The 55500-nt window shown below is 73.2% G+C and carries 53 protein-coding genes (1 of these 53 only partly in view); 28 read left to right on the top strand and 25 right to left on the bottom strand.

What is annotated here, in order from left to right:
• The 5 genes from ACZ6I1_RS21685 to ACZ6I1_RS21665 form a co-directional block, all read left to right on the top strand.
• Positions 1 to 658, top strand: the end of a protein-coding gene (locus ACZ6I1_RS21685) for an urease subunit alpha (RefSeq protein WP_469289521.1). 1064 nt of this gene lie to the left of the window's left edge; only the last 658 of its 1722 coding nucleotides appear in the window; its start codon lies off the left edge, out of view; its stop codon occupies positions 656 to 658.
• Positions 659 to 674: 16 nt separating this feature from the next.
• Positions 675 to 1349, top strand: a complete 675-nt coding sequence (locus tag ACZ6I1_RS21680; RefSeq protein ID WP_469289519.1) for an urease accessory protein UreF — start codon at positions 675 to 677, stop codon at positions 1347 to 1349.
• Positions 1350 to 1371: 22 nt separating this feature from the next.
• Positions 1372 to 2067 (top strand): urease accessory protein UreG, encoded by a 696-nt coding sequence (gene ureG, locus ACZ6I1_RS21675; RefSeq protein ID WP_469289517.1) that lies wholly within the window; start codon positions 1372 to 1374, stop codon positions 2065 to 2067.
• Positions 2064 to 2861, top strand: a complete 798-nt coding sequence (locus tag ACZ6I1_RS21670) for an urease accessory protein UreD (protein WP_469289515.1) — start codon at positions 2064 to 2066, stop codon at positions 2859 to 2861. The genes ureG and ACZ6I1_RS21670 overlap by 4 nt, the downstream gene beginning before the upstream one ends.
• Before the next feature lie 246 nt (positions 2862 to 3107).
• The gene (locus tag ACZ6I1_RS21665; protein ID WP_469289666.1) at positions 3108 to 4712 is read left to right on the top strand and encodes an alpha/beta hydrolase; all 1605 of its coding nucleotides are present in this window, start codon (positions 3108 to 3110) and stop codon (positions 4710 to 4712) included.
• Between the two features lie 29 nt (positions 4713 to 4741).
• Here the strand turns inward: ACZ6I1_RS21665 and ACZ6I1_RS21660 are convergent, their stop codons facing one another.
• The 6 genes from ACZ6I1_RS21660 to ACZ6I1_RS21635 all read right to left on the bottom strand — a co-directional run bounded on the left by ACZ6I1_RS21660 (position 4742) and on the right by ACZ6I1_RS21635 (position 10093).
• On the bottom strand, positions 4742 to 5452 hold the full coding sequence (locus ACZ6I1_RS21660) for a lysophospholipid acyltransferase family protein (RefSeq protein ID WP_469289513.1): 711 nt from the start codon (positions 5450 to 5452) through the stop codon (positions 4742 to 4744).
• Positions 5453 to 5619: 167 nt separating this feature from the next.
• Positions 5620 to 5778 carry a hypothetical protein gene (locus ACZ6I1_RS21655; protein WP_469289511.1) on the bottom strand — a complete coding sequence of 53 codons (159 nt, stop codon included), beginning with the start codon at positions 5776 to 5778 and terminating at the stop codon, positions 5620 to 5622.
• 32 nt (positions 5779 to 5810) lie between these two features.
• Complete coding sequence (locus ACZ6I1_RS21650) at positions 5811 to 6767, bottom strand: cytochrome c oxidase assembly protein (protein ID WP_469289509.1); 957 nt, start codon at positions 6765 to 6767, stop codon at positions 5811 to 5813.
• 89 nt (positions 6768 to 6856) lie between these two features.
• On the bottom strand, positions 6857 to 7882 hold the full coding sequence (locus tag ACZ6I1_RS21645) for a 6-phosphofructokinase (protein ID WP_469289507.1): 1026 nt from the start codon (positions 7880 to 7882) through the stop codon (positions 6857 to 6859).
• A 215-nt stretch (positions 7883 to 8097) separates the two neighbouring features.
• Entirely contained in the window at positions 8098 to 8826 is a 729-nt protein-coding gene (locus tag ACZ6I1_RS21640; protein ID WP_469289505.1) for a type 1 glutamine amidotransferase, read from the bottom strand.
• 28 nt (positions 8827 to 8854) lie between these two features.
• A complete protein-coding gene (locus ACZ6I1_RS21635; RefSeq protein ID WP_053790204.1) occupies positions 8855 to 10093 on the bottom strand; it encodes a MurT ligase domain-containing protein in 1239 nt (412 codons plus the stop codon).
• Positions 10094 to 10216: 123 nt separating this feature from the next.
• Between ACZ6I1_RS21635 and def the strand changes: the two genes are divergently transcribed.
• Positions 10217 to 10771 carry a peptide deformylase gene (gene def / locus ACZ6I1_RS21630; protein WP_469289503.1) on the top strand — a complete coding sequence of 185 codons (555 nt, stop codon included), beginning with the start codon at positions 10217 to 10219 and terminating at the stop codon, positions 10769 to 10771.
• Between the two features lie 100 nt (positions 10772 to 10871).
• Here def and ACZ6I1_RS21625 read toward each other — a convergent pair whose 3' ends face one another.
• Positions 10872 to 11516 (bottom strand): TetR/AcrR family transcriptional regulator, encoded by a 645-nt coding sequence (locus tag ACZ6I1_RS21625; protein WP_469289501.1) that lies wholly within the window; start codon positions 11514 to 11516, stop codon positions 10872 to 10874.
• A 208-nt stretch (positions 11517 to 11724) separates the two neighbouring features.
• Here ACZ6I1_RS21625 and ACZ6I1_RS21620 point away from each other — a divergent pair, with 208 nt between their 5' ends.
• The gene (locus ACZ6I1_RS21620) at positions 11725 to 12954 is read left to right on the top strand and encodes an acyl-CoA dehydrogenase family protein (protein ID WP_446588701.1); all 1230 of its coding nucleotides are present in this window, start codon (positions 11725 to 11727) and stop codon (positions 12952 to 12954) included.
• 55 nt (positions 12955 to 13009) lie between these two features.
• Here ACZ6I1_RS21620 and ACZ6I1_RS21615 read toward each other — a convergent pair whose 3' ends face one another.
• On the bottom strand, positions 13010 to 13813 hold the full coding sequence (locus tag ACZ6I1_RS21615; RefSeq protein ID WP_469289499.1) for an LppU/SCO3897 family protein: 804 nt from the start codon (positions 13811 to 13813) through the stop codon (positions 13010 to 13012).
• Between the two features lie 62 nt (positions 13814 to 13875).
• Positions 13876 to 14313, bottom strand: coding sequence for an SRPBCC family protein (locus tag ACZ6I1_RS21610; protein WP_469289497.1), 438 nt, complete (start codon positions 14311 to 14313; stop codon positions 13876 to 13878).
• A 155-nt stretch (positions 14314 to 14468) separates the two neighbouring features.
• On the opposite strand from ACZ6I1_RS21610, the gene ACZ6I1_RS21605 reads away from it, so the two are divergent.
• Complete coding sequence (locus tag ACZ6I1_RS21605; protein ID WP_361765487.1) at positions 14469 to 14654, top strand: DUF5999 family protein; 186 nt, start codon at positions 14469 to 14471, stop codon at positions 14652 to 14654.
• A gap of 157 nt (positions 14655 to 14811) precedes the next feature.
• Here the strand turns inward: ACZ6I1_RS21605 and ACZ6I1_RS21600 are convergent, their stop codons facing one another.
• Complete coding sequence (locus ACZ6I1_RS21600; RefSeq protein WP_469289494.1) at positions 14812 to 16914, bottom strand: ATP-binding protein; 2103 nt, start codon at positions 16912 to 16914, stop codon at positions 14812 to 14814.
• 61 nt (positions 16915 to 16975) lie between these two features.
• Complete coding sequence (locus ACZ6I1_RS21595) at positions 16976 to 17932, bottom strand: fibronectin type III domain-containing protein (protein WP_469289492.1); 957 nt, start codon at positions 17930 to 17932, stop codon at positions 16976 to 16978.
• A 183-nt stretch (positions 17933 to 18115) separates the two neighbouring features.
• On the opposite strand from ACZ6I1_RS21595, the gene ACZ6I1_RS21590 reads away from it, so the two are divergent.
• The 7 genes from ACZ6I1_RS21590 (at position 18116) to ACZ6I1_RS21560 (ending at position 25206) form a co-directional block, all read left to right on the top strand.
• Positions 18116 to 19714 (top strand): ABC transporter substrate-binding protein, encoded by a 1599-nt coding sequence (locus ACZ6I1_RS21590; protein WP_469289490.1) that lies wholly within the window; start codon positions 18116 to 18118, stop codon positions 19712 to 19714.
• Between the two features lie 46 nt (positions 19715 to 19760).
• Complete coding sequence (locus ACZ6I1_RS21585; RefSeq protein ID WP_469289664.1) at positions 19761 to 20726, top strand: ABC transporter permease; 966 nt, start codon at positions 19761 to 19763, stop codon at positions 20724 to 20726.
• The gene (locus ACZ6I1_RS21580) at positions 20719 to 21585 is read left to right on the top strand and encodes an ABC transporter permease (protein WP_469289488.1); all 867 of its coding nucleotides are present in this window, start codon (positions 20719 to 20721) and stop codon (positions 21583 to 21585) included. Before ACZ6I1_RS21585 ends, ACZ6I1_RS21580 begins: the two co-directional genes overlap by 8 nt.
• A gap of 47 nt (positions 21586 to 21632) precedes the next feature.
• Positions 21633 to 22556, top strand: coding sequence for an ABC transporter ATP-binding protein (locus tag ACZ6I1_RS21575; protein ID WP_469289663.1), 924 nt, complete (start codon positions 21633 to 21635; stop codon positions 22554 to 22556).
• On the top strand, positions 22549 to 23208 hold the full coding sequence (locus tag ACZ6I1_RS21570; RefSeq protein WP_469289486.1) for an ABC transporter ATP-binding protein: 660 nt from the start codon (positions 22549 to 22551) through the stop codon (positions 23206 to 23208). The genes ACZ6I1_RS21575 and ACZ6I1_RS21570 overlap by 8 nt, the downstream gene beginning before the upstream one ends.
• Positions 23209 to 23306: 98 nt before the next feature.
• On the top strand, positions 23307 to 23501 hold the full coding sequence (locus ACZ6I1_RS21565) for a hypothetical protein (RefSeq protein ID WP_469289484.1): 195 nt from the start codon (positions 23307 to 23309) through the stop codon (positions 23499 to 23501).
• Positions 23502 to 23637: 136 nt separating this feature from the next.
• Positions 23638 to 25206 (top strand): hypothetical protein, encoded by a 1569-nt coding sequence (locus ACZ6I1_RS21560; RefSeq protein WP_469289482.1) that lies wholly within the window; start codon positions 23638 to 23640, stop codon positions 25204 to 25206.
• 60 nt (positions 25207 to 25266) lie between these two features.
• Here ACZ6I1_RS21560 and ACZ6I1_RS21555 read toward each other — a convergent pair whose 3' ends face one another.
• The 4 genes from ACZ6I1_RS21555 to ACZ6I1_RS21540 all read right to left on the bottom strand — a co-directional run bounded on the left by ACZ6I1_RS21555 (position 25267) and on the right by ACZ6I1_RS21540 (position 28970).
• A complete protein-coding gene (locus tag ACZ6I1_RS21555) occupies positions 25267 to 26376 on the bottom strand; it encodes an aryl-sulfate sulfotransferase (protein ID WP_469289479.1) in 1110 nt (369 codons plus the stop codon).
• 30 nt (positions 26377 to 26406) lie between these two features.
• Positions 26407 to 27408 carry an ABC transporter substrate-binding protein gene (locus ACZ6I1_RS21550; RefSeq protein WP_469289477.1) on the bottom strand — a complete coding sequence of 334 codons (1002 nt, stop codon included), beginning with the start codon at positions 27406 to 27408 and terminating at the stop codon, positions 26407 to 26409.
• 69 nt (positions 27409 to 27477) lie between these two features.
• A complete protein-coding gene (locus ACZ6I1_RS21545) occupies positions 27478 to 28194 on the bottom strand; it encodes an ABC transporter ATP-binding protein (RefSeq protein WP_469289475.1) in 717 nt (238 codons plus the stop codon).
• The gene (locus tag ACZ6I1_RS21540) at positions 28191 to 28970 is read right to left on the bottom strand and encodes an ABC transporter permease (protein WP_469289472.1); all 780 of its coding nucleotides are present in this window, start codon (positions 28968 to 28970) and stop codon (positions 28191 to 28193) included. Before ACZ6I1_RS21540 ends, ACZ6I1_RS21545 begins: the two co-directional genes overlap by 4 nt.
• A 134-nt stretch (positions 28971 to 29104) precedes the next feature.
• On the opposite strand from ACZ6I1_RS21540, the gene ACZ6I1_RS21535 reads away from it, so the two are divergent.
• Positions 29105 to 29677 carry a helix-turn-helix domain-containing protein gene (locus ACZ6I1_RS21535; protein WP_469289470.1) on the top strand — a complete coding sequence of 191 codons (573 nt, stop codon included), beginning with the start codon at positions 29105 to 29107 and terminating at the stop codon, positions 29675 to 29677.
• Here the strand turns inward: ACZ6I1_RS21535 and ACZ6I1_RS21530 are convergent.
• The 3 genes from ACZ6I1_RS21530 to ACZ6I1_RS21520 all read right to left on the bottom strand — a co-directional run bounded on the left by ACZ6I1_RS21530 (position 29674) and on the right by ACZ6I1_RS21520 (position 34708).
• Entirely contained in the window at positions 29674 to 30219 is a 546-nt protein-coding gene (locus ACZ6I1_RS21530; RefSeq protein ID WP_469289468.1) for an NlpC/P60 family protein, read from the bottom strand. The genes ACZ6I1_RS21535 and ACZ6I1_RS21530 overlap by 4 nt on opposite strands.
• Positions 30220 to 30354: 135 nt before the next feature.
• Positions 30355 to 34200 (bottom strand): nSTAND1 domain-containing NTPase, encoded by a 3846-nt coding sequence (locus ACZ6I1_RS21525; protein ID WP_469289465.1) that lies wholly within the window; start codon positions 34198 to 34200, stop codon positions 30355 to 30357.
• 145 nt (positions 34201 to 34345) lie between these two features.
• On the bottom strand, positions 34346 to 34708 hold the full coding sequence (locus tag ACZ6I1_RS21520; protein WP_469289463.1) for a hypothetical protein: 363 nt from the start codon (positions 34706 to 34708) through the stop codon (positions 34346 to 34348).
• A 317-nt stretch (positions 34709 to 35025) separates the two neighbouring features.
• Between ACZ6I1_RS21520 and ACZ6I1_RS21515 the strand changes: the two genes are divergently transcribed.
• Together ACZ6I1_RS21515 and ACZ6I1_RS21510 are read left to right on the top strand one after the other, a co-directional pair.
• Positions 35026 to 36093, top strand: coding sequence for a right-handed parallel beta-helix repeat-containing protein (locus ACZ6I1_RS21515; protein ID WP_469289461.1), 1068 nt, complete (start codon positions 35026 to 35028; stop codon positions 36091 to 36093).
• Between the two features lie 35 nt (positions 36094 to 36128).
• The gene (locus ACZ6I1_RS21510; RefSeq protein WP_469289459.1) at positions 36129 to 37214 is read left to right on the top strand and encodes a methyltransferase; all 1086 of its coding nucleotides are present in this window, start codon (positions 36129 to 36131) and stop codon (positions 37212 to 37214) included.
• 77 nt (positions 37215 to 37291) lie between these two features.
• Here the strand turns inward: ACZ6I1_RS21510 and ACZ6I1_RS21505 are convergent, their stop codons facing one another.
• Both ACZ6I1_RS21505 and ACZ6I1_RS21500 read right to left on the bottom strand, forming a co-directional pair.
• Entirely contained in the window at positions 37292 to 37558 is a 267-nt protein-coding gene (locus ACZ6I1_RS21505; RefSeq protein WP_469289457.1) for an acyl carrier protein, read from the bottom strand.
• Positions 37559 to 37571: 13 nt separating this feature from the next.
• Entirely contained in the window at positions 37572 to 38693 is a 1122-nt protein-coding gene (locus ACZ6I1_RS21500) for a SchA/CurD-like domain-containing protein (RefSeq protein ID WP_469289455.1), read from the bottom strand.
• Between the two features lie 148 nt (positions 38694 to 38841).
• On the opposite strand from ACZ6I1_RS21500, the gene ACZ6I1_RS21495 reads away from it, so the two are divergent.
• The gene (locus ACZ6I1_RS21495) at positions 38842 to 40488 is read left to right on the top strand and encodes an FAD-dependent oxidoreductase (protein ID WP_469289453.1); all 1647 of its coding nucleotides are present in this window, start codon (positions 38842 to 38844) and stop codon (positions 40486 to 40488) included.
• A 112-nt stretch (positions 40489 to 40600) separates the two neighbouring features.
• A complete protein-coding gene (locus tag ACZ6I1_RS21490) occupies positions 40601 to 43057 on the top strand; it encodes a SpoIIE family protein phosphatase (RefSeq protein WP_469289451.1) in 2457 nt (818 codons plus the stop codon).
• On the opposite strand, the gene ACZ6I1_RS21485 is transcribed toward ACZ6I1_RS21490, so the two are convergent.
• Both ACZ6I1_RS21485 and ACZ6I1_RS21480 read right to left on the bottom strand, forming a co-directional pair.
• A complete protein-coding gene (locus ACZ6I1_RS21485; RefSeq protein WP_469289450.1) occupies positions 43054 to 43689 on the bottom strand; it encodes a TetR/AcrR family transcriptional regulator in 636 nt (211 codons plus the stop codon). The genes ACZ6I1_RS21490 and ACZ6I1_RS21485 overlap by 4 nt on opposite strands.
• Positions 43690 to 43747: 58 nt before the next feature.
• Complete coding sequence (locus ACZ6I1_RS21480) at positions 43748 to 45811, bottom strand: galactose-binding domain-containing protein (protein WP_469289448.1); 2064 nt, start codon at positions 45809 to 45811, stop codon at positions 43748 to 43750.
• A 217-nt stretch (positions 45812 to 46028) separates the two neighbouring features.
• Between ACZ6I1_RS21480 and ACZ6I1_RS21475 the strand changes: the two genes are divergently transcribed.
• Genes ACZ6I1_RS21475 through ACZ6I1_RS21465 form a run of 3 tightly spaced genes read left to right on the top strand, consistent with a single transcriptional unit; the run spans position 46029 to position 48926 of the window.
• Positions 46029 to 47258, top strand: a complete 1230-nt coding sequence (locus ACZ6I1_RS21475; RefSeq protein WP_469289446.1) for an MFS transporter — start codon at positions 46029 to 46031, stop codon at positions 47256 to 47258.
• Positions 47255 to 47491 carry a hypothetical protein gene (locus ACZ6I1_RS21470; protein ID WP_469289444.1) on the top strand — a complete coding sequence of 79 codons (237 nt, stop codon included), beginning with the start codon at positions 47255 to 47257 and terminating at the stop codon, positions 47489 to 47491. Before ACZ6I1_RS21475 ends, ACZ6I1_RS21470 begins: the two co-directional genes overlap by 4 nt.
• A 34-nt stretch (positions 47492 to 47525) precedes the next feature.
• On the top strand, positions 47526 to 48926 hold the full coding sequence (locus ACZ6I1_RS21465) for an NADP-dependent succinic semialdehyde dehydrogenase (RefSeq protein WP_469289442.1): 1401 nt from the start codon (positions 47526 to 47528) through the stop codon (positions 48924 to 48926).
• Positions 48927 to 48946: 20 nt separating this feature from the next.
• Here the strand turns inward: ACZ6I1_RS21465 and lysA are convergent, their stop codons facing one another.
• Positions 48947 to 50281, bottom strand: coding sequence for a diaminopimelate decarboxylase (lysA, locus tag ACZ6I1_RS21460; protein WP_469289441.1), 1335 nt, complete (start codon positions 50279 to 50281; stop codon positions 48947 to 48949).
• Positions 50278 to 50475, bottom strand: coding sequence for a hypothetical protein (locus ACZ6I1_RS21455; RefSeq protein ID WP_469289439.1), 198 nt, complete (start codon positions 50473 to 50475; stop codon positions 50278 to 50280). The genes lysA and ACZ6I1_RS21455 overlap by 4 nt, the downstream gene beginning before the upstream one ends.
• A gap of 212 nt (positions 50476 to 50687) precedes the next feature.
• Here ACZ6I1_RS21455 and ACZ6I1_RS21450 point away from each other — a divergent pair, with 212 nt between their 5' ends.
• Positions 50688 to 51047, top strand: a complete 360-nt coding sequence (locus ACZ6I1_RS21450; RefSeq protein ID WP_469289438.1) for a zinc ribbon domain-containing protein YjdM — start codon at positions 50688 to 50690, stop codon at positions 51045 to 51047.
• Positions 51048 to 51140: 93 nt separating this feature from the next.
• Positions 51141 to 52094, top strand: a complete 954-nt coding sequence (locus ACZ6I1_RS21445) for a nucleoside hydrolase (protein WP_469289436.1) — start codon at positions 51141 to 51143, stop codon at positions 52092 to 52094.
• A gap of 63 nt (positions 52095 to 52157) precedes the next feature.
• On the opposite strand, the gene ACZ6I1_RS21440 is transcribed toward ACZ6I1_RS21445, so the two are convergent.
• Positions 52158 to 53126: a ScbA/BarX family gamma-butyrolactone biosynthesis protein gene (locus ACZ6I1_RS21440; protein WP_469289433.1), complete on the bottom strand. Its 969-nt coding sequence runs from the start codon at positions 53124 to 53126 to the stop codon at positions 52158 to 52160.
• 104 nt (positions 53127 to 53230) lie between these two features.
• Here ACZ6I1_RS21440 and ACZ6I1_RS21435 point away from each other — a divergent pair, with 104 nt between their 5' ends.
• From ACZ6I1_RS21435 to ACZ6I1_RS21425, 3 genes are all read left to right on the top strand, one after another.
• The gene (locus ACZ6I1_RS21435) at positions 53231 to 53914 is read left to right on the top strand and encodes a ScbR family autoregulator-binding transcription factor (RefSeq protein WP_469289431.1); all 684 of its coding nucleotides are present in this window, start codon (positions 53231 to 53233) and stop codon (positions 53912 to 53914) included.
• Positions 53911 to 54867 carry an NAD-dependent epimerase/dehydratase family protein gene (locus ACZ6I1_RS21430; RefSeq protein WP_469289430.1) on the top strand — a complete coding sequence of 319 codons (957 nt, stop codon included), beginning with the start codon at positions 53911 to 53913 and terminating at the stop codon, positions 54865 to 54867. The genes ACZ6I1_RS21435 and ACZ6I1_RS21430 overlap by 4 nt, the downstream gene beginning before the upstream one ends.
• A gap of 105 nt (positions 54868 to 54972) precedes the next feature.
• The coding region (locus tag ACZ6I1_RS21425) for a phosphohexomutase domain-containing protein (protein WP_469289428.1) at positions 54973 to 55500 on the top strand (528 nt) is incomplete at its 3' end.

The following is a 55500-nucleotide window of genomic DNA, read 5'->3' as shown; positions in this document are numbered from 1 at the left end:
GCACGACATGGGGGCCATCTCGATCATCTCCTCCGACTCCCAGGCCATGGGCCGGATCGGCGAAGTCGTCCTGCGCACCTGGCAGACCGCCCACGTGATGAAGAAGCGCCGCGGCTTCCTCCCCGGCGACGGACCGGCCGACAACCAGCGGGCCCGCCGCTACGTCGCCAAGTACACGATCAACCCCGCCGTCGCCCAGGGCCTCGCCCGCGAGATCGGCTCCGTCGAGAACGGCAAGCTCGCCGACCTGGTGCTGTGGAACCCCGCCTTCTTCGGGGTCAAGCCCGAGCTGGTCATCAAGGGCGGCCAGATCGCCTACGCCCAGATGGGCGACGCCAACGCCTCCATCCCCACCCCGCAGCCCGTGCTGCCCCGGCCGATGTTCGGCAGCCACGGCCGCGCGCCCGGCCTGAACTCCGTCAACTTCACCGCCCAGGCAGCCCTCGACGACGGCCTGCCCGACCGGCTCGGCCTCGGCAAGGCGTTCGTCGCCATCGAGAGCACCCGCAAGGTCGGCAAGGCGGACATGCGCAACAACGACGCCCTGCCCAGGGTCGAGGTCGACGCCGACACCTTCACCGTCACCATCGACGGGGAGGCCGTGGAGCCGGCGCCCGCCGCGGAACTGCCCATGGCACAGAGATACTTCCTCTTCTGATGGGCGGCGCAACCCGATGAGCCTCGCCGCGCTGCTCGTCCTCGCCGACGGCCGCTTCCCCGCCGGGGGCCACGCCCACTCCGGCGGGGCCGAGGCCGCCTGCAAGGCGGGCCGGATCCACGACGCGGCCACCCTGGAGGACTTCTGCCGGGGCCGCCTGCACACCGCCGGGCTCACCGCCGCCGCCCTCGCCGCGGCGGCCGCGCTCGGCCTCGACCCCGCGGAGCTCGACGCCGCCGCAGACGCCCGCACCCCCTCGCCCGCCCTGCGCACCGCCGCACGCCGGCTCGGTCGCCAGCTCCTGCGGGCCGCCCGGGCCACCTGGCCCGCCGCCGAACTGGACGCACTGGCCGCCGCGTTCCCGCGCGGGGCGCACCAGCCCGTCGTACTCGGGCTCACGGCCCGGGCGGCCGGGCTCGGGCCGCTCGATGCCGCGCACGTGGCGGCGTACGAGAGCGTCGGCGGGCCCGCGACCGCGACGGTGCGGCTGCTGGGCCTGGACCCCTTCGAGGCGAGCGCAGCGCTGGCCCGGCTCGCCCCCGCCCTCGACGCCGTCGCGACCGCAGCCGCCGAGGCCGCCCACCGGGCCCGCACCGAGGGCACGGACGCCCTTCCCGCGGCCTCCTCGCCCTTGCTGGAGATCGCGGCAGAGGTCCATGCCGACTGGCCGGTACGCCTCTTCGCTTCCTGACCACCCCCCGAAGGAGACCCCCATGCACCTCGATCACGCGGTGACCTACCCCCCTCGCCACACCCACAGCGCAGCGCCCCTGCGCGCCGACGGCACCCGGCGCGCCCTGCGCATCGGGCTCGGCGGCCCCGTCGGCTCCGGCAAGACGGCCACCGTCGCGGCGCTGTGCCGCGCCCTGCGCGCCGAGCTGTCCATGGCCGTCGTCACCAACGACATCTACACGCGCGAGGACGCCGAGTTCCTGCTCCGCGAGGCCGTCCTGCCACCCGAGCGGATCACCGCCGTGGAGACCGGCGCCTGTCCGCACACCGCCATCCGCGACGACATCTCCGCCAACCTGGAGGCGGTCGAGGAACTGGAGGAGGCGTTCCGGCAGACCGGCCCGCTCGACCTGATCCTCGTCGAGTCCGGCGGGGACAACCTCACCGCCACCTTCTCCCGTGGACTCGTCGACGCGCAGATCTTCGTCATCGACGTCGCCGGCGGGGACGACATCCCGCGCAAGGGCGGCCCCGGCGTCACCACCGCCGACCTCCTCGTCGTCAACAAGACCGACCTCGCCCCGCACGTCGGCTCCGACCTCGAACGGATGGCCCGCGACGCCGCCGCGCAGCGCGGCGAACTGCCCGTCGCCTTCCAGTCGCTGCGCGGCGACGACGGCGTGGCTCCGGTGGCCGCCTGGGTGCGCGAGCGGATCGCCGCCTGGGTCGTACGGTGACCAGCGCGCCCCCCGTCATCGTCACCCCCGCCGGCCTGCGGGCCACCGCCCGCGTCCGCGCCGTCGCCGACGGCCGGGGCGGCACCGCCCTGCCGCTGCTGGCCGGGGACGGGCCGCTCGCACTGCGGCGTACCCGGGGAACCGCCGCCGAGGCCGGGGTCATGCTGGTCGGTGCCATGAGCGCCCCGCTGGGCGGCGACCACCTGACCGTCGAGGCGACCGCCGGCCCCGGGGCGCGGTTCGCCCTCGCCTCGGCGGCGGCCACCCTGGCCCTGCCCGGCCGGGGCGGCGAGCCCGCGCAGTACGACGTACACCTGACCCTGGAGGACGGTGCGTCGGTACGGTGGCTGCCCGAGCCGCTGGTCTCCGTGCGCGGCAGCGACCTGCGGGTGCGCACGCGGGTCGAACTGGCCCCCACGGCCCGGCTGGTGCTGCGCGAGGAACAGGTGCTGGGCCGGTGCGGGGAGGCCCCCGGCCTGCTGCGCAGCCGGCTCACCGTCACCCGCGGCGGGCGCCCGCTGCTGGACCAGGAGCTGACCTGCGGACCGGGCGCGCCCGGCGGCTGGGACGGGCCCGCCGGGCTGGCCGGCCACCGCGCGCTCGGCCAACTCCTCGTCGTCGACCCCGACTTCGCCGACACCCCGCCCGCGGCGGGCTTGCTGGGGGAGTTCGCCGCGGTCACCCCGCTGGCCGGACCGGCCGTCCTCGTGACCGCCCTGGCCCCGGACGCCCTGCGGCTGCGGGAACTGCTCGACGCGGCCGCCCGCACCTACGGGCCGCCGTCGGGACCGTAGTTCGCGACGCGGCGGGCACCGGTCAGCGGTACACCCCTCTCCGGTTATCGGGTTGGCAAAGAACCGGCCGCCGCTCTGTCGCCGACTCGCGGTAAGGCGCAAGGATCCCCCTGCACGCCGACGACCGAACCGACCATCCGGCCGCCCACGGCGGCAGACTGACGCAGGGGGAACAACCACGTGATACGCAACGCGGCGCTGGGGAGCGCCGCCACACTGATCACCGGCACGCTGGCGGCGGGCCTCATGCTCGCGCCGCCGGCCTCGGCGGCCCCGGCCGGCCGTGACAACGGAGCCGCGGAGGCGGTGGGCGTCCGGATCGCCGCCGCCCGCGCCGCCCGCACGGGGATCGACTGGAAGGACTGCCCCGCCGACTGGGGCTTCGAGAAGCCCATCCAGTGCGGCTGGGTGAAGGTCCCGCTCGACTACGCCAAGCCGTTCGGCAAGACCATCGACATCGCCGTCGACCGGATCGGCAACACCGGCACCAAGGAGGAGCGCCAGGGCGCGCTCATCTACAACCCCGGCGGTCCCGGCGGTTCCGGCATGCGCTTCCCGCGCAGGGTCACCACCAAGAGCCCGCTGTGGGTCAACGCCTCCAAGGCGTACGACTTCGTGGGCTTCGACCCCCGCGGCGTCGGCCACTCCGCGCCCATCTCCTGCATCGACCCGCAGGAATTCGTCAAGGCCCCCAAGGCCGACCCGGTCCCGGACACCGAGGCCGACAAGCGCGCCCAGCGCAAGCTCGCCGCCGCGTACGCGGACGGCTGCAAGGAGCGCAGCGGCGAGATGCTGCCGCACATGACCACGCCGAACACCGCGCGCGACCTCGACGTGATCCGCGCCGCCCTCGGCGAGCAGAAGCTGAACTTCCTCGGCGTCTCCTACGGCACCTACATCGGCGGGGTCTACGCGACCCTCTTCCCGACCCACGTGCGCCGCATGATCGTCGACAGCGTCGTCAACCCGGACCCGGACAACATCTGGTACGAGGCCAACCTCGGCCAGGACGTGGCCTTCCAGATGCGCTGGAACGACTGGCAGGACTGGGTCGCCAAGAACGACGCGGTCTTCCACCTCGGCGACACCCGCGCCAAGGTCGAGGCCAAGTACCAGGAGCTGCGCGCCAAGGCCAAGGCCAACCCGCTCGGCGGGGTCGTCGGTCCGGCCGAGCTGATCGGCTTCTTCCAGGGCGCCCCGTACTACGACTCCTCCTGGGTGCCCGTCGCCCGGACCTGGGCCGCGTACGAGGCCGGTGACGAGCAGGCGCTCATCGACGCCATCGCCCCGGACATGTCGGACACCAAGGGCAACGCGGCCTCCGAGAACGGCAACGCCGTCTACACCGCCGTCGAGTGCGCCGACGCCAAGTGGCCCACCAGCTGGGCCAGGTGGGACCGCGACAACACCCGGCTGCACGAGAAGTACCCGTTCCTGACCTGGTCGAACGCCTGGATGAACCTGCCCTGCGCGACCTGGAAGTCCCAGCAGAGCACCCCGATCGAGGTCGGTGCCAAGCGCGGTCTGGCGCCGGTGCTGATCGTCCAGTCCGAGCGGGACGCGGCCACGCCGTACGAGGGTGCGGTCGAGCTGCACCGCCGCCTCGCCGGCTCCCGTCTGATCACCGAGCAGAACGCCGGCTCGCACGGCGTCACCAGCCTGGTGAACCCCTGCATCAACACGCGGGTCGACACCTACCTGCTCACCGGCAAGGTCGACGCCCAGGACGTGACGTGCGCCCCGCACGCCGCTCCGGTCGCCCCGGCCCCGGCCCCGGTCGCCGCGCTGACGCTCGAGCACGGTCCGGGCGCCGCCTGGCCGGCGCGTGAGGAACTCCCGGCCGTCCGCTAGGCCTGGCGGTCGTCCGTACGGGAGAGGGCTCAGCGCGATCTGCGCCGGGCCTTCTTCCGTTCCTCCTCTTCCTCGGCCTTGACCTCGGCCGCGTACCGGTCGACGTACTCCTGGCCGGACAGCTCGAGGATGGCGTACATGATCTCGTCGGTGACCGCGCGCAGGACGGCCCGCTCGCCCTCCAGCCCCGCGTACCGGGAGAAGTCCATCGGCGCGCCGAAGCGGATCGTCACCCGCCGGATCTTCGGGATCTTCTGCCCGGGCGGCTGGATCTCGAAGGTGCCGACCATCGCGCACGGCACGACCGGTACCCCGGCTCCCAGGGCCATCGCCGCCACGCCCACCTTGCCCTTGTACAGCCGCCCGTCGTGCGAGCGCGTGCCCTCCGGGTAGATGCCCAGCAGTTCGTCCTTGGCCAGCACCCCGAGACCCTCGCGCAGCGCCGCCCGGCCGGCGTCCTTGCCGGAGCGGTCCACGGGGATCTGCCCGGCGCTGCGGAAGAAGGCGGCGGTCAGCCTGCCCTTGAGCCCGGGACCGGTGAAGTACTCCGCCTTCGCGAGGAAGGTGATCCGCCGCTTGAGGATCGCGGGCATCAGGAAGTGGTCGGAGAAGGACAGGTGGTTGCCCGCGATGATCGCGGCCCCCTCCGCCGGGATGTTCTCCAGGCCCTCGATCCGCGGTCTGAACAGCAGCCGCAGCAGCGGACCGAGCAACACGTGCTTGAGCAAGTGGTAGAACACCGGGCCGCTCCCGATTCCTGGGGCGGCGCACTGCCGGCCGCCGCCGGACATGGCGAAAGGAACCAGTCTAGGTGCGGTCACACGCACCGTCACGACCTGGCACGCACAGTCGGCCACCACGGTTCAGCGGCAGCGGCAGCGGCAGCGGCGGCAGCGGCGGCCGCGGCTCACGCGCCGCGTGAAGCGGCCAGGCCCGCGGTCAGCAGTCCCAGCACCACCCAGCCGAACCACAGCCAGCCGTTGCTGCCGAGGGCCACGGAATACGTGGCGACGGCCACCAGAGCGGCGAAGGTCATGACTGCCATCGCCTTAACGGATCCGGTCATGCTCCATGGTGGCGCGCCGAGGCCGCACTGCGCTACTGGCCACGCCCCCGGAGCGAGGCCAGATATGCGTTGTACTCCGCGAGCTCGCGGTCGCCGTCGCGGTCCGCGGCCCGGTCGGAGCGCTTCGCCGCCCGCTGCTCCGAGTGGTACCACTGGTAGACCAGCGCGATCAGCACCAGCACCGAGGGAATCTCGCTGAAGGCCCAGGCGATCCCGCCGCCCCACTGCTGGTCGAGCAGCGGGTCGATGCGCAGGGAGCCGGGCGGATCCACGTACGTCTTGATCATGGGCTGGCTCGCCATCATCAGGGCGATGCCGAAGAAGGCGTGGAACGGCATGCCGGCGAAGAGCTCCAGCATCCGCATCACGTACCCGGGGCGGTGCGGCCCCGGGTCTATGCCCATGATCGGCCAGAAGAAGATCAGGCCGACCGCGAGGAAGTGCACCATCATCGTGATGTGCCCGGCCCTGGACTCCATCAGGAAGTCGAAGAGCGGGGTGAAGTACAGACCGTAGAGGCTGGCGATGAACATGGGGATCGTGAACGCCGGGTGCGTGATGATCCGCATGTAGCGGCTGTGCAGCAGCATCAGCAACAGCTCGCGCGGGCCCTTGTGGCCGCGCGCGGCGGGCGGCAGCGCGCGCAGCGCCAGCGTCACCGGAGCGCCCAGCAGCAGCAGGATCGGGGTGATCATGCTGATCACCATGTGCTGGACCATGTGGACGCTGAACATGACCATGCCGTAGTCGTTCAGCTTGGTGCACATCACCAGCACCACGCTCAGCACACCGAGGGTGAAGGCGATGGTCCGGCCCGGCGGCCAGGAGTCACCGCGGCGGCGCAGCCGCAGCACGCCCCACCCGTACAGCGCGAGCCCCAGCAGCGACCCGAACAGGAAGAAGGCGTCGAAGGAGAACTCCAGCCCGCGACCGAGAGTGAAGGGCGGCAGGTCCATGTTCATGTCCATGCCGTGCCCGCTGTGGTCCATCTCTTCACTCCCTTGACTGTGGCGCCCCACCACAGTAGTGCCGCCCCCGTACGCTCCTGCGCGCGGGGGCGGCCGTAACGGGCAAACGGTTACAGAACCGTCTGGGCCTCGTCGTAGCGTTCGGCCGGGACCGTCTTGAGGGTCGAGGTCGCCTCGGCGAGCGGCACCATCTCGATGTCCGTGCCGCGCAGCGCGGTCAGCATGCCGAACTCGCCGCGGTGGGCGGCCTCCACGGCGTGCCAGCCGAAGCGGGTCGCGAGCACCCGGTCGTACGCGGTGGGCGTGCCGCCGCGCTGGACGTGGCCCAGGATCACCGGACGGGCCTCCTTGCCCAGGCGGTGCTCCAGCTCCACCGCGAGCCGGTTGCCGATGCCGGCGAACCGCTCGTGGCCGTACATGTCCACGCCGCCCTCCTCCAGGTCCATCGACCCGGGGCGCGGCTTGGCGCCCTCGGCGACCACGACGATCGCGAACCGCTTGCCCGCCGAGAACCGCTCGCCGACGATCGCCGTCAGCTCCTCGATGTCGAAGGGCCGTTCCGGTACGACGATGGCGTGCGCGCCGGCCGCCATGCCCGAGTGCAGGGCGATCCAGCCGGTGTGGCGGCCCATGACCTCGACGACCATCACGCGCTGGTGGGATTCGGCGGTGGTCTTCAGCCGGTCCAGCGCCTCGGTGGCGACCCCGACGGCGGTGTCGAAACCGAAGGTGACGTCGGTGGACGCGATGTCGTTGTCGATGGTCTTGGGAACGCCGACGATCGGCAGGCCCGCCTGCGAGAGCAGGTTCGCGGCCTTCAGCGTGCCCTCGCCGCCGATCGGGATGATCGCGTCGAGCCCGAGGTCCGCGACGTGGCCGCGGGCCCGCTCCACACCGTCGCGCAGGTGCGCGGGCTGCACCCGGGAGGAGCCGAGGATGGTGCCGCCGCGCGCGAGGATGCCGCCGACGGCGTCGAGGTCGAGCTTGCGGTAGTCCGCCTCCAGCAGGCCCTTCCAGCCGTCGAGGAAGCCGATCACCTCGTCGCCGTGGTCGACGACCGCGCGGTGCACGACGGAGCGGATGACGGCATTCAGGCCGGGGCAGTCGCCACCGGAAGTGAGCACACCAATGCGCATGGCAGGAAGAGACCTTTGCAACGTGGGCCGGCGACCGGACCACGTCGTCCGGTGGGAACTACGGCCACCCTACAAGCGGTGGAGCGGTGGACTGAACCATCCTCCACATGCTGGTCGCACACGTCGTACGAAACGACGTCGGCCCGGTTCCCCCTAGGGAAAACCGGGCCGAACACATGATGGCGGGGCCGCCCCGATGAGCGGCCCGCAGGGCGCTACGCGGGCTGCGTCGCCGCCGCGATGCGCTCCGCGCGCAGCGCCTCGTACCACCGGTCGTCTATGGCCGGCAGCGCGTTGACGTCGAGGGCCAGCTTCAGCAGCAGGTCCGCGATCTGCGGGTTGCGGGCCATCACGGGGCCGTGCATGTAGGTGCCGAACACCGTGTCGTTGTACGCGCCTTCGGTGCCGTCGCCGGTGCCGTTGCCGCGGCCCATGCTCACCCGGGCGAACGGCCGTGCCGTCGGCCCGAGGTGGGTGACGCCCTGGTGGTTCTCGAAGCCCGTCAGCTGCGGCAGGCCGAGCCGCGGGTCGATGTCGGCGAGGACGTCGCCGACGCACCGCTCGCCCTCACCGCGCACGGTCACCACGTCCAGCAGGCCGAGGCCCTCCTGGCGCTGGCCCTGGTCGTTGACGAACTCGTTGCCGAGGATCTGGTACCCGGCGCAGACGGAGAAGACGATCGCCCCGTTCGAGACGGCCCGCTCCAGACCGCCGTCGCGCAGCAGGCGCTCGGCGGCCAGGCGCTGCGGCCGGTCCTCACCGCCGCCGATCAGGTAGATGTCGCCCGAGGTGGGGATCGGCTGGTCGCTGCGCACGTCCACGCGCTGCACGTCCAGGCCGCGCTGGCGCGCCCGGCGCTCCACCACGAGGGCGTTGCCCTGGTCTCCGTACGTGCTGAGCAGGTCGGGGTAGACCCACACCAGACGCAGGCTGTTGTCGCTCATGCTCTTGTCCTCTGCGGTTCTGAGGGGGCTAGTTGCCGACGCGGCGGCGCACGTCCTGGAAGGCGGTGTAGTTCGCGATCAGCTCGATCTGTCCGGGCGGCGCCAGCTGCACGGCCTCGTCGAGGGTCTCGCACACCCGGAAGTCCAGGCCCGCGACCTCGAGGCGGACCGCGAGGTCCAGCTTGCGGTCGCCGATCACGAAGATCGGGTGGCCGGCCAGGCGCGGGTAGTCCACGTCCCACAGCCAGGAGGTGTCGGTGCCGTCGGCGCCGCGCGCGTTCACCGAGAGGATGACCGGGGTCGGCGGCGGATCGATCAGCGAAAACGTTTCGAGCCAGCCCGCCGGGTTCTTGGCGAGCAGCAGCCGCAGCTCACGGCCCTGGAAGTTCACCACGTCGTAGCGGCCCGCGACGGCCTGCACCTGGTACATCCGCTCCAGCGCGACCTGCGGCGGGACGCCGAATACGGCGGCGACGGCGGCCGAGGTGGCGGCGTTGGCCTTGTTGGCGCGGCCGGGCAGCTGGAGGTGGATGGGCCAGGCCGAACCGTGCGGGTCCAGGACGTGGTCGCCGGAGAGCACCCAGCTCGGCGTGGGGCGGCGGAAACCGCACTCGCCGCAGAACCAGTCGTCGCCCGGGCGCTGCATGACACCGCCGCAGGAGGGGCACGACCAGGCGTCGTCCTTCCACTCCTGGCCGGCCGCGACCCACACCACGTTCTGCGAGGAGGAGGCGGACCAGACGATCAGCGGGTCGTCGCAGTTCGCGACGATGACCGCCTTGGAGCCCTGGAGGCCCTCGCGCCACTTCTCCGCGAGCATGCGGGTCTCGGCGGCGCGGTCCAGCTGGTCGCGGGAGAGGTTCAGCAGGGCGATCACCTTGGGGGTGACGTCCCGGGCCACTCCGGCCAGGTACTTCTCGTCGACCTCGATGACGCCGTACTTGGCGTCCGAGCCGCCGGCCAGCGCCGAGGTGATGCCGGCCGGCATGTTCGCGCCCAGCGCGTTGGAGACGACCGGACCGCTGGCCCGCAGGGCCTCCGCGATCAGCCGGGTCGTCGTGGTCTTGCCGTTCGTCGCGGAGACGAGGACGACGTCGAGGTGCTGCGCCAGCGCGCCGAGAAGATCGGGGTCGAGCCTGAGTGCGACCTTGCCGCCGATCACCGATCCGCTTCCGCGTCCCGCGGCCCGCGACACCGCCGCCGCGGCCTTGCCCGCCGTCACGGCCAGCTTGGCCCGCGGCGAAAGCGGCTCCGTGTTGCCTGCCATCGTCCCTTGTCCTCCTTGCGTCGGTCGGACCCAGCCTATCCAGTAGCTGCCGGGGCCTTGACCGCGGCGCCCCCGCACCACGGCAGATCTCCTCATATATTCGCCCGTCGTACCCTTACCGCCATGCGACAGCGCCCCATCCCCGGTACCACCGGCATCGTCCGCACCATGAGCCTGCTGGGCGATCCGGTGCTCCATTCCGCTTGCGCGGAGGTCACCGAGTTCGGACCGGAACTCGACCGGCTCATCGAGGACATGTTCGCGACGATGTACGCCGCCCAGGGCGTCGGCCTCGCCGCGAACCAGATCGGGGTCGGCAAGCGGGTCTTCGTCTACGACTGCCCCGACGACGAGGACGTCCGCCATCTCGGACACATCGTCAACCCGCGGCTCGTGGCGGCGGACGGGGACGAGTTCCTCGGTCCCGAGGGGTGCCTGTCCCTGCCGGGGCTCGAGGCGGGCACCGCGCGGTTCGACCGGGCCGTCGTCGAAGGGGTGACCTCGGACGGAGCGGCGGTGCGGATCGAGGGCACCGGGTTCTTCGCCCGGTGCCTGCAGCACGAGTGCGACCACCTCGACGGGACGGTGTACGCGGACCGGGTGACCGGGCTGCGGGCCCGTCGCCTGCGGCGGGCCATCGGGAAGACTCCGTGGGGCGCGGAGGCGCTGCGCGGCTAGCGGATCTCCGGCCCCAGGAACCCGGCTCCGCCGGGCACCGGGCTCTGCCCGGACCCGCGCCTCAAACGCCGGCGAGGCTGGGTTTGGCCTGGCGAAGGGGCTAGAAGCCCGGGCCGTCTTCGCGGTTGCCGGCGGTGGCGAGGCGGCCCCACAAGAGGTCGGTGAGGCCGGCGACCAGGTCCGCGCGGTCGCAGGGGCGTTCGCCGAGCCACCAGTCGCCCGCCGCGTGCATCATGCCGACGATGCCGTGGCCCCAGACGCGGGCGAGGCGTTCGCCGCCCGGCCCGAGGTCCACGCGTTCGCCGATCACCTCGGCGAGCTCCTCGCCGAGGCGGCGCAGCAGCGGGGCCGAGTGCAGGCCCACGTCGAAGCCGCGCTCGGCGCTCTGGGAGTCGTCGGCCGGATGCATCAGGAAGCGGTAGACCTGCGGGCGGGCCTCGATGGCGGCGAGGTAGGTGTCGAGGGTGGACTCCACCCGGCGGCGCCGCTCGGCCGGGGCGTCGAGCGCGGCCCGCAGCGAGTCGAGCAGGGCGTCGGTGTGCCGGACGGCGAGGGCCTGGTAGAGGCCCGCCTTGTCGCCGAAGTGCCGGTAGAGGATCGGCTTCGTGATGCCGGCCTCCGCCGCGATGGCGTTCATGGAGGCCTTCGGGCCGTCCCTGAGCACCACCCGGTCGGCGGCTTCGAGCAGCTCCCGGCGCCGGCGCTCGCCCGCGCCGGGCTCGTCTGCCTGCTGCGTGGTCTCCATGATGTGTTTCTCTCCCCGCCCTTGCGATGTGCGTGACGCCCACGCAACGTAACACCCTGCGCACCCTGGCGATCGAATCGGTGGTGGTCGGCGCCGTGGGGCGGTGTCCGAGCTTGACACTGCTTACTCGCCGGTAACAGACTGTGCCCCCGTGTGGGTTACCGCTAGTAACACACCGATACGACGAGCACGGACAGGTGGAGGGGACATGGCGGAGTTCACCATGGAGCTCAACGACGACCAGAAGCAGGTCCGGGACTGGATCCACGGCTTCGCCGCCGACGTGATCCGCCCCGCGGCCGCGGAATGGGACGAGCGCGAAGAGACTCCCTGGCCCGTCATCCAGGAGGCCGCCAAGGTCGGCATCTACTCACTGGACTTCTACGCCCAGCAGTTCTTCGACCCCACGGGCCTCGGCATCCCGATGGCGATGGAGGAGCTCTTCTGGGGTGACGCGGGCATCGCCCTGTCCATCGTCGGCACCGGACTCGCGGCCATCGGCGTCGTCGCCAACGGCACCGAGGAGCAGATCGGCACGTGGATCCCGCAGATGTACGGCACCCCGGACGACGTGAAGGTGGCCGCCTTCTGCTCCTCCGAGCCGGACGCCGGATCGGACGTCGGATCCATGCGGACCCGTGCGGTCTACGACCAGGCCAAGGACGAGTGGGTGCTGAACGGCACCAAGACCTGGGCGACCAACGGAGGCATCGCCAACGTCCACATCGTCGTGGCCGTGGTCGACCCGGAGCTCGGCACCAAGGGCCACGCCTCCTTCATCGTGCCGCCGAACACCCCCGGGCTGTCCCAGGGCCAGAAGTTCAAGAAGCACGGCATCCGCGCCTCGCACACCGCCGAGGTGGTGCTGGAGGACGTACGGATCCCCGGCTCCTGTCTGCTCGGCGGCAAGGAGAAGCTCGACGAGCGGCTCGCGCGGGCCCGCGAGCGGGCCCGCAGCGGCGGCGGCGAGCGCGTGAAGAACGCCGCCATGGCCACCTTCGAGGCCTCCCGGCCGGCGGTCGGCGCGATGGCCGTGGGCACGGCGCGCGCCGCGTACGAGGTCGCCCTGGACTACGCGAAGACCCGGACCCAGTTCGGCCGCCCGATCATCGACAACCAGGGCGTGGCCTTCCAGCTCGCCGACATGCGGACCCAGATCGACGCGGCACGGCTGCTGGTGTGGCGGGCCTCCTGGATGGCGGTCGCGGGCCGGCCGTTCACCTCGGCGGAGGGCTCCATGTCGAAGCTGTTCGCGAGCGAGGTCGCCAAGAAGGTGACGGCCCAGGCGGTCCAGATCCTCGGCGGCAACGGCTTCACCCGCGAGTACCCGGTGGAGCGCATGCACCGCGACAGCGCCATTTACACGATCTTCGAGGGGACCAGCGAGATCCAGCGGCTGGTGATCGCCCGCACCATCTCGGACATGCCCATCCGCTAGTGCTGTGCGTCCCGGCCCGGCCGGGCTCCCCGCGGGGTGCCCGGCCGAGGTGCGTCTAGCGGACGGGCAGCGGGCGCAGACAGGAGGCCGCCAGGCCGTCCGGGCGCTCCCGCAGGTGGGTGATGTACTCGCCGTCCGCGCAGCGGGCGCCCTCGTGGTCGAGGTGTCCGGTGACCCTGTACTGGGCGAAACCCGCGTCGCAGTCCGTGACCACCAGGGCCTGGTGGCTCCAGTCGCCCTCGTTGCGCACGCACTGCCCCACCTGCAGGACCGCCTGCTCGTCGTCCCCGTTCAGCGCCGAGACGAGGATGAGGGTGGGGATCGCGAGGATCGCGAGGAGCAGCGGTACGAGGAAGGCCAGCGCGGGCGGCCGCAGCCACAGCGACCTGCCGGGATTCAGCGGGGCCATGACCCCGCCCGTCGGCGGGCCGAGCCGGCACAGCTTTCCCCACGGGCCGAGGTTCACCAGCAGCGTGATCGGCGTGATGATCACCGACAGCGGGCTCCACCAGCCCTGCCACAGGGTCCGTGCCGACATCTCGCGGACGGTGGCGACCCCGCAGTCACGGCAGAACGGGCCCTTGCGGCTGCGGAACCGCATCAGTACGACCAGGCCCTGGTGCCCGTACACCGTCGTGTCCGCGACGGGCAGCGCTCCGCAGACGCGGCAGCCGTACGCGCCCTGCTCCGGCGTGAGGGCGTACGGGGCGCCGTACGGAGCCTGCGGCGCGGCCGCGGCGTACGGGGCTGCCGCGGTGGAGGGGGCCTGTGGGACGTACGGAGGGTGCGGGGTGTGCGGGGCGGCCCCCGGATACGGGCCCGCGGGCTGGTGCGGATGTGGCGGTGGCGGGGTGGCCACGAAGATCCCCCTCGGTTCTCGCGGTCGTCACCGGTCGGTGACGGAGGAACCCTAAAGGAACGCTATCGGCCCAACAGCGCCCGCACGGCCCGGGAGAAGACCAGTCGGCCGGCGAAGGCGACCAGCGGGTCCAGAGCGCGGGGAAGGCCCCGCAGGCGCAGCTCCTCGCGCCAGTGGATCTCGCTGCCGCCGTCCGGCAGAGGACGGATCTCGATCTCCGCCCAGCCCGTCACGGCCCTTCCGCGCTTCACCAATCGGACGAACCCGCCCGTACCCTCCCCCGGAGGCCGCCAGACGACGACTTCCATGGGGTCGTCGCATGTGATCCTCCCCACGCCCGTCCGTGCGGTGAAGACCGTTCCGACCCTCGTCGGAGGCTCCGTTTCGATGATCGTCCGGGTGAGGGGGACCCGCTCGCCGTGGCGTTCCCAGTCCGTCAGCCGCGACCACGCCTCGGCCGGTGCGAGACGCGTGCGGTGAACGAACCGGATACCGGGCATGAGCGCATGGTAATCGGGCATACACACCCTGAACTGGACCGCCGATATGGGTTCCGTCCGGGGGTGGCGATCGGTAATACTCACCGCCACCGTGGATCGCGGATTCGACCGGGTGACCACCGGCCCTCCCGCCCCACTCTGCGAGGAGGTGCGCCATGTGCTCCCACCAGCCCCCCTGCCCGCCCGCCGACAGCGCCGACCGTGACGCCGCCCGCACCGTGGCCTTCCACCCGGAACAGGGCTGGAGCCTGCTCTGCAACGGCGTCATGGTCTTCGACGACACCGGGGAACTGCTCCCCGACGGCCAGACGGTGGAACCCCGCCGCCCGGCCCTGGTCTGAGCGAGGAGGCAGCATGCGCCAGCAGCTGATCCGCAAGCCCGTCCCCAAGCCCGCCCCCCGAGACCTGGACCTGCGCACACCGTCGGGCAGACCCCTCCCGTACTGACGGGAGTCCCGATCCGGTTACCACGCGGCCCGGCCGTCCACCGGCTGTAGATCAGCTGGTGGGCGCCGCCGCGCCGCCCCGGAAGGCCGTTTCGTACGCGGCGTCGCCGATCGCCGCCCTGGCCTGCCGCTCGCCCTGGTCCCGCAGGGCCCGCAGTGAGGGCGAGCCGCCCATCTGCGGCCGGCCGACCGTGCGCCACCAGGCGTGTCCGGTGCCCAGCAGGCGCGCCGCCAGCTCGCCGTCGCCGAGCCCCGCCACCGCCGCGGCCAGCAGGTCCAGGCCCAGCGCGATCCCGAAGCGGTCGCCGAGCAGCCGCTTGCCCGACAGCATGGCCCGCACGTGCCGGGCCGCCTCCCCGTGGTCGCCCAGGCCCAGCGCGGCCACCGCCAGGACGTAGTCGGCGTACGCTCGCAGCCAGCGCTCGCCCAGCTCCGCGCAGGTCTCGCGCAGGGCCAGCGCCTCCCGGGCCGCCTCGTCGAAGCGCCGGAGGTCGCACAGCGCGTAGCTGGCGGCCAGTTTGCACAGCAGCCAGCCCGCATCGCCGGTCCGCCCGCCGTGGCCCGCCCGCGCGCGCGGACCGGCCAGGGCGAGGGCCCGCAGGGGGTCTCCCGGCATCAGCACCGACACGGCGAGCAGATAGGCCGCGCGCAGCTCCCGCTCGGGGTCCGCGAGCCGGGCCGCGCCCTTCGTGCACTCCTCGCCGATCCGCCGGGCGGTCTCCAGGTCGCCCTGGAGCAGAGCGGTCAGGCCGAGGGCCCACAGGGCCTGGTTGTACGCGGATCCCGCGGGCAGGGTGGCCGCCAGCGCCCGTTCCAGGAAGGCCCGGCCCTCGTGCACGTGCCCGCACGCGAACCAGTAGAACCACAGCGCCCCGGCCATCTCCAGCGCCGACACCGGGTCGGAACCGAGCAGGTGCTCCAGGGCCGTGCGCAGCTGCGCGTGCTCGGCGGTCATCCTGCGGTACCAGTCCACCTGGCCCGGGCCCAGCCAGCCCCGGTCGGCCGCCTGGGAGAGCGCCGCGTACCAGTGGGCGTGCCGGTCGGCGACGATCCGCGTCTCGCCGAGCTCGACGAGCCACTCGTGCCCGTACTCGCGGATCGTGTCCAGCATCCGGTAGCGGGCGCCGGCGCCGCGCTCCTCGGTGCGCCGGACCACCGACTTGGCGACCAGGCCCGCCAGGAGCCGCTCCACCCGGGAGGCGGCCAGCGGGCCGCCCGCGCACACCGCGCGGGCCGCGGCGGCGTCGAAGTCCCCGGTGAAGACCGAGAGCCGGGCCCACAGCAGCCGCTCCAGCGGCTCGCACAGCTCGTGGCTCCAGCCGATCGCGGTCCGCATCGTCCGGTGCCGGTGCGGCAGGGCGGCGGTCCGGGTGTCGGTGAGCACGTCGAAGCGCTCGCCGATCCGTTCTGCCATCTGCTCCAGCGTCCACCGCCGCATCCGGGCGCCGGCCAGTTCCAGGGCGAGCGGGATCCCGTCGAGGCGCCGGCACAGCTCGGCCGCGATCGCGGTCCGGCCGGCGTCCTCGAAGGCGGCCGCCGCGCGCGGGGTCGCGGCGAGGGCGCGGGCGCGGAAGAGGGCGAGGGCGTCGCTGTCGGGTCCCGCACAGGGCAGCGGCCGGACCTCGACGACCTCCTCGCCGGGGGATCCGAGCGGCTCCCGGGAGGTGGTCAGGACCGTCAGTCCGGGTGCGGACTGCAGGAGTTCGCCCACCAGATGGCGGCAGTGCGCGACCAGGTGCTCGCAGGTGTCGAGGACGAGCAGGAGCTCCTTGTCGGCCATCCACGCGCACAGCTCCTCGTCGAGGGGGCGGGGGCAGTGGTCGGCGAGGCCGACGACGTGGGCGACGGTCGCGGTGAGCAGCGCGGGGTCGCGCAGGGGAGACAGCTCCACCCACCACACGCCGTCGCGCCGTGCCCGGCCGGCCGCGGCGGCGGCCCGCAGTGCGAGCCGGGACTTGCCGACGCCGCCCACCCCGGTGAGGGTGACGAGTCTTCGCTCGCTCAACGTGCGTTCCAGCAGGCCGAGTTCCGCCTCCCGGCCGACGAAGCTCGCCGATTCCGGCGGCAGGTTTCCCGGCAGGGAGCCCGAGTCCGGCTCGGCGCCGCCGCCCGTGGAGCCTGCCTGACTGTCGTTGACCGAGTACTCACCGAACACGGATGTATTGTGCGTGATCTTCTTTCGCGGCAGTGCCGTTCAGGCGGATCGCTGCCCGGTCTCATGCCGCGAGCGTGACGGTCCGCTCTGCCGAGAAGGCGCCCCAGTTCCCGTCCGGCAGGCGGGCGCGCAGCTTCACGCGCCACACGGTACCGGCCGGCTCGGTCACGGTGATCCGGTGTTCCGCCCGTCCGCTGGGCACCGCGCCGGTGCCGAACTGGATGACGGTGGTGGGCCGTTCGTTGACGTACAGCTCGTACTCGCGCGTCTCGCGGCCGGTGTCCGGCGCGGTCCAGCCGAGGGTGACCGCGCCCGGCGCGGCGGTCGCGGTGAACCCGCCGGGGGCGGTGCCCGGTCCGCCGCCGGAGGCGGGCGGGGTGGTCACGTCCACCGCGGGGGAGTCGGGGGAGGAGTTGTCGGCGCCGTCGCGGGCCCGCACGGTGAAGGTGTACACCGTGTCCGGCTGGAGGCCGCCGAGCGCCGTGCCGCTCTCGCCGGGGCCGGCGCTGTGGATCCGGACACCGCCCTGGTAGACGTCGTACGCCGTCACGCCCGTGTCGTCCGTCGCCGCGGACCAGGACACCCAGGCGGCGCGGGGCCCGGTGGCCCGGGCGGTGGCGGTCGCCGGGGCGGTCGGCGCCCGCAGGTCCTCGGCCCGGGCCGCCGGGGTGCTCGCCCGGACGGCCGGGCCCGTCGTGGAGAGGTTCCCGGCGGCGTCCTTGGCGCGGACCGTGAAGGCGTATCCGGTCTGCGGGGTGAGGCCGGTGACGTCCACCATCGTCTTGTCGGCCGGGAGTTCGCGGACCAGGCGGCCGGCCTCGAAGACCTGGTAGCCCGTCACCCCGTCGCCCTCGGCGGCGGCGTTCCACATGACGTGCACGGTGGTGGAGCTGGAGGCCTGGGCGGTGAGCCCGGATGGGGAGGGCGGCGGCTCGGTGTCCGGCGCGGTGCAGCCTGCGGACGCGGCCGGGCCGCCGAGAGCCAGACACAGGATGAGCAGGGGGGCGGTGCGTCGCACGGGATGCCTTCCTCCGCTTCCGCCGTAAAGGTCTGGACATATATGGCACGCGGGATCCGTGCCGGGCAAGACCCGTGCGGCGGCGGCCGGTGATGTGACCCGGTTCGTCGTCTTCTGATCTCGTCTGGCATTATTGCGAGCTGTTTGCAACAACAGATGATCACGAACAGGGATGTGCAGCGCATGACGGCCCGGACCGTACGGGGAATGGCCGCGGCAACGCTGGCCGCCGCACTCATCACGGGCGTGGCGGCCTGCTCGAACCCCCAGCCCGCCGCAGGCGGCCCGGCGGACTCCGCCGTCGTCGGCATCGCCACCGAACCGGAGAGCCTCAGCCCGCTGCTGGGCTACGGCAAGGACGGCAACTCCAAGATCTTCGACGGGCTCCTCGCGCACGACCCCGGCATGAAGCTGAAGCCGGCGCTCGCCGAAGCCCTCCCGCAGGTCTCCGCGGACGGGCTCACCTACACCTACGTACTGCGCCAGGGTGTGAAGTTCAGCGACGGAGCACCCTTCTCCGCCAAGGACGTCGTCTTCACCTACCGCACGATCCTCGACGCGAAGACGAACAACGCCTCCAAGACCGAATTGGACGCCATCGCCGGCGTCGAAGCGCGCGGGGAGCACACGGTCGTCTTCACGCTGAAGTACCCCTACGCGCCCTTCGCCGAGCGGACCGTGCTGCCGATCGCCCCCGAGCACATCGCGGGCGGACAGGACGTCAACAGCGGGGACTTCACCACCCGCCCCGTCGGCACCGGGCCGTACGTGCTCACCGCCTGGTCCAAGGGCGAGAAGCTCAGCTTCAAGGCCAACCCCGGCTACTGGGGCGGCGAACCCGCCGTGAAGAAGTTCACCATGGCCGTCATCAAGGACGACGACGTCCGCGCCACCCGGCTGCGCTCCGGCGAGCTGGACGGGGCGATCCTGCCGCCGAACCTCGCCAAGGGCTTCGGTGCCGACAAGGCCCGCACGACGTATGCCGCCAAGACCTTCGACTACCGCAACGTGACGCTGCCGACGCACCACCCGGTCACCGGCGACGTGGCGGTCCGCCGGGCCCTGGACACCGCCGTGGACCGCACGGCCATGGTCGGCGCGCTCCTGGACGGGGCGGGCAAGCCCGCCTACGGGCCGGTCCCGGCCGACAGCCCGTGGTTCACGGCCGGCACCGAGCGCACCCACGACCTCGACAGGGCGAAGCAGATCCTCGACGACGCCGGCTGGAAGGCGGGCGAGGACGGCATCCGCGTCAAGGACGGAGTCCGCGCCTCCTTCCCCCTCTGGTACACCTCCGGCGACAAGATCCGCCAGGACCACGCCCTGGCCTTCGCCTCCGACGCCAAGAAGGCCGGCATCGAGGTCACGACCGAAGCCGGGACCTGGGAGGTCATCGAGCCGCGGATGAAGACCGAGGCCGTCCTCGCCGGCGGCGGCTCCCCGGCCGACCCCGACTTCGACCAGTACCAGCTGCTCACCTCCTCGCTCGGCGGCGACGGCTTCAACAACATGGCCCGGTACGACAACCCGGCCGTGGACGCCGCCCTCGCCGAGGGGCGGCGCAGCGGTGACCCGGCCGTGCGCAAGGCGGCGTACGACACCGTGCAGCGCGAGCTCGTGAAGGACCCGGGCTACGTCTTCCTCACCCACATCGACCACCTGTACGTCGTGAACGACAAGTGGGACGGGCTCACCACCCAGCTCGAAGCCCACGACCACGGTCTGGGCTCCGGCCCCTGGTGGAACGTCGAGAGCTGGAAGCCGAAGCAGAAGCAGAAGTGAGCCGAGCCACGTGACCACCCGCTCCCTCCGGCTCCCCTGGGGGCCGATGGCGCGCATGGCCGGGCGGCGGACCCTGTTCGCCGCCCCCGTCCTGCTCGCCGTGACCTTCGGGGTCTTCGCCATCGCCGCGATGTCCCCCTTCGACCCCGTCAAGGCGTACGCGGGCACCGCGGGCCTCACCGCCTCACAGGACCGGCTCGACCAGCTGCGGGCCAACCTCGGCGTGGACCGGCCGCTCGCCGCCCGCTGGTGGGACTGGCTCGGCTCGGCCCTCACCGGTGACCTCGGCACCTCCTCCGTGATGCGCCAGCCCGTCGCCGACGTCATCGCCGAACGGGTCGGCTGGTCGGCGCTGCTCGCCGGCTGCGCCTTCGCGTTCGCCGTACTGGCCGGCACGGCGCTCGGGGTGCTCGCCGCGCGCCGCCAGGGCGGCCCGCTCGACCGGTGCGCCTCCTCGTTCGCCTACACCCTGGAGGCCGCCCCGCCCTTCTGGCTGGGGCTGCTGGCCATCTGGTTCTTCTCCGTACGGATGGGGGCGCTGCCCTCCGGCGGCCTCACGGACGCGGGCAGCGACACGGTCGCCTTCGGGCAGGTCGCCTCGCACCTGGTGCTCCCCGCGCTGGTGCTGGGCCTGTCCCAACTCCCCTGGTTCTTCCTCTACGTCCGCCAGGGCGTGGCCGACGCGCTGGAAGAGGACCCCGTACGCGGCGCCCGCGCGCGGGGGCTCACGGAGCGGACCGTCCTGCTCGGGCACGCACTGCGCTCCGGCATGCTGCCGGTGCTGACGCTCATCGGCTCCCGGGTGCCGGAGCTGATCACCGGCGCACTGCTGGTGGAGACCGTCTTCAGCTGGCCCGGCATCGCGGCCGCCACCGTCCAGGCCGCCACCTCCGTGGACTTCCCGCTGCTGGCCGCGCTCACGGTGCTGGCCACCGCCGCCGTGCTCGCCGGAAACCTGCTGTCGGACCTGCTCTACGGGCTCGCCGACCCGAGGGTGGGCTTCGATGGCTGAGGTGATCTGGCGCTCGCACGGTCGGGCCCGGCGCTCGACGCGCACCCTGCGCGTACGCGCCTCGGCGGCGATCGTGGCGCTGATCGTGCTGGCGGTGCTGCTGGTGCCGCCGCTGGTACCACTGGACCAGCAGGCGGTCGACTTGTCGGCAAAGCTCCAGCCGCCGTCCTGGGCCCACCCGTTCGGGACGGACGACGTCGGGCGCGACCTGCTGCTGCGCTGCGTGTACGGGATGCGGGTCTCCCTGCTGGTCGGCCTGGTCGCGGCGCTCGCGGCCACGGTCATCGGCACCGCGGTCGGCGCCGCCGCGGGGGCACTGGGCGGCTGGACGGACCGGGTGGCCATGCGGGCCGTGGACGCGCTCTCCTCGATCCCGCACCTGCTGCTGGGAATCTTCATCGTGGCCATGTTCCGCCCGGGCGTCTGGCCCGTGGTCGTCTCCGTGGCCGTGACCCACTGGCTGTCCACCGCCCGCATCGTCAGGGCGGACGTGCTGTCCCTGCGCGGCCGGCCCTTCGTGGACGCCGCCGTGTCCGGCGGCGCCTCGCGCCGGCGGGTGGCCGTACGGCACCTGCTGCCCGGGGTCCTCCCGCAGGCGGGCCTCGCCGCGGTGCTCATGGTCCCGCACGCGATGTGGCACGAGTCGGCCCTGTCCTTCCTCGGACTGGGCCTGCCGTCCCACCAGGCCAGCCTCGGCAGCCTGGTGCAGACCGGGCGCGGCTCGCTGCTCGCCGGGGACTGGTGGCCCACGCTCTTCCCCGGCCTCCTCCTGATCGTCCCGACCCTGGCGATCGCGGGCCTCGCCGGCGCCTGGCGCGACCGCCTGAACCCCCGCCGCCGCTCGGAGCTGACCCTGTGACCACCCCGCCCGTGCTCCGCGTCGAGCAGCTCTCCGTCCGGTTCCGCATGCCCGGGCGCCGGTACGTCGAGGCCGTCACCGACGCCCGCTTCGACCTCGCGCCCGGCGAGTGCCTCGCCCTCGTCGGCGAGAGCGGCTGCGGCAAGTCGGTGCTGGCCTCCGCCCTGCTCGGCCTGCTCCCCGGCAACGCCGAGACCGCCGGGTCCGCGCGCCTCGCCGACGGCCTCGATCTGCTCGCCGCCGACGAGCGGACCCTGGCCAGGACCGTACGGGGCCGCCGCATCGGCCTGGTCCCGCAGAGCCCGGCCGCGCACCTCACCCCCGTCCGCACCGTCCGGGCCCACCTGGAAGAGACCCTCCGCGCACGGTCCGCACCCCCGAAGGCCGCCCTGCGCGAGGCGGCCGAGGCAGCCGCCGAGCGGGCCGCCTTCCCCGCGAGCCACCTCGACCACCACCCGCACCAGCTGTCCGGCGGACTCGCCCAGCGGGCCGCCACCGCACTCGCCCTCATCGGCGACGCGCCGCTGCTCCTCGCCGACGAACCCACCACGGGCCTGGACCGCGACCTGGTCCACCGCACCGTCGACGAACTCCGCGCCCACACCCGCGACTCCGGGCGGGCCCTGCTGCTGATCACGCACGACCTCGCGGCGGCCGAGCGGATCGCCGACACCGTCGCCGTCATGTACGCCGGACGGATCGTGGAACTGGCCCCCGCCAAGGGCTTCTTCGGCCGGCCCGGTCCCCGCCACCCCTACGCCCGGGGCCTGCTCGACGCCCTCCCCGAGCGCGCCTTCACACCCCTACCCGGCGCCCCGCCCGAGCTCGGCGCGCTGCCGTCCGGCTGCGCCTTCGCCGCCCGCTGCCCCACCCCCTCGGCCCTGGCGGCCCAGGGCGGATCCCCGGCCGACCGGGTCTGCCGTGAACAGCGGCCGCCGCTCGTCGAAGGAGTGGCCTGCCACCATGCTTGAACTCAAGGACATCACCGCGGGCTACGACCGCCACGCCCCCGTCGTCCGCGGGGCGCACCTGAGCCTGCGCCCCGGCGAGTCCCTCGGCCTGCTGGGGCCCAGCGGCTGCGGAAAGTCCACCCTCGCCCGGGTCGCCGCCCTCCTGCACCGTCCCGACCGCGGGACCGTGGTCCTCGACGGCCGTACCGTGACGGGCTTTCGCCACCGCGCCCCCCGCTCCCTGCGCGTCAGCGTGGGCGTCGTCTTCCAGCAGCCCCGGCTCTCCGCCGACCCCCGCCTGCGGCTGAGCGAGCTCGTCGCCGAACCCCTCCGGGCCACCGGCCGCCGCAGGGAAGCGGACGCGCGGGTCGCCGAGTGGGCGCGGCGTGTCGGCCTCGGCCCCGATCTGCTCACCCGCCGCCCCCACGAGGTCAGCGACGGCCAGCTGCAACGCGCTTGCCTGGCCAGGGCCCTGGTGCTCCGGCCGCGCTGGCTGGTCTGCGATGAAATGACCGCGATGCTGGACGCCTCCACCACGGCCGCGCTGGTCAGAGTGGTCGAGGAGTACCGCGCCGAGACCGGGGCGGGCCTCCTCGCCGTCGGCCACGATCCGGTGCTCCTGGAGCGCTGGTGCGACCGCACGGCCCACTGGAACGAGATCGTCAAGGACTGACCGGCCATCACGGACGGTCAACACCCGTACGGCGGACACGTCTTTGACCCGACAGCGCCTCCGGCTGCGCCACCATGGCGGCGAGTAAGGAGGTTTCGATGGTGATTTCCCTCTCCGTGGTCGTCCTGCTCCTCATCCTCGCCTGGATCTTCCTGCGCAGCGGCGGCCTCAAGTTCTCCCACGCCCTCGTCTGCGTGCTGCTCGGCTTCTACCTCGCGAGCAGCAGCATGGCCGCGACCCTCCACGACGGCCTGACGGCCACCGCGAACGTGGTCTCCAGCCTCAAGCCCTAGGAATCGATCGACTGTTGCGCGTACATGAATCATCCGGCCCTTCCATGGACTCTTCGGGCACCGCGACCTAGCGTCTTGCGGCGGCGCGACATCAGACGCGATGTCAACAGCACGGAGAGACACGGAGGAAGTCCGGATGTTCCGAAGAGCGCTGAACTGCGCCGTGGCGCCGGTCGTCGCCGCACTCACGGTGCTGTACGGCGTACCACCCGCCCAGGCCGACGACATACCCAAGGCCCCCGGCCACCGCCTGGTCAGCCACTACGACGGCGCCGCCGCGGCCCCCGCACCACTGCCCGGCCAGGCGCCGCCGCAGCACCCCTTCCTCGCGCCCAACGGCCGCAGCGGCATGCACTCCGACGCGGCCGGGAGCGCCACCTCGCCCTGGTCCGGGCCGCTCGGCGAGAACCCGGAGGTGACCAGCGAGAAGATCGCCGCCCTCGGCGGCGAATGCGCCACGGCCACCTTCGACGCGGGCGGCCGGCTCGTCACGGTGTGCGGCACCTTCTCCGGGTTCAAGGTCAAGCTCCTGGAGTCCCGTACGCTCGCCACGCTCGCGGAGTACCGGCTCCCGCAGCGTTCCTCGACGGTCGAGGCGATCACCTCCCTCGACTTCTCGAAGATCTTCAAGGACACCTCGGGCGGCGCCTACTTCTACCTGGACCACCAGGACCGGGCCGTACTCGCCGACTCCCGCCAGCACGTCCTGCGCCTCGCCCACTCCCGGAAACCCGACGGAAGCTGGCAGTTCACCGTCGACGACGACTGGGACCTCACCGGCCACGTGCCGCACGACTGCGTCACCTGGACCCACCTGAGGCCCAGCGGCACCTGTGACCCCGTCACCTCGGTGATGCCCGACTGGGACGGCCGCATCTGGTGGGTCACCCGTCAGGGCCGCGTCGGGACCGTGGACCCGGCCACCTCGGAGATCCGTTCCGTCCGGCTGGACGGCGAGGAGATCCAGAACTCCTTCTCCGTCGCCGAGGACGGCGTCTCCATCGTCTCCGACCACGCCCTCTACAGCTTCCGCGCCGCCGCCGACGGCACCCCCGAGGTGCAGTGGCGACAGACCTACGACCGCGGCACCGGAGCCAAACCCGGGTCCGTGAACCAGGGTTCGGGCACCACACCGGACCTCTTCGGCGACGGCTACGTCGCCATCACCGACAACGCGGACGACCGGATGAACGTCCTGGTCTACCGGCGGGGCGCCGACGTCCCTGCCGACCGCCGGCTGGTCTGCACGGTACCGGTGTTCGGATCCGGCGCCTCGACGACCGACAACTCCCTGATCACCTGGGGCAACAGCATCGTCGTCGAGAACAACTACGGCTACGAGAACCTCACCACGCTCCTGCTGGGCAAGTCCGTCGTCGGCGGCGCCGCCCGCATCGACGTGCGCAGCGACGGCAGCGGCTGCGACACGGTGTGGGAGAGCCCGGTCCGCGCACCCTCCGTCGTCCCCAAGCTCTCCACCGCGAACGGGCTCCTCTACTTCTACGAGAAGGAGCCCCACCCCTGGGGCATCGACGCCTGGTACCTCACCGCGGTGGACTTCCGCACCGGTGAGCGCCGCTGGCGGCAGCTGACCGGCACCGGCCCGCTGTACGACAACAACTGGGCCCCGATCACCCTCGGTCCCGACGGGACCGCGTACGTCGGCGTCTTCAACGGCATCGTCGCGGTCCGCGACCGCGGCTGACCCCCCCGGCGGAGCCGGCCGGCCCGCCCCGCGCGACGACCGGCGCTCCCGCCGTCCCGGTCACAGCCAGGGGAGCCGGTCGGCGGCGTACCGGTAGGCGCGGAAGACGGAGTTCTGGGCCCCGGCCGAGGATTCGAGGCCCACGCCCGCGCCGAACGACCGGAACTGCGGCACGACGAACTCCCAGACCACGTCCCCGTCGCGGGTCACCTCGAAGAGCCGGCCGAAGGACCCCTCGGCGATGAAGGTGTTCCCGTTCGGCAGCCGCTGGGCGCTGGACATGTAAGGGCTGAAGAAGTTCTGCGGGGGATTGTCCTGGTACGACCACACCTCCCGGCCCGTGCGCGGATCGATCTCCAGCACCCGCGAGTACGGCACGGAGGTGGTGTCGCGGTACGTCCCGTTGTCGAAGACCAGGATCGTGCCGTCGGACAGTTCGTGCGGATGGTGCTGCTGGGCGAGCACGTCGGGCCCGATGCGCCAGCGCACGGAGCCGTCGGCCCGGTCGACGGCCACGGTGGTCGAGGCGCTGCGGAAACCCACCACGATCGAGCCGTCGGCCAGTTCGTTGACGGTGTTGGCCATCGGCCAGTGCTCGCGGGCGAAGTGCGGGTTGAGCGGGAACTCCTCCGGGTCGAGGTGCTCGATGGCGGCCCACCGCCACACCGCTTCCCCCTCCCAGGTCAGCTCGTACACCACGTCCCCGTAGATCACCCCGCCCGGGGCTTCGGAGCCGGGGATGCCGCCCCGGATGCGGGCCGCGTCGGCCGGGGCCAGCGGCTCGACCACGGTGACGACGAGGTTGCCGTTGCGCAGGACCGAGGCGTCGTGGTGGTGGAAGGGGTGCCGGGCCTCGCGCAGGACCGTGGAGTCCGGGGCCAGTTCCTGGAAGATCCCGCCGTGGTAGACGTCCCAGATGGGGAAGAGGGTCGGGCCGCTGGTGTCCTTGGCCGCGTAGAAGAGGTTCCCGTTGGGCAGGAGCTGCGCCTGGCGGCCCGGCGGATGCGGGGAGTTCCAGGTGTGCGCCGGCCGGCCCTCGATGTCGACGAGGTGGATCTCGCCGGCGCTCGTGATCGGCGTGTAGAGGGTGAATCCGCCGTAGCTGCGGGCGGGGTCGTGGGCGATCAGGCCCACGCCGCGGCGGCGCAGGGTGTTCTGGTCGACGGTCATGAGGACTACCTCCTGGGGTCGGGATGTGGTTCAGCGGACGGTGACGGCGGACGGGTCGACAGCCGTCAGGGGCGCGGTATGCACGTGCCGCAGCAGCGCGCCGCGGTCGGCGGAGCCGGGCAGGCTCTGGGCGGCCTTCGCCCAGGCGGCCTCCTGCTCCAACTGGTCCAGCAGGCCGGGCGAGAGGCTCGCGCCGTAGCCGTACCGGGGCTGGAAGGCGTCCACGTATCCGGCCTGGAGCGCGCCCTTGGACTGGGCGAGTACGGCCCTCCGTGCGGCGGCCGGGTCGGCGGCGCTCTCGCGCTGCGCCTTCAGCAGCGCCCGGAGCACGGCCGTGGTGACCTCCTCGGTCGCCCCGGGGCCGGCCACGAGCAGGGTCCGGGCCGTGTAGCCGGTGAAGGGGAGCTCCGCGTACCGCTCGCCGAGTGCGGTGCGGGCGGAGTCGTAGAAGCCGGGGAAGGTGACCCCGGCGTCGACGTCCCCGCGGGCCAGGGCCGGCGGGACCTGGTTCGGGGCGAGGTTGACCACGGTCACGTCCGCGGCGGTCAGCTGCGCCGATGCCAGCATCCGCGCCAGGGCGTACTCCGCGTTCGTGCCCTGCGGGACGCCGACCTTGCGGCCCTTCAGCCCGGCGAATCCGGTGATCCGCCGGTCGGTCCGGGTGACCAGGCGCCAGTCGTCGAACCGGGACAGGTCGGCGACGATCCGCAGGTCCCGGCCGCCCAGCACGGCCGTCACCGCGGGCAGCACACCCACGACGCCGAACTGGGCCTGGCCGCCGAGCACGGCGTTGAGGGCGTCCCGGCCGGTGGGCTGCGTGGTGACGGTGGCCTCGATGCCCTCGGCGGCCCACAGCGCACGCTCGTCGGCCACGTGGACCGGGGCACCGCCGAGGTGGTCGCTCGCCGCGAGGGTGACGGCCGGGCGCCCGTCGCCCGCCCCGGCCGGGGAGCCGGTGCAGGCCGTGGTGAGCGCGGAGAGCAGGACGGCGGCGGCCATCAGTACGGCGGTGGCCGCGCGGGATCCGGGCATCGCGGAGGGTCCTTTCGGGGAAGAGGGGAAAGAGGGGGATGGCGGATGGGGGATGGGGGGGAGGGGAGTTCACCCGGAGCCGAGGAGACCGGCGATCAGGGACCGCAGCTCCGGGTCGGGCCGCCCGGCGGGCACCGGGTGGTCGGCCCGTATCCGCCCGGGAGACCCGCCGAGGACGACGACCCGTTCGGCGAGGGCCAGGGCCTCGTCGATGTCGTGCGTGACGAACAGGACGGTGGTGCCGCGGCGCTGCCACAACTCCCGCAGCAAGCTCTGCATCCGGGTCCGCGTCAGCGCGTCCAGGGCCCCGAACGGCTCGTCCATCAGCAGCACGTCCGGCTCGGCGGCCAGCGCCCGGGCCAGTGCCACGCGCTGCTGCATCCCGCCCGACAGCTGGGCCGGGTACTTCCCCGCGCCCTCCGACAGCCCCACCTCGGCCAGCGCGGCGAGGGCGCGGCGGCGGCGTTCGGAACGCGGCAGGCCGAGCCGCTTCAGGGCGAACTCCACGTTGCCGCGCGCCGTGCGCCACGGGAACAGGGCGTAGTGCTGGAAGACGACCCCCCGCTCGGGGCCGGGTCCGCGCACCGGCTCGGATCCCGCCGTCACCCGCCCAGCGGTGGGCCGCACGAACCCGGCCACCGTGTTCAGCACCGTGGACTTCCCGCACCCGCTCGGCCCCAGGAGGGCCGTGAACGACCCCGCCGGGAGGTCCAGGTCGGTGCGCTCGAGCACCGCCGTGCCCCCGTACCCGACGGTCAGCCCCTCCAGTCGGACCCGCCGGCTCATGACGTGCCCCAGTGGACGAACCGGCGGCCTATCGCGGCCAGGACGAGGTCGACGGCCACGCCGAGCAGCCCGAGCACGAGCAGCCCCGCGAACATCCGGTCCACGCGCAGGAACTGGCCGTCCACCTGGAGCCGATAGGCCAACCCACTGTCCGCCCCGCCCAGTTCCGCGGCCACCAGGGCGAGCAGCGCCACCGAGGCGCCGTAGCGCAGTGCCGCGAGCAGGGCGGGTGCGGCGGAGGGCAGCAGCACCTCGGTGAACCGCCGGTGCAGCGGTGCCCCGAGCGACCGGGCCGCGCGCAGGTGGGACACCGGCACCCGGGAGACCCCGTCGTGGACGTAGAGCCAGACGGCGAGCAGGACCGCGTACGCGATGAGCAGGCGCTTGGCGGTTTCGCCGATGCCGAACCAGGCGGTCGCCAGCGGCACCAGCGCGATGGCGGGTATCGGGCGCAGGAAGGAGATCACCGGCGTCACGGCGGCGGAGAGCGCGGGCAGGCAGCCGGTGGCGAAGCCGAGCGCGCCTCCGATGACCGCGCCCAGGGCGAAGCCCTGTCCCGCCCGCGCCAGGCTCGCTCCCAGGTCGGCGGCCAGCGTGCCCTCGCGGACGCTGTCCGCCAGGGCGGCCGCGGTCCGGGCGGGCGTGGGCAGCAGGCCGGGGGCCACCGCGCCGGATTGGGCGAGGAGGTACCACAGGGCGAGCACGGCGCCGGCCGCGCCCAGGGCCGGACCGAGCCGGCCGAGGGTCCGGCCGGGCGGGGAGGGGGTGGCGTGCACGGGGCGGCTCCTCGTTCGTCCTCGTCGATAAGTGAGGTCAATAATTGACCACGCTTATGAAGGGCGTGTTGCAGCCGTGCGAAGCCTGCCGGGGCCGTCCGGCCCGCCCTGCGCGATGAGGTACGTTCGCCAGCGTGTCTCGCCCCGAACCCACGCCCGAAGCGATCGAGGTAGGACGGGTGATCCGCGGCTGCCGCAAGCAGCGCGGGGTCTCCATGGCCGCGCTCGCCACCCGCTCCGGCCTCTCCCAGCCCTTCCTCAGCCAGCTCGAACGCGGACTCGCCACGCCCAGCCTCAGCTCGATCTACCGCATCGCCGAGGCCCTGGACGTGGCCCCGGGCACCTTCCTGAGGCCCCCCGAGCGCCCGGGGACGGTCAGCCACGAGAGCGACCCGCAGGTGATCCGCGTGGACGAGGCCGCGGGACAGGTGGCGCAGGTGCTCATCCCCGGCGGGCGCAGCGGGCTGATGGAGGCCTACGAGCACCACTTCGAGCCCGGCGGCGGCGAACGCGGCTGGTTCGAACACCCCGGGGAGGACTTCCTCTACGTCCTGGAGGGCGAGATCGTCCTCGAGGTCGAGGGCGAGGAACCGCTCGCCCTGCGGGCCGGCCAGAGCGCCCACCACCGAGGCGGCATCCCCCACCGCTGCCGCCTCGCCGGCCCGTCCGCAGCCCGCACCCTCCTGGTCGTCGCCGGCGGATCCTAAGGCTTGTCGGGGGCGCAGGTGGGCACGCCGTCCAGCCACGCGGGTCCCTGGATGTAGATGCCCGCGCCCAGGTAGATCGCGATGTGGTGCAGGTCCTGCGAGGTGCCCCAGACCAGCAGGTCACCGGGGAGCAGCGGGCCGAGTCCCTGGGCGGCGGTGAAGCGGCCGGCGGCGCGGTGCGTGGAGAACTGGGCGCTCGCCACCCCGTTGAGGATGTCCGACCCGGCCGCCTCGGCGTAGGCGTGGCGGACCAGGCCCGAGCAGTCGAAGCCGAGTCGCTCGGGGTCGTGCTCGCTGGCCGGGTCGGTGGGGTCGACCTGCCCGTAGGTGGGGCCGGGCCGGGGGCCGTGGCCGCCGCCCCAGGTGTACCAGACGTCCGCGGCGACCTGCGCGCAGGCCGCGGCGACGGCCCGCTCGGCGGTCGCGGAAGCCCCCGGCGCCCGTACGGAACACTGCCCGTCGGCGGCGGCCGCCGGGGGAGCCCACAGGAGGAAGAGGAGCAACCCGACGACCGTGCCCAGGAGAGGGGATCGGCGAAGCATGCGAGGACCTCGATTCGCAGAGCCGTAGGTGAGAGCAGCCTGGGGCAGCGGCACCGCCCGGGGGAGGCCCCCGCAGCGCCCCGTCCGGACGGGCAACGGGAAACCCCCGGGAAACCCCCGCGGACGGGCGCACTTTCAGGGCCGCGGGCACGCCGGGCCGGGGGAGAGCCGGCAGATCTCCGCCAGCCGGGCCCCGACGTCCACGCTCCACAGCCGTACGGTGCCGTCGGTGCTGCTGCTCGCCACCGTCCGCCCGTCGGGGGAGAAGGAGACCCCCCACACCGCGCTGGTGTGACCGGACAGCGCGGCCACCGGACGCCGGCCGGCCACCTCCCACAGCCGCACCGTGCGGTCGTTGCCGCTGCTGGCGAGGGTCCGCCCGTCGGGGGAGAAGGCGATGCCCCGCGCGGAGCCGGTGTGGCCGGTGAGGGCCGCCTCGAAGCGGCGGCGGCGGGCGTCCCAGAGCCGTACGGTCCCGTCGTTGCCGCTGCTGGCGAGGGTCCGGCCGTCCGGGCTGAACGCCACGCCCCGTACCGCCCCCGTATGGCCGGTGAGCGCGGCCAGTTGCCGCCGCTCGGAGACGTCCCACAGCCGTACGGTCAGATCGTCGCCCGCGCTCGCCAGGGTGCGTCCGTCGGGGCTGAACACCACGTCGTTGGCGAAGTCCGTGTGGCCGGCGAGCACGGCGAGCCTGCGCCGCGCGGCCACGTCCCACAGCCGTACCGTGCCGTCCGAGCCGGCCGCGGCCAGGGTCCGGCCGTCCGGTGCGAAGGCCACGGAGAACACGGTGCCGCCCTGGCCGTCGAGGGTGGCGGCCGGCCCGCGCGACGCGACGTCCCACAACCGGATCGTGCCGTCGGAGCCCGCCGAGGCCAGCGTCCGCCCGTCGGGGGCGAACGCCACCGAGAAGACGGTCTCGGTGTGCCCCGAGAACGTGGCCGCCACCCGGCGCTCCGCCACGTCCCACAGCCGCACGGCGTGATCCGCTTCGGCGGTGGCCAGCAGCCTCCCGTCCGGGCTGTACGCGGCGTGCCAGACCTCGGTGAAGGGACGCGAGGTCAGCACCGGGCCGCGCAGGTCCCACAGCACCACCGACTGGTCGAACCCGGCGGTGGCCAGCACCGTCCCGGCCGGGTCCACCGCCACCCCGAGCACGTAGTCGGTGTGTCCGGCGAGCGTCGCCGTCAGCCGCGCGGCGCGCACGTCCCACAGCCGGGTCGTCCCGTCGCCGCCCGCGCTGACGACCGTCGTCCCGTCCGGCGTGTACGCCACGCCGTTGACGTCGTCGCTGTGTCCCGTCAGCGTCGCGGTGCTCCGGCGTCCGGCCACGTCCCACAGCCGTACGGTCCGGTCGACGCCCCCGGTGGCCACGCTCTGCCCGTCCGGGGCGAACGCCGCCCCCAGCACCTCGTCCGTGTGCCCGGCGAGGACCGCCAGCGGGCGGGCGGCCACCGGATCCCACAGCCGTACGGTCCGGTCGGCGCCGGCCGACACGAGCGTGCGGCCGTCCGCCGCGTACGCCAGGGCGTTGACCCTGCCGGCATGGCCCTCCAGGGAGGCCACCGCCCGGTTCTCCCCGGCCGTCTCCCATAGCCGGACGGTCCCGTCGGGGGACGCGACGGCCAGGGTCCGCCCGTCGGGTGCGAAGGCCACGGCCCGGGCGCCGGTGGTGTCCGGCGCCAGGACCGCCGCCGTACGGCGGCCGGTGACGTCCCACAGCAGCGCGGGCCCGTCCGTGGAGGCGGCCGCCAGGGTGCGGCCGTCGGGGCTGAAGGCGACGGCCCGGACCCGCCCGGGCAGCGTGAACGACGCCGTCGTGCGGTGGTCGGACACCCGCCGCAGGGTCACCGTGCCGTCCGAACCGGCCGTCGCCAGCTCGCCGTTCCCCGGGGCGAAGGCCACCGCGTTCACGGCGCCGCCGTGCCCGCCGAGCCGGGCGATGAACGGCTGGGACTGGGTGCTCAGCACCGCCCCGCGCGCCTCGGTCGTGGCCGAGGCCCGGTAGGCGTCCGCGGCGAGCCGCATCGACCTCTCGGGCTGGCCCGCCGCCAGCGAGGCGGACTGCAGGGCCAGCGCCCGCGAACGGGCCACGCGCTCCTGGCCGAGCGCGCCCGCGCGCTGCTCGTACGCCAGCCCGCCCGCGCCCACGGCCAGCACCAGCAGGACGACGAGGAGGGCCAGCATCCGCTGCCGCAGCCGTACCTGGCGCCGGGCCTGCCGTTCCCGGGCGTCCTCCGCGGCCTGGCTGGCCCGCAGGAAGTCCTCTTCGCGGGGGCCGAGCCTGCTCCTGCCGTCGAGCTCGTCGGCCCACGACCGGGCGTTCTCCAGCCGGGTCCCGCGGTAGAGGGCCGACGGATCGCAGTCCTCGCGCTCCCACTCGGCGGCGGCGTGCGCCAGCTGCTGGTGGATCAGCAGACCGGCCCGGTCCGCGTGGATCCAGCCGCGCAGCCGCGGCCAGGCGTGCAGCAGGGCCTCGTGGGTGATCTCGACGGTGTCGCGGTCCACGGTGACCAGCCGGGCCCGGACGAAGGTGTCGAGCGCGGCCGCGGCCCGGTCCGGGCCGGGCAGCTGCTCCATCAGCGCGGTCCGCTCCATCCGGCGGCGCGTCGCCCCCGCGCCGTCGGCGACGTGCACCAGCCGGACCAGGAGGCGGCGGACCGTCCGCTGCTCGGCCGGGTACAGGCGGGCGAACACGGTCTCGGCGGTCCGCGCGATCGCACCCTGGATGCCGCCGGTCCGCTCGTACCCGGCGACCGTCAGGGTGGATCCGGTGCGCTGCTGCCAGGTGGCCATCAGGGCGTGGGACACCAGCGGCAGCACACCGGAGGGCGTGTGGCCGGGACTGTCCTCGCGCAGACCGGCGTCGCGCAGCAGCAGGGGTACCAGGCCCGGCTCGAGCGCGACTCCGGCGAGCTCCGCCGGGCGCGTGATCGACTCCCGGAGCTCCGCCAGGGACATCGGCGGCAGGACGAAGAGCCCCGAGGAGAAGGCCGGGGCCAGCTCCGGCAGGTCCAGACAGCTGCCGGTGAAGTCGGCCCGTACGCCGAGCACCACGACGGCGGGGTCGGGCCCGTCCGCCGCGAGCCGGGACGTGGACACGGCCGACAGCACCCGGGCGAAGGTGCGCCGCTCGTGCTCGTCGGCGCAGAGGGTGAACAGCTCCTCGAACTGATCGACGATCAGCACCGGCCGGACCGGCGGGGGCTTCCGGCCGGGCTCCCGGCCCCCGTCCCCACCCCGGTCCCGGTACCGGTCCGGGTCCGGCTCCCGGCCCGGGTCGGTGTCCGACAGCCGGCGAAAGGCTTCCAGGAGAGCCAGGGGCCGTTCCCCCACCTCCCGCGCACCGAGCCCGAGATCGCTGCCCAGCACCTTCGCGGCGCAGTCCAGCAGCTCCTCGAGCGGACGGGCCGTGGGAGTCATCCGCACCACCGGCCAGCCCTCCGCGCCCCGCATCGGGAAGCCGCCGCGCCGGAGCGCGGGGACGAGGCCGGCGTTCAGCAGGGAGGACTTGCCCGCGCCCGAAGGGGCGACCAGCATCAGCGGCCCGTTCCCGATGCGCTCGAAGACCCGCTCGACCAGCTCGGCCGTGGCCCGTTCCCGGCCGAAGTACCAGCCCGCGTCCCGCGCCGTGAAGGCCGGCAGGCCGCGGTACGGGCACTCGCCGGTCTCCGGCCCCGCCGCGCCGGCCCCCGGACCGGCCGGTTCCGTCTCCGCGGCCATCCGCAGCAGCTCGCCGCCCGCCCCCAGTACGTCGTCGCAGCGCCGGGCGACGTCCACGGTCACGCGCTTCGCGCCCGTCTCGATCTTGCTGAGGTAGCCCTTGCTGTAGTGCGTGCGCCGGGCCAGGTCGGCCAGCGACATGCCCCGTTGCAACCGCAGACGTCTCAGCTGCGCGGGGAACGGCAGGGCGCCGGTGTGGTCGGAGTCGTGCGGGCGGCCCGCGTTCGGCCGGTGGTCCGGATCCCCCAAAGCGTCCCCCATGGCATGCGCGCCCAGGCGCCGAGATGGCGGCTCCCAGGCTACAGCGGGGGTCGGACGGACGGCCAAGTCTTGGGATTCGTATGACGACATGAGGAACGTCCGGAGCCGACGGACGGCGGCTCCGGACGCTGTTCCCCCGTGGGTCCTACGGGTTGAGGCGCACCGAGTTGATGGGCGTCAGATTGGCGTAGACACCGGTCTTGGCGGCGATGGGGCTGCCGCAGCCGACCCCGTTGGAGCCGGTGCACAGATTTGCGGTCGCACCGCCGTACTGGTTGTTGAGCACCCAGTGGTTCCCGTACTGGTTGGTGAGGTTGTGCGCCCCGTACTTGTAGAAGACGTGGGTCGGCCGGACGGCGGGGTTCTGGTCCTGGGGGTAGATACAGACGGCCCCGTCCGGGCATCCGGCCCACGCGTCGGCCGGCTTGGCCTCGACCGTACCGCTGAGCGCGAGTACGGCGGCGGCGGCGGTCGCGAACGCGGCGGCGCCGCGGAACATCTTGCGCATGGTGTCCCCTCGTGGGTCTTGCTGGTGCGGACGGCTCCAGACTGGGGCCGCCGGCCACCGGGGGTCGACGGGTTTCCCGTTGCCCGTCGCGGCCCGCCGGGGGAAACCCCCGACGACCGGGCCGGGGTGCGCGGCGGGGTCAACACGCCGGTCGGAGGGCCGCGGAGGGCGCGCTCCCGGCCCCGGCCGGCGGCTGCCAAGGCGACGCGCGGGCGGCCACCCGTCCGGACCCGGAAATGAGCCCGTTTGCCCGCGGTATGTATCCATCCGCTCACCCGGTGTGGCGGGCGGCCCTGATCGCCCATAACTTCGGCATCGTGACGAACCGACAGCTCACGGTCCTCGCATGCATCTCAGTCGTCATGGCCACGGGTCTCGGCGCGGCAGCGCCTTCGGCCACCGCGGCCCGACACATGGTGCATCCGGGAGAATCGATCCAGGAAGCGGTGGACGCCGCACGGCCGGGAGACACCATCATCGTGCTCCCCGGCACCTACCACGAGAGCGTGCACATCACGAAGTCCCTGACCCTGCGGGGCTCCGGGGCGGCCACCGTGATCACGCCGCCGACCGCGCCCCGGCCCGCGCGCGCAGAGAACCCCTGCGCACAGACCGGCAACGGCATCTGCGTCATAGGAGCCGCGGAGAAGACCGTCAACCGGGTGAGCATCCGGTCGCTGACGCTGACGGGCTTCAAGAAGAGCGGCATCTGGGCCTCGCGCACCGACCGGATGACCGTCGAGCAGGTGACCGCCGAGAAGAACGGCACCTGGGGCATCGCCCAGGAGAGGTCCACCCGGGGTGCGTTCCGCAACAACACCGCCCGCGACAACGCGGAGTCCGGCATCTTCGTCGCCAACACCATCGACCGCGAGGGCGGGGCCACCGACACCCTCGGCGCCGTCGTCCGCAACAACACGCTGACCGGGAACCGGATCGGAGTCACGGTCAGGCGGGTGCGGAACCTCTCCGTCAACGACAACGTCCTCACCGGGAACTGCGGCGGGATCTTCGTCGTGGGCGACGAGGGCGAGCCGGGCGCCGGCGACATGACCATCCGCGGCAACCGCATCCACGAGAACAACAAGTTCTGCCGCGGCAACACCCGCCTCCCCGACATCCAGGGCGTCGGCATCGTTCTGACCGGCGCCGAAGAGACGCTCGTACGGTCGAACTCGATCCGCGGCAACGTGGGCGCCTCGCCGCTGTCCGGCGGAATCCTGCTCTTCAAGAGCTTCGTGGGTGCCACGAACACCGACAACGTCATCAAGGACAACGAGGTGCGGGGCAACAAGCCGGCGGACCTGGCCAACCAGGGGACGGGTACCGGCAACAGCTTCGTCGGCAACCGGTGCGAGACCTCCCAACCCGCGGGGATGTGCTGACCGGTGTTCGCCCTCATCAGGAGAATCGAGGCCGTATGACCACCGCAAGTCCCACCCCCGGCATCACACCGGCCGCACTCGGTTCCGCGGACGCGGCCGCCCCCCAGTCGGCGATGCGGCTGCGGGAGCTCGTCTTCGGCGCGGCGATCGCCGCCGCCGTACGGGCAGCCGCCCGCCTCGGCGTCGCCGACGCCCTCGGCGCATCGCCCGCCACCGCGGACGACCTCGCCACGGCGGTGAACGCCGCCCCGCAGCCGCTGCACCGGCTGCTCCGCGCCCTGTCCTGCTACGGGATCTTCGCGGAGAACCCGGACGGGACCTTCGTCCACACCGAGATGTCACGGCTGCTGCGCGAGGACGATCCGCACAGCCTGCGCTACATCTCCCTGTGGTGCACGGAGCCCTGGACCTGGCAGGCCTGGCCCCGGCTCGACGAGGCGGTACGGTCCGGCGGCAGCGTCTTCCACGACCTGTACGGCAAGGGGTTCTTCGACTACCTGCACCAGGACGCGCACGAGTCCGCCCACGTGTTCAACCAGGCCATGACCACCTCCAGCACGCAGTCGGCCCTGGACGTCGCGGCACTCCTCGACCTCACCGGCGTCTCGGTGGTCGCGGACATCGGCGGCGGCCAGGGGCACGTACTGGCGAGCCTGCTGGAGAAGCACCCGGCCGTACGGGGCGTCCTGCTCGACCTGCCGGGCGTGGTGGCGAAGGCCGACCGCCGGCTGCGCGACGGCGGACCGCTCGCCGGGCGGACCGACATCATCCCCGGCGACTGCCGCCACTCCATCCCGGTCGCCGCCGACCTCTACATCATCAAGAACATCCTCGAGTGGGACGACGACAGCACCCGCAGGACCCTGCGGAACGTGATCGAGGCGGCCCGTCCCGGCGCCCGGGTCGTCATCATCGAGAACCTCGTGGACGACACGCCGTCCATGAGGTTCACCACCGCCATGGACCTGATGCTGCTGCTCAACGTGGGCGGCGCGAAGCACACCAAGGGCAGCCTGCTCACCCGGATGAGGGCCGCCGGTCTGGTGGTCGGCGAGATCCGCCCGGTCAACGCGTACCTGCACGCGTTCGAGTGCACCGTCCCCGTCCCCGCCTCCGGCTGACGGGATCGGGCGGGCACCACGGCGCCCCGGGACCGGCAGGCGGCCGGTCCCGGGGCGCGGTGGCGCGGCTGACGGGGTCAGGCGTCGGTCATCAGCGTGCTGTTGACGAGGTCCAGGAACTCCCGGGGCGACTTGCACTTGTCCGCGTCGGGCGGCAGGGGCCGGCCGTGGCGGTTCTCCAGCTCCCCGACGATCCCCAGCAGCCCCAGCGAATCGAGCCCCCACTCCTCGAAGTCCGCGTCGGGGCGGGCGGCCATGTCCGCGGGGTCGACGGTCACCCCCGCCCCCTTGTGCATGAGAGCGGCCAGCTCATCCATGGTCAGTCGAGTCAGTCCAGTGGTCATGACGGACCTCTCCTCAGGCTTGCGCCGGCTGACGCCGGTCGGTGATCAGACGCATTTCGGAGCGCCACAGGAAACGGGTCAGCTCGTCCTCCGTCGTGGGGACGCCGTCCTTGACGCTGTCGAGCAGCCGGGCCAGCACGGCCGCCTTGTGGCTGCCCTCCACACCCAGCGCCAGAGCGGGCCGGGCATCGAGCGGGCCGCGCAGGTCCAGGAGCCGGACGACGATGTCGTCCCGCTGGAAGACCGTGCTGCCGTGGAGGGGGCTCGCCGGGTCGTCCACGGCGGCCTCGTCCTGACGGGCCAGCAGCCGCGCCAGCGCCGTCCCGCACCCTTCCTTGGCGGGATAGAAGAGGGCGTACCGCCCGAGGTCCTCGGGCTCGGGGCCGCCCGACGCCACGTAGTGGACGGCGGGCAGCGCGGCGCGCGTGAAGAACACGCGGGCCGATCCGGGATCGCCGAGGTCCCGGTCCTGTTCCAGGTGCGGGTTCAGGGCCTCCTCCAGCGCCCTGACACCGGGCTGCTGCGCCACGTGGCGCAGCGCCGCGAGGAGGTCGCCCTCCACCTCCACGGCCCGCACCACGCGGTTGCCGTGCATGAAGAGGGAGGTGCGGCGCAGCCGGGTCTGGTCGTCGACGCGGGCCGGCGGGGAGGCGTACCCGGCCAGCAGTTTCGCGACGGCGGCCTCGCTGCCCGGTTTCACGGTGAACGTGAGCGCGTGGCGTACGACGCCGTCCCCGCGGCGGGGAGCGGAGAGGACCGGTCCGCGCGCCGGATCCGGGGCGGGCCGCGGGGCCCCGCCGGTCTCCCGCAGCACGTTGAACCGCAGCGAGCGGGTGTCGCGCACGCAGCCGTGCAGCGGCTGGACCGTCGCGACGTGCTCCTCGCTGTTCAGCCAGGCCAGGAAGGGCTGGGCGCTCTCCCATTCGCTGGTGATGAGCCACTGCGAGGGATTCTCGATGGACTGGCACAGCTCGTCGCGGATGTGTCCGGGAACGGACGACACCTGCCGGCGCATCTGCTCGTAGACCTCGAGGAACTGATTCTGAGCCCCGTCGTACAAGTCCAGCAGCAGTACGACCCGGAGCCTCGCGCCGTCGAAGGCGGACTGGGATATCCGTTCCGACAAGGTCGTCATCGTTCACACTCCTTCGGCAGATCGCGGTCGCCACGGGGGCGGCACCACCCGAACCGATCGTGGTCCGGTGGTGCCATCGGCGCGAGAGGGGAGAACCAAGCGGGTGAACGGGCGAGGGAACGCCCCTCGCACAGGGCATGGAAGATCCATGAAGGAAAACGCTGACCACCGCGTCCCTGTCCTGATCGTGGGCGGCTCGCTGGTGGGCCTGTGCACCTCGCTGTTTCTGGGCCGCCACGGCATCAGGCACATGCTGGTCGAGAAGCATGCGGGCACCTCGATGCATCCACGCGGACGCGGAATCAACGTACGGACCATGGAGCTGTTCCGGGTCGCCGGCGTGGAAGGCCGGATCCGCCAGGCCGCCTCGGTCCTCGCGGGCAACCACGGCATCCTGCAGGGCGGCTCGCTCACCGGCGACGACCAGGAGTGGCTGTTCCAGGAGATCGACCCCGGGGGCGCGCTCGCCCGCTTCAGCCCCTCGGCGTGGTGCCTGTGCAGCCAAAACGACATCGAGCCGGTGCTGATGTCCGAGACCCCGGCGCTCGGGGCGGACCTGAGGTTCTCCACCGAGCTCCTCTCCTTCGACACCGACGACAGCGGTGTGACCGCGGTCGTGAAGAACCGCGACACCGGGGAGCACCGCACCGTCCGCGCGGACTACCTGGTCGCCGCCGACGGGCCGCGCAGCCCCGTCCGGGAGCAGCTGGGCATCGGCCAGACCGGCCACGGAGACCTGTTCCACAACGTGAGCATCACCTTCCGCTCCCGCGGGCTCGCCGACGTGGTCGGCGACCGGCGCTTCATCGTCTGCTACCTCACGAAGCCGGACGCGGACGGTGCCCTGCTGCCCGTCGACAACCGCGAGCGGTGGGTCTTCCACGCGCCCTGGCACCCCGACCGCGGCGAGACGCTGGAGGACTTCACCGACGAGCGCTGCATCGAGCACATCCGCCGGGCCGTCGGCGCGCCCGGCCTGGACGTCGACATCACCGGCAAGGCCCCGTGGCACGCGGCCGAACGCGTCGCGGAACGGTACGGCATCGGTCGGGTCTTCCTCGCCGGTGACTCCGCCCACGAGATGTCCCCGACCGGGGCCTTCGGCTCGAACACCGGCATCCAGGACGCCCACAACCTCGCCTGGAAGCTCGCCGCCGTGCTCAACGGCGCGGCCGGGCCCCGACTGCTCCAGAGCTACGAGGCCGAGCGGCTGCCCGTCGCCCGGGCGACGAGCGAACGGGCCTCGGCCCGCTCGGCGGAACACAGCCATCCCGGATACGAGCCCGAGCCCGACACGGCCTCCGCCGCGCCCGGCGGAGGGCGGCCGGGCGGGGTGCTCACCGTCGCCATGGGCTACCGCTACACCGTGGGCGCCGTACTGGGAGCCGACCCGGAGCAGCCCGTCGTGCCCGAACGGATGCGGCTGTCCGGCGATCCGGGCACACGCGCCCCGCACATGTGGCTCCACGGATCGGGCGGGCGGCAGTCCACGGTGGACCTCTACGAGCGGGCGTTCGTCCTGCTCAGCTCCGAGGGCACGCCCTGGCGCGCGGCGGCCCGGTCCGTCGCACGCCTGCTCGGCGTGAACCTGGACGCGTACGCCATCGGGACCAGTCCGGAGGCCGACCTGGCTCCGGAGGAGGGCGCCGACTGGGCGGAGGTCCACGGCACGACGAAGACCGGGGCCGTCCTCGTACGCCCGGACGGCTTCGTGGCCTGGCGCTCGCCGGAGGCCGTGGTGGACCCGGAGTCCGTCCTCCACGAGGTCCTGAGCCTGCTGCTGTACCGGTCCTGACCCGGGGCCTGTCCGGGCCCCGGCGGGGCGGGGCCCGGAAAAACGGCCGCGGGCACCGCCGTGCCCGCCGGTCACGAGGCGGTCCGTCCCCACCACGTGACATGCTCGAAGGATGACGAGCGACTCCCCGCTCCCCGGCACGGACGACGGCGGCGACGCCGGGCGCGCGCCCGCACCCGAGGTGCTCGCACTGGCCAGGGTCGTGGAAAGGCTGCGCTCGAAGGTCACGGCCCTGGAGGGGGCCGCCTCGGCCACGGCCGTCGTGGAGCGGGCCACGGGCGTGCTGATGGCCCGCGAGGGAGTGTCCGCCGAGGAGGCGTACGGGACGCTGCTCCGGCGCGCCACGCGGCGGGGGCGGACGCTCCTGGAGGAGAGCTGGATCGCTCTGGGGGAGGTCCACCCGCGCACGGTGTCCGTGTCCCCGCAGCCCCAGGAGTCCCCGCAGCCCCGGGAGTCCCCGCAGGCCCCGTCCGCGCAGCCGGAGCGGGCCCGTACGTCCCCGCAGGAGGCGCCGCCGGCCTTCGGATCCGGCCGGAGCGCCGGCCACCGGCCCCTCCTGGCCCGGCTGGCCGACGGCCTGGCCGGGACGCGCACCCCCGACGGGATCGCCGAGCTGCTGCGGACCGTACTGGGCGGGGCCGCGGGCGTGGACGGCGTCATGATCTACGCGCTGACGCCCGCCGGGAGCCTGCGGCTGCACGGGCACGCCGGTGTCGGGGACGCCCTGGCCGAGCAGTGGAGGCACGTACCGCCGATGAGCGGGGTGGCCGCGCTGGAGGCCATCGGCAGCGGACGGGCGCTGTGGCTCGAGGACGCCGCGCTGGACTCCCTCCGCTACCACCGGATCGGGGACCCGCCCGAGCGCTGGCCGACGACGGCCTGGCTGCCGGTACCCGGTGACCGCCCGGCGACCGCCGCCGTCGGATTCCTCCGGACCCGGAAGGACCCCTTCGACAGAGCTGCCCGCATCCTGCTGCGCAGTGCCGTCCGGCTGTGCACCGACCCGCTGCGCTGCGCCGGGCGCTCCGACGGCCCCGGCACGCAGGGCGAGACGGAGTCCGTCCAGCGGATCTTCGACGTGCTGTCCGGAACCGCGGTCCTCCTGACCCCCGTGCGTGCGCAGACGGGGGAGGTACGGGACTTCCGGATCGACGCGGCGGCGCCGGAATCGGTCGACGTGGCCGGGCGGCGGGGCAAGGAGCTCGTCGGGCGGCACGTCCTGGAGACGTACCCCACCATCGCGGGAACGGCGCTGTGGGACGGGTACCTGGACACGCTGACCACGGGAACGGCCTACGACGGCGAGCCCTTCGTCTACCGGGAGGTCAGCGCCGGAGTCCCCCGGGAATCCACGTACTCGGTCCGCGCCACGCGCCTGGGCGACCGTCTGGTCGTGTCCTGGATCCGCCACGACTCCGATGACCGCGAGACCCGCCGGCTGGCGGACATGCAGCGCCTGGGCAACCTCGGCTGGGCCGGCTGGAACCTGGTGACGAACACCACCGCCTGGTCCGAGCAGGTCTACACGATCTTCGGCCGGGACCCCCTGCTGGGCCCCGTGCCGCTGGAGGAACTGCCCCGGCACCTCGTGCCCGAGGACGTTCCGGTGCTGGGCGCCGCCGTCGAGCGGCTGCTGCGCGCGGGGGCCGCGATCGACCAGCCCTTCCGCATCACCACCGCCGGCGGGGTCCGGCACCTGCGGATCGTCGTAGAGGCGCAGACCGACGCGGACGGGGCCCCGGTCGAGGTGCACGGCTTCTTCCAGGACGTCACCGCCCAGCGCGAGGCCGAACTCGCCCTGGGGGAGAGCGAGCGCGCGGTGCTGGTGGAGCGGGGCATGCTCCAGGCCGAACGCGCCCTCGCCGCCCGGCTCCAGGACGCGCTGCTGCCGATCCCCGAACAGTCCCTGGAGCTGGCCGGCCTCCGCATCGACGTCGCGTACGTGCCCTCCGACAGCGGAGTCAATGTGGGGGGCGACTGGTACAGCGCCATCGGACTCCCCGACGAGCGCGCGCTCTTCGTCGTCGGGGACGTCGCCGGTCACGGCCTCGACGCCGTCGCGGCGATGGCCCAGCTGCGGTTCACCATCAAGGGCATGGTCGTCACGGGCTCGGCGCTGCCCGACGTGCTGCGCCGGCTCAACACCCTGCTGCTGCACACGGCTTCGGACAAGCACGCGGCGACCGCCACCGTGATCATGGGCATCTACCGGCCCGTGGACCGCCGTCTGACCTGGGCGCGGGCCGGGCACCTGCCGCCCTTGCTGATCCGGGGCGGTACGGCGCGGTTCCTGCCGCTGCCCGAGGGCAACCTCCTCGGGGCCGCCTTCGACTCCGTCTACGTACAGCACAGCCTCGACCTGCAACCCGGGGACCACCTGGTGCTCTACACCGACGGGCTGGTCGAGGAGCCGGGAGAGGACATCGAGGTGGGGCTCGCCCGGCTCGCCGAGACCGCCCGGCGGCTGCTGGACGAGGGCCGGGGCGAGACCCTCGCCCGCACCCTGGCCGCAGGGCGCCAGGACCACCGGGACGACATCTGCGTCCTGGACATCCACGTCCCCGACTAGCGCCGGACCGTACCCGTATCTGTGCCCGTGCTCGTGCCCGTGTCGCCGACGAGCGCGGCGACGTGGTCGGTGATCGTGTCGAGGATGTCCTTCGAAGCCGCGTCGTGGCCGAGGACGAGGAGGCTCAGGGTCAGCCCGTCGGTCATGGCCGCCAGGTAGCGGGCCAGCGCCGGCACGGGCACCCGCAGGTCGAAGCCCATGAGCGGGCGGATCTGTTCGATGAGCTCGGTGTAGGTGCCGGCGTACAGCTCGTACTGCCGTCGGGCCAGGTGCTCGAAGCCCGGCTGGCGCAAGGCGTACTGCGTGAGCTCGTACGTGAGCATGTGCTCTCCGGGGTGGGCTGCCACGTGGTCCCAGTACGCCTGGAAGCCGGCCCGGACGGTCTCCCGGAGGGTGGCCTTCGGCTGGATCGCCTCCTTCACCACCGCGATGCAGTGGTCGGTGATCGTCGCGATGACCGACTCCAGCAGGGCCTGCTTGGAGTCGAAGCAGTAGTGGAAGACGCTCAGTGACACGCCCGCCTCCGCGGCGATGGACCGGGTCGTCGTCCGCGCGACGCCGTCCCGGGTCATCGCGCGGATCGCGGCCTCGGTCAGCTGCCGGCGCCGCTCGGCCGACGGCATCCGTGCCATGGGGGTTCCCTTCGGTCGTGGGCCCGGAGCCCGCGGGCGTCCGGGAACCCCCTCGGTGTCAGCTGCTGTACACGCCGACCTCGTGCAGGGAGTAGCCCCACTGGGTGCCGCGCTGGGTGCCGTGGACCCGTACGTAGCGGGCCGGGGTACCGGCGAACTGCGCCGTGTCCAGGCCGCCGTCGCCGGTGGTCGTGGACCACACGGACTGCCAGTTCGTACCGTCCGGCGACACCTCGATGCGGTACGACTTGCCGTAGGCGCGCTCCCAGTCGAGCGTGACGCGCTTGACCAGGGCCGGCGCACCGAGGTCGATCCGCAGCCACTGGTCGTCGCTCCAGTCACTGGCCCAGCGGGTGCCCGTACTGCCGTCCACGGCACGGCCGGGGGCGTAGCTCGTGAACGGGTTCCACTCGGCGGAGGAGGCCGAGGCGGCGGAGCCCACGGCGAGGTTGACCCCCGCCTTGTGCTTCTCGGAGCCGCCCCAGGTGGTCAGGTACGACTCGGCGCCCTTGAACAGGTCGTCCACCACGCCCTGGCCGCCGACGATCCGGATGTCCTCGATCCAGTCGGGGACCAGGCCGTAGTGCGCGGCGCCGTCGGTGTTGAGGTCCCACGTCCGCACGCCGGTGGTCTGCTTGTCGATGACCGAGCCGCCGTCGGTGCTCCGGAACGGGTAGCGCACCGGGTTCGGGGTGTCGGCGCCCCGGGGGGCGGGCCAGCCGCCGACGCCGTTCATGTCCGTGCCGTATCCGTAGCCGACGCCGTACTTGTCGCGCAGGGCGTCCGTGCGCTTGGCCTCCGCGCTGAACCCCTCGGCTCCGCCCATGTACTGGGCGATGAAGCCGCCCAGGCGGTACACCCGCTCGGTCCAGTCCAGGTCCATCCAGCTGTGTGAGGAGATCACGCCCGGGTACGACTCGGACTCCAGGATGTCGAAGGCCTGCCCCGCGGCCTTCACGCTCATGTGGTCGATCTCCAGCATCATCTTGCGCTGCATCATGCCGCGCACCGCGTACTCGCCGAGCTCGGTCAGACCGCGCGTGTTGCACTGCGCGTCCGCCGCGTACGACGGCACCGTCACGCCCGCCGGGAGCTGCTTCTCCGCCGAGGGCGCCGCCGCGAGGCCGATGGGGTTGTCGTGCTGCGGGCCCCGGCACTTCTCGGTCTGCCAGAACGTGCCCGTCGACAGGAACTGGCCCACGTTGATGGCGGTGCCGAGGGCGCCCTGGTCGAAGCGGACCCCGCACAGGGCGTTGTCGAACTTGTGGCACAGGAACATGCTGCGCACGCCGATCCGGTGCAGCTCGTCCAGGCCGCGGTCGATGTCCTGCTTGCTGCACTGGGCGATGTCCAGGATCTGCTTGCAGCCGAACGGTTCGGAGGTCTCGACGCCGAGGACCACGGCCAGCTTGCCCTGCTTGATGACCTCGCGGGCCTGTCCGGAGTCGGTGACGATCCGGAACCAGCCCTTGCCCGGGCCGCCGTACATCGTGTCGATGTAGGCCTGCATGTCGTACGTCTTCTGCGCCTCGAGGCGGATCGCGGTCATCTCGTCGCACCCGCGGTCCTTGAAGAAGTAGACCGAGCAGATCACGCCGTTGGTGACGAGGTCGTTGACGAGGACCCGCTGGCCGCCGCGCCAGGCGCGTTCGACCCAGGCGTAGTAGTTCTGCTGGTGCGTCAGCGAGTCGTGGGCGGGCCAGTCCTTGAAGGTCGGCCAGCCGTTCGGGTCGTGCTTGCCGTCGCCGCCCTTGGTGATGAAGTCGAAGATCGCGAGGGTGCCGTCGGGGTAGTGCTCGGGGCAGTCCTTGAGCGCGTCGGCGATCCCCTGTTCGGAGAACGGCTTGCCGCAGATGAGCCGGCCGCCGAAGCCCTCGTTGGACATCAGGTGGTCGTGCGCGTCGACGAAGCCGCGGACCCGGCCCTGCTCGTCGGTCCCCTTGAACGGCTCCCCGGTGACGTTGATCTCCGAGTCCGGGGCGGGCCGCGCGACCGGGTTCCACCAGCCCGGGTCGGCCGAGGAGGTCGCCGCCGGGCCGAGCACCATGGCCACCAGGGCGAGGAGCAGCGAGAGCACCGCGAGGGGCCGATGCCGGCGGTAGGGGTGTCCAGTCATCGTCATCACTCACGTCTTCAGTGGGGGAGGGGCCTGAATTGTCATGGCCCATACAAAGGTCGTCGTACGGAACGATCGCGACAGCCGCTTGCAGAGTCAAGAGTCCGGGACGCTTGACCTGATGAAGCGTCAGGATGCGGCCATGGGGGGGGTGATGAGCGATTGTGTCTCAGCATGCAGAACAATCCATCTCACACTCTGACCCAGTGGCTAGGGTGACGGCATGAAGGAGCAGCGAATTCCGCGCAGTTGGCTGATGCTCGCCCTGGGCACCAGCGGCCAGGCCGCCAGCACCACGGTGCTCTACGGCCTGGCCTACCTGGTCCCCGCCTTCCAGCGGGAACTCGGGCTCTCACTGGCCGCCGCCGGCCTCCTCGTCTCCTGCCCGATCATCGGGATCCTGCTCGGACTGATCGGCTGGGGGGTCGTCGCCGACCGGTACGGTGAGCGGCTCGCGCTCTCCGCCGGACTGCTGGTCGCCGCGGCGGCCACGGCCGCCGCGGCCACCGTCCACGGGACCTGGACGCTGGGCGCGCTGCTGGTCCTGGCCGGCGCCGCCGGCTCCTCCGTCAACTCGGCCTCCGGGCGGCTGGTCATCGGCTGGTTCCCGCCCGACCGCCGGGGCATCGCGATGGGGGTCCGGCAGGCCTCCCAGCCGCTGGGCACCGCGGTGGCCGCGGCCGCCCTCCCACCGCTCGCCCACCACACCGGCCTCTCCGCGGCCTTCGGATTCTGCGCCGCCCTGTGCGGGGCCGCGGGCGTCGCGATCGCCCTGTGCGCCGTCGATCCGCCGCGCCCGCGGCGGCCGGCGGGCGCCCCGGCCGCCCCGCCCCCGTACCGGGGCGGCTACCTGTGGCGGCTGCACGGCGCCGCCGCGGTGCTGTGCGTGCCGCAGTTCGTGGTGACCGGATTCGCCCTGCTCTTCCTGACCGAGGTGCGCGGCTGGTCAGCCGCCGCGGCCGGCGGCGTCCTGGCCGCCGCCAACCTGGCCGGCGCGGGGGTGCGGCTGCTCGCCGGCTGGTGGTCCGACACCGTGGCGAGCCGCATCCGCCCGATGCGGCTGCTCGCCGTCGTCACCACGGCGGACCTGGCCCTGCTCGCCGCCGGAGCCGCGTGGGACTCCGCGGCCGGTACGGCGGCCCTGCTGCTGGCCTCGGGGCTGACGGTCAGCACCAACGGACTGCACAACACCGCGGTCGCCGAGTACGCCGGCCCCGACTGGGCGGGCCGCGCCCTGGGGGTGCACGGGATGGGGCAGCACACCGCCATCGTCCTCGTGCCACCCCTGGCCGGTGCGCTGATCGCCGGACAGGGCTACCCGCTGGTGTTCGCCCTGGCGGCCGTCTTCCCGGCGCTGGCCGCCGTACTGCTCCCGGCGCGGGACGAGACCGCGTACTGGCCGGCCCCGGACGGCGCGCGGGTCGCCCCGGAGCCGCCTACGGTCGAGGTATGAGCGGGATCGTCGTCATGTACGAGGTCGAGCAGCCGGACCTGTCCGTCCGGCGCGTGCACGCCGCGCCCGCCGCCCCGGGAACGACCTCCGTGCCGGGGCCGCGGACCTTCTGCGGGAGGGACACGTTCGCCATGGAAACGGCCCCGAGGGCGCCCGGGGCGGATCCCGGCGCCCCGTGGTGCCCGCCCCAGTACGCGGACCTGGTGTGCGGCGCGTGCGACGACGCGGTCTAGGGCTGTGACCGTGACGAGGAAGGAAGGTCCCACCATGCCCATCGCCACCGTGAACCCCACGACCGGCCAGACGCTGCGCACCTTCGACCCGCTCGACGCGGCGGGCATCGAGCGGTGCCTCGCGGACGCCGCCGCGGCGGCGCCCGCGTACCGCCGCACCTCCTTCGCGGAGCGCGGCGAGCTCCTGACCCGGGCGGCCGAGCTCCTCGAGTCGGAGACCGAGGACATCGCGCGGACCATGACCACGGAGATGGGCAAGCCGCTGGCGGCGGCCCGCGCCGAGGCCGCCAAATGCGCGAAGGCCATGCGCTGGTACGCCGACCGGGCCGAGTCCCTCCTCGCCGACGAGCACCCCGCCGACGCCGACGTGCGCGACGCGGGAGCGGCGGCCGTCCGCGTGTCCTACCGGCCGCTCGGGGTGGTCCTCGCCGTCATGCCGTGGAACTTCCCCCTGTGGCAGGTCGTACGCTTCGCCGCGCCGGCCCTCATGGCCGGCAACGTCGGCCTGCTCAAGCACGCGTCGAACGTCCCCCAGACCGCGCTCTACCTCGGTGAGCTCTTCCACCGGGCCGGGTTCCCCCGCGGCTGCTTCCAGACCCTGCTCATCGGCGCGGCGGCCGTGGAGGACGTGCTCCGCGACCCCAGGGTGGCCGCGGCCACCCTGACGGGCAGCGAGCCCGCCGGACGCGCCGTCGCGTCCGTCGCCGGCGACGAGGTCAAGAAGACGGTCCTGGAGCTCGGCGGGAGCGACCCGTTCATCGTGATGCCCTCGGCCGACATCGACCGGGCCGCCCGCACCGCGGTGACCGCCCGCGTGCAGAACAACGGACAGTCCTGCATCGCCGCCAAGCGCTTCATCGTCCACACCGACGTCCACGACGAGTTCGCCGAGCGCTTCACGGCCGGGATGAGGGCGCTCACGGTGGGCGACCCGATGCAGGAGTCCACCGACGTGGGACCGCTGGCCACCGAGGCCGGCCGGGGCGACCTCGAGCAGCTCGTGGACGACGCCGTACGGCACGGCGCGACGGTCCTGTGCGGCGGCCGGCGCCCGCCCGGGCGCCCGGACGGCTGGTTCTACGAACCGACGGTGCTGACCGGCGTCACCCCCGCCATGCGCATCGACCAGGAGGAGGCCTTCGGGCCCGTCGCGACCCTCTACCGGGCGGGGAGCCTGGAGGAGGCGGTCGAACGGGCCAACGACACCCCCTTCGGACTCAGTTCGAACCTCTGGACGCGCAGCGAGGAGGACGTCGAGCACGCCGCGCGCGACCTGGAGGCCGGCGGTGTCTTCGTCAACGGCATGACCGCCTCGCACCCCGCCCTGCCCTTCGGCGGCGTCAAGCGCTCCGGGTACGGGCGCGAGCTGTCCGGCCACGGAATCCGGGAGTTCTGCAACATCACCACGGTGTGGCGGGCCGCGGAGGACGACTGAGCCGCTCGCGCGGTGACCGGCTACGCGCCGATGTCCCGGGTGCGGAAGTCCGCCGGCGTTTCGCGCCGTACGAGGATCCGGGCCGCGCCCCCGTGGACCGCGACGACGGCGGGGCGGCCCGCGAGGTGGTAGCCCGAGACCGTGGACGGCTGGTAGGCACCGGCCGCCGGCACGGCGAGCAGGTCTCCGGGGCGGACGTCGCCCGGCAGCTCCACCCCGGCCGCGAGCACGTCACCGGCCTCGCCGTGCCGGCCGGTGACCGTGGCCGTACGGGGTCCGGCGGCCGAGGTGCGGCCCACCAGGAGGGGCGCGTGGCGCACCCCGTGCGCGTCGGGGCGCGGGTCCCCGCCCCCGCCGCCGTCGACGGCGACGAACACCTCACCGCCGGTGTGCCGGACGGCGAGCACCCGGTACAGGACCACTCCGGCCGGCCCGACGAGGGCCCGGCCGGGCTCGACGAGGAGCCGGGGCACGCTCAGCCCGGCCGCGGCGCAGCCCGCGACGAGCTCGGCGCGCATCCGCCGGGCGAGCGCGGCGAGGTCGAGGGCGGGTTCACCGGGCCGGTGGGCGATGCCGTGGCCGCCGCCCATGTGCAGCTCGGGCAGGACGGTGCCGTGCGCGTCACGGATCCGGGCCATCAGCCCCACCATGCGGCGCAGCGCCACCAGGTACGGCTTCACGTCGCTGATCCGGGAGCCGATGTGGCAGTGCAGGCCGGTCAGTTCGAGCCGGGGCCGGCCCAGGACGCGGGCGATGGCGTGCTGCGCGCCCCCGTCGGTGAGCGACAGACCGAACCCCTGGCCGTCCGCACCGGTACGGATCGTGCCGTGGCCGCCGGCCGAGACGCCCGGCACCACCCGCACCATGACCTTCTGGCGGCCCCCGGGGCCGACGGCGGCCGCGATCCGGGCCGTCTCCGACGGACTGCCGATGACGATCCGCCCCACGCCGAGCCGCAGCGCCGCCGCCAGGTCGCGGGGCGAAGCGGCGTTGCCGTGCAGCAGGATGCGCTCGGGCGGGAAACCGGCGGTGACGGCGAGCTCCAGCTCTCCGGCGGAACGCACACCCAGTCCCAGCCCCTCCTCCCCGACCCAGCGCACCACCGCGCGGGAGAGGAAGGCCTTCGCGGCGTAGAGGACCTCGGCCCCGGGGAAGGCCTCCCGGTAGGCCCGGCAGCGCCCGCGCACCTCGCCTTCGTCCAGGACGTACACCGGGGTGTCGAACCGTTCGGCGACCTCCGCGAGGGACACTCCGCCCACCGCCGGTCGGCCGTCCGGGAGCCGTACCGTGGAGGCCGGCCAGACCGACAGGTCATCGGCGCCGGCCGGGACCGCGGGCAGCAAGGCCGTGGTCATGACAAGCTCTCCCGTCGGGCGGCCCGGGCCGTCCGGGCCGTGCGCGCGGCGGCGCGGGGCGGGGCAGCGACGGCCGGGGCAGCGACGGCCGGGACCGGGGTGAGCGCGGGAGCGGTGAGCGCCGGATCGCCGGTCAGCCCGGCCGGGATCCGTTCTTCGGGCTCGGGATCGTCGTCGTACTGGAACAAGCACATGGGGCCCTCCCTGAGGAACCACGAGTGACGGATGACGCCCCGGGCGCGGGGAGGCGGTCCGGAGCGCGCACCCGAAGCTATCCCCGCACCGGCGCGCCTGCGGCCACCCCGTAACGGGACCTTGACGGCGATCGGCCGGGTCCATACGGATCCCTGACACCGGGCGCGGCCTGCGGCAGGGCCCGTCCCACGGCCTGAAATACACTGTTTCGGTGACCGAGAATCCTTTGCCCCCCTGCCCCGAATGCTCCGGCGCGTACGCGTACGAGATGGGCGTGCTCCTCGTCTGCCCCGAGTGCGGGCACGAGTGGTCGCCCGCGTCCGCCGAGACGGGCGGCGGTGCCTCCGAGGAGCGCGTCGTCAAGGATTCGGTCGGGAACGTACTGGCGGACGGCGACACCGTGACGGTCGTCAAGGGGCTCAAGGTCAAGGGCAGCACGTCCGGGATCAAGGCGGGCACCAAGGTGCGCAACATCCGCCTCGTCGACGGTGTCGACGGCCACGACATCGACTGCAAGATCGAGGGCTTCGGTGCCATGCAGCTGAAGTCCAGCGTGGTCCGGAAGGTCTGACCGTCCGGCAGTTCCACGGCGCATCCACCTGGGCGGGCACCGCGAAGAGGCAGACTTGGTACGGCAGATGCCCCGGATGCCCGAGGAGTGAGCGTGCCTGTCCCGATCATCATCGACTGTGATCCCGGCCACGACGACGCCCTGGCGATCATGCTGGCCGCGGGTGATCCGGCGGTGGACCTGCTCGCGATCACCACGGTCGCCGGCAACCAGACACTCGCCAAGACCACCCTGAACGCGCGCCGCGTCTGCACCGTCGCGGGCATCACCGACGTGCCCATCGCGGCCGGCTGCGACCGCCCGCTGGTCCAGCCGCTGGGGGTGGCGGACGACGTGCACGGGGAATCGGGACTGGACGGGCCCCGGTTCCCCGAACCCACCGTGGACGTGGTCCCCGGGCACGCCGTGGAACTCATCCACCGGATCCTGACCACGCACCCGGAGCCCGTCACCCTCGTGCCGACGGCGCCCCTGACCAACATCGCCCTGCTGCTGACCCGCTACCCCGAGGCCGCCGCGCACCTCCGCGAGATCGTCCTCATGGGCGGCTCCACCGAGCGCGGCAACCGCACTCCGGCCGCCGAGTTCAACATCCAGGCCGATCCGGAGGCCGCCGACATCGTCTTCCGCAGCGGGGTGCCGATCACCATGTGCGGCCTCAACGTGACCCACCAGGCGCTCGCCACCCCGGAGGTGCTGGCCCGGTTCGAGGGGCTCGGCACCGAGCTCGGCCGTACCTGCGCCGGGCTGCTGTCGTTCTTCGGCTCCACCTATCGCCGCCTGTGGGGCTTCGACAGCCCGCCGCTGCACGATCCCGTCGCCGTCGCCCGCGTCATCGATCCCGGGCTCGTGCACTGCGTACCGGCGGCCGTGGTCGTGGAGCTGCGCGGCCAGTACACGCGGGGCGCCACGGTCGTCGACCTCCACCGCTCCCTGGACCTCCCGGTCAACGCGCAGGTCGCGATGGCCCTGGAGACCGGGCTGTTCTGGGACCGGCTGGTCGGCGCCGTGGCCGCGCTGGGCTCCCGTACCGGAATCAGCCGCTGAACCCGGCCGTCCGGTGTTCCGGCGACGGCACGCACCCCCCGAGCCGGAACACCGGACGCCGCCTCACAGGGCGGAGCAGAGGGAGAGGGCGGGCGACGTGCTGATCGTCGCGGTGGCGGTGAAGATGTCCTCGCCGTCCTGCCGGGCCGTGACGCGCAGGGGCAGGCGGCCCGACGCGGTCATCCCGCCGGGGGCGGGGACCGTCTCGATCCAGCAGGGCGAGTCGAGCTCCGCGTAGCGGAAGAACCGCATCTCCAGGTCGGTCAGGACTCCTCGCCGGGGGAAGGCGCAGCCGTACGCGGCCTGCCGGACGGCCTCCAGCAGCAGCATGCCGGGGGCGTGGTCGACGGGGTGGTCGAAGAGGATCGGGTGGTTGACGTCGGTCCGGAGCTGGGTGCGGTGCGCGGAGCTCGTGGGGGAGAGGACCACGTCGTGGAAGCGGTCACGGCCCACGCGCCGGGGCGTCATCGGCGGCGGGAGCGGGATCATCCGGGCGGTCAGCTCGGCGAGGTCGGCGTTGCGGCCGCGCAAGCGCTGGTAGATGGCCTGCGGCTGGTTGGTGAAGCGTGCCTCGGCGGTGCCGAGCAGCTCCCCGTCACGGGTCGCGGTGACGTGCATCGTGAGGCCGGCCAGTCTTCGGCCGCGGCGCGCGATGTGCGAGCAGGCGATGTGCAGCACGATGTCCGCCGGCGTCGAACCGACCACGAGGGCCCCGGCGTTCATCGAATAGGTGAACGTGTCCCAGATCTGCCGGTGCCCGAAGGGGGCGTCGTACGCGGCGTGGCTCAGGAGGGGGATCGCCTGGCGGACGGACTCGGCGAGGAGGAGCGGGTCGTGGTGGCCGTCCGCGTCCGGCGAGTAGAAGCTGTGGGCGCGGGGCCACTGGGCGGTGATGACGTACTCGTCGGGCGCGACGGCCCGCCACCCCGTGAGCAGGACCTCGGAGTGAGCGCTCTTGTGTACGTACTCCCTGGGTAACGCGCTGCTGAGTGCGATGACGGGCGAGGCGGAGTGATCAGTTGACAGAGTCATGGTTGAGCCCCCCTTGAAACGTCGGTCATGTGCTGGTGCTGTACGGCGATGGGTCCTAAAATAAAGGATGTTCGTTTTTTTTGTCGAGAAGGTTAGGTACCCCAATGTCGGACCGTAAGCGGCAACGCGCGCCTCAACTCAGGGCAGTTCAGACCAGGGCGGCCATCCTGCGCGCTGCGGCGGAGGTCTTCGACGAGTTCGGCTTCAGCGGAGCCAGCATCAGCAAGATCATGAAGCGGGCGGACGTCACGCAGGGCGGGATGTACTTCCACTTCGGCTCGAAGGAGGAGCTCGCCTACGCCGTGATGGTCGGGCAGGGCGACGGCCTGGAGTTCCCCGAGGGCGAGGACGGGCTGCAGCACCTGGTGGACATCACGCTCTACCTGGCCGAGCAGCTCCAGCACAATCCGGTGCTCCGGGCGGGCGTACGACTGGCCGTGGAGCAGGGCGAGTTCGGCCTGCGCGATGACGTCGCGTACCAGGCCTGGGTCCTCGAGTTCCGCCAGCAGCTGCGCTTCGCACGGGCCAAGGGCGAGCTCCAGCCGGACGTCGACGACCACGAGCTGGCCTGGGTCCTGGTCAGCTCCTTCACCGGGGCGCAGCTCTTCTCCCAGGCGTCCACCGGACGGGCCGACCTGCCGCAGCGGATCGCCTCGCTGTGGCGCTACCTGCTGCCCGCCGTCGCCACGGAGGACGCCCGCGCGAGCCTGCGCCTGACCTTGGAGCCCGCGCAGAAGTCGCAGAAGGCGCAGTGGGCGCAGCCCGCGGAACCGGACCAACTGGTGTGAGCGCGCCTCGCGTCGTCGTCACCGGGGCGACGGGTTTCGTGGGGTCGGCGGTGCTGCGCCGGCTGGCCGCGCAGGCGCCGGGGACGCCGGTGCGCGCGGTGTCCCGTACGCCCCCGCGCGCCGTCGCGCGCGGGGTGCGGTGGGCGGACGCCGACCTGGCGGCCGCGGAATCCCTGCGCGGGGTGTGCGACGGCGCGGACGTCCTGCTGTCGCTGGCCTCCTACGTCGGACCGGACGCCGAACGCTGCGCCGCGGTCAACTCCGCCGGGACCGCGGCCCTGGTGGCCGAGGCGGAGCGGGCCGGAGTGGGGCGCATCGTCCACCTGTCCACCTGCGCCGTCTACGGGCCGGGGCCGCATCGCGGACACGACGTCGGCGAGCTGACGCCCGCCCCGGTGTCGCCGGCCAGCCGCAGCCGCCTGGCGGGGGAGGAGCCGGTGCTCGAGGCGGGGGGACTGGTCCTGCGTGCGGGGCTGGTGCTGGGGAGGGGCGACCGGTGGGTCGTACCGGCTCTCGCCGACGCGTTCCGGCGGGTTCCGGCCGGGTGGGGCGGTGGCGCGGGGCTGGCCTCGTTCGTCGACGTCGACGATCTGGCGCGGCTCGTCGTGGCGTTCGGGCTCGGCGGCGGTGATGCGGCCGGGGCCTCGGGCGTCCTGCACGCGCACCATCCGGAGCCGGTGCGCAACCGGGACCTCATGGACGCCCTCGCGGACCACCGGGTGCTGCCGCGGCGCCCCGCCGAGGACTGGCCGTGGCGCGCCTGCCTGGACGCTCTGGCCCGGACCCCGGGATGGGTGAGCGAGCGGCAGTTCACGCTGCTGGCCGGGGACCACTGGTACCGCGCCGACGCGGCATGGCGGCTCGCCGGCCTCGCGCCGGGCCCCGGACCGCTGGCCCGGCTCGGCGGGTCGGCGCAGTGGTACCGGGAGCGGGGCGGGGCCCTTCCGCGGTGACGGCGATCTGCCAAAGCCTCGGCGGGATGCGGACGGTCGGTCCCTTGGCGGGAAGGGCGGCCGGTAGCGTCCGGAACACAGCCGGACACCCCTGGAGGAGTGGAAATGCCCGACCTTTCGAACATCGTCAAGGCGTATGACGTACGCGGTGTCGTACCGGACGAGTGGGACGAGCCTTTGGCGGAGCTGTTCGGTGCCGCGTTCGTGGAGGTCACGGGTGCTTCGGCGATCGTGATCGGGCATGACATGCGGCCTTCGTCGCCGGGTCTGTCGGGGGCTTTCGCGCGGGGTGCGGCTGCTCGTGGTGTGGACGTGACGCTGATCGGGCTGTGCTCGACGGACCAGCTGTATTACGCGTCGGGTTCGTTGGGTCTGCCGGGTGCGATGTTCACGGCCTCGCACAATCCGGCCCGGTACAACGGGATCAAGCTGTGCCGTGCGGGTGCGGCTCCGGTGGGCCAGGACACGGGTCTGTCGCAGATCCGCGAGCTGGTGGAGAAGTGGTCCGAGCAGGGCGTTTCGGCGGTTGCGGCGGGGGCGGTGGCGGGCACGGTCAGCGAGCGGGACACGCTGGCCGGTTATGCCGCTCACCTGCGGGGCCTGGTGGACCTGGGCGGGATCCGTCCGCTGAAG

The sequence above is a fragment of the Streptomyces sp. NPDC046303 genome (genome assembly GCF_055588085.1).
This window is presented reverse-complemented; position numbering and strand designations above follow the sequence as displayed.

Bases quoted from the DNA above. Each gene is read 5' to 3' on its own strand.
- ACZ6I1_RS21680 (WP_469289519.1), top strand. From the start codon at position 675: ATGAGCCTCGCCGCGCTGCTCGTCCTCGCCGACGGCCGCTTCCCCGCC.
- ureG (WP_469289517.1), top strand. From the start codon at position 1,372: ATGCACCTCGATCACGCGGTGACCTACCCCCCTCGCCACACCCACAGC.
- ACZ6I1_RS21665 (WP_469289666.1), top strand. From the start codon at position 3,108: ATGCTCGCGCCGCCGGCCTCGGCGGCCCCGGCCGGCCGTGACAACGGA.
- ACZ6I1_RS21655 (WP_469289511.1), bottom strand. From the start codon at position 5,778: ATGACCGGATCCGTTAAGGCGATGGCAGTCATGACCTTCGCCGCTCTG.
- ACZ6I1_RS21650 (WP_469289509.1), bottom strand. From the start codon at position 6,767: ATGGACCACAGCGGGCACGGCATGGACATGAACATGGACCTGCCGCCC.
- ACZ6I1_RS21645 (WP_469289507.1), bottom strand. From the start codon at position 7,882: ATGCGCATTGGTGTGCTCACTTCCGGTGGCGACTGCCCCGGCCTGAAT.
- ACZ6I1_RS21640 (WP_469289505.1), bottom strand. From the start codon at position 8,826: ATGAGCGACAACAGCCTGCGTCTGGTGTGGGTCTACCCCGACCTGCTC.
- ACZ6I1_RS21635 (WP_053790204.1), bottom strand. From the start codon at position 10,093: ATGGCAGGCAACACGGAGCCGCTTTCGCCGCGGGCCAAGCTGGCCGTG.
- def (WP_469289503.1), top strand. From the start codon at position 10,217: ATGCGACAGCGCCCCATCCCCGGTACCACCGGCATCGTCCGCACCATG.
- ACZ6I1_RS21625 (WP_469289501.1), bottom strand. From the start codon at position 11,516: ATGGAGACCACGCAGCAGGCAGACGAGCCCGGCGCGGGCGAGCGCCGG.
- ACZ6I1_RS21620 (WP_446588701.1), top strand. From the start codon at position 11,725: ATGGCGGAGTTCACCATGGAGCTCAACGACGACCAGAAGCAGGTCCGG.
- ACZ6I1_RS21610 (WP_469289497.1), bottom strand. From the start codon at position 14,313: ATGCCCGGTATCCGGTTCGTTCACCGCACGCGTCTCGCACCGGCCGAG.
- ACZ6I1_RS21605 (WP_361765487.1), top strand. From the start codon at position 14,469: ATGTGCTCCCACCAGCCCCCCTGCCCGCCCGCCGACAGCGCCGACCGT.
- ACZ6I1_RS21590 (WP_469289490.1), top strand. From the start codon at position 18,116: ATGACGGCCCGGACCGTACGGGGAATGGCCGCGGCAACGCTGGCCGCC.
- ACZ6I1_RS21585 (WP_469289664.1), top strand. From the start codon at position 19,761: ATGGCGCGCATGGCCGGGCGGCGGACCCTGTTCGCCGCCCCCGTCCTG.
- ACZ6I1_RS21580 (WP_469289488.1), top strand. From the start codon at position 20,719: ATGGCTGAGGTGATCTGGCGCTCGCACGGTCGGGCCCGGCGCTCGACG.
- ACZ6I1_RS21575 (WP_469289663.1), top strand. From the start codon at position 21,633: ATGCCCGGGCGCCGGTACGTCGAGGCCGTCACCGACGCCCGCTTCGAC.
- ACZ6I1_RS21570 (WP_469289486.1), top strand. From the start codon at position 22,549: ATGCTTGAACTCAAGGACATCACCGCGGGCTACGACCGCCACGCCCCC.
- ACZ6I1_RS21565 (WP_469289484.1), top strand. From the start codon at position 23,307: ATGGTGATTTCCCTCTCCGTGGTCGTCCTGCTCCTCATCCTCGCCTGG.
- ACZ6I1_RS21560 (WP_469289482.1), top strand. From the start codon at position 23,638: ATGTTCCGAAGAGCGCTGAACTGCGCCGTGGCGCCGGTCGTCGCCGCA.
- ACZ6I1_RS21555 (WP_469289479.1), bottom strand. From the start codon at position 26,376: ATGACCGTCGACCAGAACACCCTGCGCCGCCGCGGCGTGGGCCTGATC.
- ACZ6I1_RS21550 (WP_469289477.1), bottom strand. From the start codon at position 27,408: ATGCCCGGATCCCGCGCGGCCACCGCCGTACTGATGGCCGCCGCCGTC.
- ACZ6I1_RS21545 (WP_469289475.1), bottom strand. From the start codon at position 28,194: ATGAGCCGGCGGGTCCGACTGGAGGGGCTGACCGTCGGGTACGGGGGC.
- ACZ6I1_RS21530 (WP_469289468.1), bottom strand. From the start codon at position 30,219: ATGCTTCGCCGATCCCCTCTCCTGGGCACGGTCGTCGGGTTGCTCCTC.
- ACZ6I1_RS21525 (WP_469289465.1), bottom strand. From the start codon at position 34,200: ATGGGGGACGCTTTGGGGGATCCGGACCACCGGCCGAACGCGGGCCGC.
- ACZ6I1_RS21520 (WP_469289463.1), bottom strand. From the start codon at position 34,708: ATGCGCAAGATGTTCCGCGGCGCCGCCGCGTTCGCGACCGCCGCCGCC.
- ACZ6I1_RS21510 (WP_469289459.1), top strand. From the start codon at position 36,129: ATGACCACCGCAAGTCCCACCCCCGGCATCACACCGGCCGCACTCGGT.
- ACZ6I1_RS21505 (WP_469289457.1), bottom strand. From the start codon at position 37,558: ATGACCACTGGACTGACTCGACTGACCATGGATGAGCTGGCCGCTCTC.
- ACZ6I1_RS21500 (WP_469289455.1), bottom strand. From the start codon at position 38,693: ATGACGACCTTGTCGGAACGGATATCCCAGTCCGCCTTCGACGGCGCG.
- ACZ6I1_RS21495 (WP_469289453.1), top strand. From the start codon at position 38,842: ATGAAGGAAAACGCTGACCACCGCGTCCCTGTCCTGATCGTGGGCGGC.
- ACZ6I1_RS21490 (WP_469289451.1), top strand. From the start codon at position 40,601: ATGACGAGCGACTCCCCGCTCCCCGGCACGGACGACGGCGGCGACGCC.
- ACZ6I1_RS21485 (WP_469289450.1), bottom strand. From the start codon at position 43,689: ATGGCACGGATGCCGTCGGCCGAGCGGCGCCGGCAGCTGACCGAGGCC.
- ACZ6I1_RS21480 (WP_469289448.1), bottom strand. From the start codon at position 45,811: ATGACGATGACTGGACACCCCTACCGCCGGCATCGGCCCCTCGCGGTG.
- ACZ6I1_RS21475 (WP_469289446.1), top strand. From the start codon at position 46,029: ATGAAGGAGCAGCGAATTCCGCGCAGTTGGCTGATGCTCGCCCTGGGC.
- ACZ6I1_RS21470 (WP_469289444.1), top strand. From the start codon at position 47,255: ATGAGCGGGATCGTCGTCATGTACGAGGTCGAGCAGCCGGACCTGTCC.
- ACZ6I1_RS21465 (WP_469289442.1), top strand. From the start codon at position 47,526: ATGCCCATCGCCACCGTGAACCCCACGACCGGCCAGACGCTGCGCACC.
- lysA (WP_469289441.1), bottom strand. From the start codon at position 50,281: ATGACCACGGCCTTGCTGCCCGCGGTCCCGGCCGGCGCCGATGACCTG.
- ACZ6I1_RS21455 (WP_469289439.1), bottom strand. From the start codon at position 50,475: ATGTGCTTGTTCCAGTACGACGACGATCCCGAGCCCGAAGAACGGATC.
- ACZ6I1_RS21440 (WP_469289433.1), bottom strand. From the start codon at position 53,126: ATGACTCTGTCAACTGATCACTCCGCCTCGCCCGTCATCGCACTCAGC.
- ACZ6I1_RS21435 (WP_469289431.1), top strand. From the start codon at position 53,231: ATGTCGGACCGTAAGCGGCAACGCGCGCCTCAACTCAGGGCAGTTCAG.